Source organism: Bacillus sp. FSL K6-0268, from assembly GCF_038005425.1.
Lineage (GTDB): Bacteria > Bacillota > Bacilli > Bacillales > Bacillaceae_G > Bacillus_A > Bacillus_A thuringiensis_S.
On sequence record NZ_JBBOTF010000001.1, the window covers coordinates 2,847,844 to 2,905,514 of the forward strand.

The window sequence follows — 57,671 nt, forward strand, 5'->3', positions numbered from 1 at the left end:
TAAAAGGTAAAATGGTTAAAGAATTAATGATTGAAACAATGAAAGAATTAAAAGCTCCAGTATATACAATTTGTAGCGTTATCGCTTTAGCTTACGTAGAGAACTACTCTGGTATGTCATCTACACTTGGACTTGCATTCTCATCTACTGGTAATGCATTCCCAATTCTTTCTCCAATCTTAGGATGGATTGGCGTATTCATTACAGGTTCAGTAGTTTCAAGTGGTTCTTTATTCGCACCACTGCAAGCAGTAACAGCAGACCAATTAAACATCGTTCCTTCTACACTCGTTGCCTTAAACGTGGTAGGTGGTACAATGGCAAAAATGGTTTCACCACAATCTGTAGCAGTTGCTTGTGCCGCAGTTGGACTAGTTGGTAAAGAATCTGCTCTATTTAAAACAGCAATGAAATACAGTTTAATCTTCTTAGCTGTTATTAGCTTACTTCAATTAAACGCTGTGTTTAATATCTTTTAAAAATAAAACACCGATCCAAATGGATCGGTGTTTTTCACATTATATTTTTTTATTTTTTAATAAAGAAGCTCCAGCAATTTCAGGATGAGTCATTTCGAATGGATCTAAAATAATATCCAATTCCTCTTCTGTCAGTACACCATGTTCTAAACATAACTCCCTAACAGATTTTCCTGTTTCAATTGCTTCACGTGCAATACGAGATGCTGCTTCATAACCAATATGAGGATTAACTGCTGTAATAATTCCAACACTTTTCTCAACATATTGCTTCAGCAATTCTTCATTTGCTGTAATTCCTTCAATACAATATTCACGGAATACACGGAATCCATTATTCATAATGCTTATAGATTGAATTAAATTAAATACAAGCACAGGCTCCATTACGTTTAACTCTAATTGTCCTGCTTCTGACGCTAAGCAAATTGTATGATCGTTTCCGATTACTTGGAATGCGACTTGGTTAATTACTTCTGCCATAACTGGATTTACTTTTCCTGGCATAATGGATGAACCTGGCTGACGTGCTGGCAATTGAATTTCAGCTAACCCAACACGTGGACCAGACGCCATAATACGAAGATCGTTTGCAATTTTAGACATGTTCATCATACATACTTTAAGCGCTGCAGATACTTCTGTGTATGCATCTGTATTTTGCGTTGCATCAACTAAATGCTCTGCACCAACAAGTGGGAATCCACTAAACGTTCTTAAATGTTTTACCACTTGTTCAATATACGTAGGATTTGCATTTAATCCTGTACCAACAGCTGTCGCCCCCATATTCACTTCATATAAATGTTGACGAGACTGTTTAATTCTTTTTATATCACGCTCAAGTACTCGGCTATACGCTTCAAATTCTTGTCCAAGGCGAATTGGAACTGCATCTTGTAAATGTGTGCGTCCCATTTTAATAACGTGATCAAACTCTTTTGCTTTTTTACGAAAAGCAGAATGAAGTTCTTCCATTGTAATAAGAAGCTCTTCTAACATCATAAGAGTTGCAATATGAATCCCTGTTGGAAACGCATCGTTCGTTGATTGGGCCATGTTCACATGAGTGTTTGGGCTAATTTTCGCATATTCCCCTTTTTCATATCCCATACGCTCTAACGCTCTATTCGCAATTACTTCATTTGTATTCATATTAATAGAAGTTCCGGCTCCGCCTTGAATAGGATCCACGATAAATTGATCATGAAACTTTCCATCAACAATTTCTTGCGCTGCTTCTGCAATTTCATGTCCAATGTCTTTAGCTAAGTAACCAGTATCTATATTCGCAAGTGCCGCTGCTTTTTTCACAATTGCCATTGCTGTAATGAGTGATGGATGAATGCGGTATCCTGTAATTGGGAAGTTTTCTACGGCACGTAATGTTTGTACACCATAATAAGCTGCACTTGGTACTTCTTTTTCACCTAAAAAATCTTTTTCTATACGTATATCCTTCGTTGCTATCATTTTTATCACCTATACTTTTTCATTCTAAATCCTTATCCAAAAAATCCGCCCTCTAAAAACACGAGTATCATTCAGAAGAATTTTTCAGTATCCACCTTCACTATATAGCACCTTTTTTGAAAGCGCAAACATTTATTTTTCTGTATATCCTTTTTATTAAAGTTTATAGAAAATCATTCTTCTACTTTCCTTATTTCCACTCGTTTAATTTGATGCATATCCTTTTCAAGGACTTTAAAATAAAAACCGTGTTTCTCAATAACATCTCCTTCAGCAACGATTTGTTTTTGTACCATAATCCAGCCACCAATTGTATCTACATCATCAGCAATTAAATGTATGCCAAGCAAATCATTTACTTCACTAATAAGCACTTTTCCCTCTACGATTTTATATCCTTCACTTACATGCTCTATAGGTGGATTCTCATCTTCATCGTATTCATCTCGAATTTCTCCAACAATTTCTTCTAAAATATCTTCTAGTGTAACAATCCCTGCTGTACCACCATATTCATCATATAATACAGCTAATGGAATGTGTTTTCTTTGCATTTGTAACAGTAAATCATGAATTGGAATATTTTCTAGCACTTCAATAACTGGCCTTGTATATGGCATAATTGAGCACTCCTCGTCCCGATTACCATCCATATAACGAATAAATAAATCTTTTACATTTACCATCCCAATAATTTCATCTTTATCTTCACCAAATACAGGATATCTCGTGTACTTTTCTTGTGCGATGACTTTAATATGTGTTTCAAATGGTTCGTCCTCATATAAGCCTACAACTTCCGTACGAGGTACCATAATTTCTTTTGCTACTCTATTATCAAATTCAAAAATATTATTTACATATTTAAATTCCCTTTGGTTAATCTCTCCGCTCTCATAGCTCTCAGATAAGATTAACCTTAATTCTTCTTCTGAATGAGCTACTTCATGTTCAGATGCTGGATGTAATCCGAATAAACCAGTTACAACCCTCGCTGAACCATTTAAAGCCCAAATAAACGGGTACATAACTCGGTAAAAATAAATAAGTGGTTTCGATAACAATAAGCTAACTTGTTCTGCTTTTTGTATAGCAAATGTCTTTGGAGCAAGTTCCCCAATGACAACATGTAAAAATGTAATTACTGCAAAGGCAATAATAAATGAAACTGTACTGGAAATTGCAGGTGAGAATTGTAATTTTAAAAACAACGGCTCGAGTAAATGTTTAATAGTTGGTTCCCCTAACCACCCGAGCCCTAAAGCAGTAATTGTAATACCTAGCTGACAGGCCGATAAATACTCGTCTAAATTTGAAGTTACCTTTTTAGCTGCCAGTGCACCTCGTCTTTTTTCACTAACGAGTTGATCAATACGACTGCTACGTACCTTAATAATTGCAAATTCAACAGCCACAAAAAATGCTGTTAACCCAATAAGAATGACTACCATCAATAATTTTAAAATATCCACATATGCTCTTTAGCTCTCTTAGCTAAAGTTACACCTCCTTTTAAAAAGAAGTTTCACTTTAGTTTCTTCAATTATTGGAAAGCAACTCTATATAAAATCCACCAATTTTCAAACCTCATACAATTCTAAAGGTAAACCATCAGGGTCTTGGAAAAAGACGAATTTCTTCCCCGTTATTTCATCAATACGGATTGGTTCTGTCTTAACACCACATTGGTTTAAATGCTTCACAGCTTCTTCTATATTTGTAACAGCAAATGCTAAATGTCTAAGACCGGCTGCTTCTGGAAAACTTTTGCGCTCAGGCGGATTTGGAAATGAAAATAATTCGATTTGATACTCTTCTCCTACACATAAATCTAATTTATAAGAATCTCGTTCCTTTCTATATACTTCATTTATCTCTTTAAACCCTAATATTCTAGTATAAAAATTCTTTGACCTCTCATAATTCGAACAAATAATTGCAACGTGATGCACTCTACATATATTCATACTCTCTCTATTCCTTTCTTTACCAAAGATGCATATTCTCCCTTGAAATGAAAAACATATATAGCAGAATATCTCTTTTAGGGGGCTTATCATGAAATTCATTACTTTTTTCGTCGGACTAATTGTTGTTTTCTTACTCGCTTATATTGCTAGCAACAATAAGAAACATATTAAGTTTAAACCAATTTTCATCATGCTTATTATACAGTTAATTTTAACCTACCTATTATTAAATACAGAAATCGGTCTCATACTTATTCTTGTCATTTCCAGTCTGTTTACAAAGCTACTCGAGTATGCTGCTGATGGAATAAATTTCGTATTTGGTGGTATTGCAAATAAAGGTGAAATGCCATTTTTCCTTACTGTATTATTACCAATCGTCTTTATTTCTGTTTTAATTGGTATATTACAACATTTCAAAATACTACCATTTTTTATTCATTGGATCGGGTACTTTCTTAGTAAAATAAATGGTCTTGGGAAATTAGAATCTTACAATGCTATTGCCTCTGCCATTGTCGGTCAATCAGAAGTTTTTATTACAGTGAAAAAGCAATTAGCTCAAATTCCAAAACACCGTCTTTATACACTTTGTGCCTCTGCTATGTCAACCGTATCTATGTCTATCGTAGGTGCCTATATGACAATGATTGAACCTAAATATGTAGTAACTGCACTCGTTCTCAATTTATTTAGCGGTTTTATTATCGTACTCATCATTAACCCTTACGACGTTAAAGATGACGAAGATATTTTAGAAATCAAAGGTGAAAAACAAAGCTTTTTTGAAATGCTTGGAGAATACATTCTTGATGGTTTTCGTGTAGCCATTGTTGTCGGCGCTATGCTCATCGGATTTGTCGCATTAATTAGTTGTATTAATGACCTGTTCCTCATTATATTCGGTATTACGTTCCAACAATTAATCGGCTATGTATTTGCACCTATCGCATTCCTTATCGGTGTACCAAGTTCTGAAATTGTCGCAGCTGGCAGCATTATGGCAACGAAGCTTGTAACGAATGAATTTGTCGCAATGATGGACCTTAGTAAAATTTCTAATAGCCTTTCTCCCCGTACAGTTGGGATTATTTCTGTTTTCCTTGTGTCTTTTGCCAATTTTTCTTCCATTGGTATTATTTCAGGTGCGGTAAAAGGACTAAACGAAGAACAAGGAAACGTTGTTGCGAGGTTTGGCCTTAAATTACTATATGGAGCTACTCTCGTTAGCATTTTATCCGCAATTATCGTAAGCATTATGTTGTAATTAGGTAAAATTTTATCATTTTCTTATCCCTATCTTTTGTATACAATAACGAATAGATGTCTTATAAAGTGAAACTTTACTCAGAGGGGCTATCCCCCTCTGAGTATTAGCCTTCACCAATCGGGCTTTTACGGGCAGTTAACTCCCACCTAACTTCCTTGCGTTCGCTGGACTTTGAGGTGGGAGTTTTACTGCCCGTTAATGCGGGATAAATAATCAAGACATCTATTTTTTATACATGTACAATCGCTTTTATTTAGCGTAAAATATTTTTTATGTGTTTGAATACACTTCTAAATGTATATACTTCGATAGTTTTAAAGGAGAAAAAATGATGAAATCCGACCCGAACAACAATACGCGAGCCAGAAAAGGACGCTCAAAGAAAAAACGCCTACTTTGGTTCCTTCTTATTCCATTACTAATTGTAGCACTTGGAGCAGGAGGCTACTCCTTCCATATATACAGTAAAGCAAAGTCCGTCTTAAATAATGCTTATGCTGAACTAGGTCGAGGAGATAAGTCCAGTAAACGTGAAAAAGCTGTTAAACCTATGACCGACAACATTTCTGTACTAATTATGGGTGTTGATGAAAGTGATATTAGGGAAAAAGGTTATGGAAAAGCAACTCGAACAGATGCGTTATTACTTGCAACAATTAATAAAAACGATAAATCCGTTAAACTTGTAAGCATTCCACGTGACTCACGCGTCTACATTAAATCACGTGATAAATACGATAAAATCACACATGCGCACGTATTCGGTGGTGTAGACAGCACAATTGATACGGTAGAGAACTTTTTAGATGTTCCAGTTGACTACTATGTAAAATTCAACTTTAAATCATTTATTAAAATTGTTGATTCCCTTGGTGGTATTACTGTAGACGTTCCAGTTGAGTTCACAGAGCAAAATAGTAAAGATGAAGCAGATGCAATTCATCTAAAAAAAGGACGTCAACATTTAAATGGAGAAGAGGCACTGGCACTGGCTAGAACTCGTCATATCGATAGTGATTATATGCGTGGTCAACGCCAACAGCTTGTATTAGAGGCCATTGCTGAAAAGGCACTATCTCTTAATTCCATTAATAAAATCGGAGGCCTACTAGACGCTGTCGATAAAGACTTAAAAACCAATTTAACTTTTGATGATATGATGACAATTACAAAAAATTCAATGGATTCAAATTTAAAGATGGAAAAAATGCAAGTAGAAGGTACAGATAAATATATAGGCGGTATTTATTATTACGTTCCAAATGAAAAAAGCGTCAATAATATTTCGACAAAACTACAAGAACATCTCGGTGTTACGAATAAAAATGAGCATAAAAAATTATAATAAAAAGGCTGCTAGATTTCTCTAGACAGCCTTTTTATTATATTTTTCAACATATTTTTCAACATATTTTTCATACACATTGTGACAAGAAGTGACAATTATTACAGCGGTGTAACATTTTTTATGAAAACATTACACACATAGTGAAAATAATAGTATACTAGTACGTACATAATGTTATTTTCATCATTTTTATACAAAAAATGTAATACATATATTTATACATAAATTTCTGGGGGGAAATAAATGAAGCTAAGTAAAATACTGATCGGTTCTGCAATTGCTGGGGGCATATTACTTTGTGTAGGCGGTGTTGGGGGATATCAATATGTCTCCAAATTAAATAATCAATTAGATACTACTGCATTACCGAATACTACATTTGAAGGTATTTCTCTCGATGGAAAAAATAAGAAAGATATTCAAGCAATTATTAATCAAAAGGTAACTGAATTAGATCAAAAATCCCTTACCTACATATTCCAAAACGATAAACAAACTTACACATGGAAAGATTTAGGGATAAATTATAAAGAGAAAGATATTATTGACAAAATCTTTAAAGAACAAGAAGGAAACGTAATGAATCGTTACAAAATGCGTAAGCAAGCTGAAAACGGTGAATTAAAACGTGACTATAAATTAACACCACAATTAAATGCAACAGCTTATGAAACCTTTATAAAAGATAAATATAATGAAACATTAAAAAATCCTATTAATGCAGAATTCAGTATTGAAGGCTCAACAGTAAATGTTAGTCAAAGCCAAAACGGAGAAAAAATTGATAAAGGGAAACTAAACGGTTTAACAAACGAAGCTATTACTACCGGTAAATCAGATGTCACATTGCCAGTCACATTCATAAAACCAGAACGCTCTACAGAAGACATACAGAAAATGGGGATTAAAGAAGTCATCGCTGAATATTCTACTCCAATGGCCGGCCGTAACGGAAATCAATCATTTAACGTAAATAAGTCAGCCAATACTTTAAGTGGGGTTATTGTCGCACCTGATGAAACGTTTAGTTTTAACGGCCGCGTTGGCGTAACTGATGCTGCACATGGTTACAAATCTGCAGCAGTATATTCACAAGGTAAAGTAATACAAAGTGCAGGCGGAGGAGTTTGCCAAGTCAGTAGTACATTATACAGCGCAGCTTTAAGGGCAGATTTAGGCATTGTTTCTCGAAGCAATCATTCTATGCCGGTAAATTATTTACCACTTGGGCAAGATGCAGCAGTAGCAGATTATGGTCCAGATTTAAAATTTAAAAATAATACGGGCAATCATATTTATATTCAAGCATTTTCAAATGGAGGTAGTATTACTACACGCATTTTCGGTACAAATACTGGTAAAAATGTTGAAGTTTCTTCTCAAGTAATTAGTAGGACTAGTGATAAAATCACAGCGGTTACGTATAAAAAAGTAACACAAAACGGGGAAGTAATATCAAATGGACAAATTTCAAAAAGCGTATATAAAAGCGCTCCAAAAGAATAGCTAATATCCACCGAATAGCATAAAGAAAAAGGCGTGATTATATCACGCCTTTTTCTTTTGCAGTAATAGTAAAAAAGTTTCAAGATGGTCTTTCGTTTCTTCTAAAGACCACATACGATTGCCTTGCTTCGCAGCTAATACACACGCCTCTTCCCACGCGTTCTTTTTCTTCATATTTATTAATTCATCACGTAATTTCAAAACAATTTCTTCGTCTTCTTGTTCAATAAACTCTTCCATCACGCTTACTATTTCATCCTCATGAATACTTAACGCACAGTACGATTTAAGAAAGTATTGTAATGTCGTATACATAATGTACTCCCCCTTCTTATTTATCAGATGGATAAGAAGTAATAATCTTAAACCCTAATTCTCCTGACTTATCTCTTGCTAAAACAGTAACAGTTTTTACCAACTTGTCTTTTACACTCATATTTTTCTTTATTACCGTTTTTCCAACCGGGAATGAATGTGTTGTATTTAATACGAGACGAGCCTCTTTAGAATTTTTTAACCAGTCTTGAATTTCCTTATCATGCTGCTTCAAACTATCTTTTACAGCTTTCGTTGCTGTTTCCTTGTTATAGTATGTACTTGCTGCTGATACTTTATCTGTCTTCAAGCGATTCTTCAAATCTTCTTCTGATTTGCCTACATGTCTTTCAATCGTATGACCATTTTTAGGTGGCCCTTCCATTTCATCTAAAATATTATCATTAATTTTTTCTACTGATGTCGATTGATTCCCTGTTTGTTTCTCTGTTTTTTGTTCTTTTCCTGCACATCCACTTAAGATCAGCATTAGTGCCAATAAACCACTCAAGAAAAGACTACTTATTCGTTTCATCATATCACCTCTTTCATGATTATTATCGTAACTTCACTAAAAGTCAATTTCACAACGAAAAAATCTATCAGTTTTCATTTTTTTCATCTATTTTTCCATATTTACCCGCGCAATTTCATCAACCCTCTATTTTTCGACTTTTTATAATATATACCCCCTATATTTTATGATTATTTCCCAGATGAAAACACTGATGACATAACTATAAAACTCTTTTATAAAAAGGTTTTTATAGTGTTTTTTAAAATATTTTAAAATACCCACATTTTTATATACCTAATACCCATATAAGGTATAAAGACCCCTTCTTATCAACGTTTTTCTACATTATGTAAATTTACCCTTGCCTATACAAACGAAATATGGTGTAATGCAAAAAAAGATAAAGGATTTTAAACAATGGCTGAAACGATTCAAAATTTCTTAACAGAATACTATTCAATCGCAATTCCACTTAGTATCTTAATTAACATCATCATTAGTCTTTTAGGTGTTATTCCTAGCATCTTTTTAACCGCCATTAATATACAGCTCTTCGGTGTAACAAATGGCACAATCATTTCGATCGCAGGTGAGGCCTTAGGGGCTATTATCTCGTTTTATATTTATCGCATAGGCCTTCAAAAGTTCACTCACGATAAAGTAAATAAGTACCCAAAGGTAGAGCGTCTTCTTTATGTAGAAGGTATAGAGGCCTTTCTACTCGTTCTATCGTTTCGATTGATACCTTTCATCCCATCAAGTATCGTGACTTTATTTGCAGCTCTAGGGAAAATGTCATTACTCTCCTTCAGTATTGCCAGTACAATAGGTAAAATACCGGCCTTATTGATTGAAGTATATTCGGCATATCATGTTATGAACGGAACAAATGAAGCGAAGTGGATTGTAACAATCGCAGGCGCTATTGGATTGTTTTATTTGTGGAAAAAATGGAGAAAAAAATAAAGAAGGAGCCTATGCTCCTTCTTTATTTTTGAAGTATTTTATTAATATCTGTCCCTTAAATCCTTAATTTACACCAACAGCACTAAATGATTGCTTCACTGCATTTACTTCTGCAGAGCTAGCACCATATAAATCCGCAGCAGCTTGTACTGCACCAGCACGAGCTTGACTAAATGTAGTAGATTGCGTGAAATACTGTGTATTTGCACGGTAGTAAATCGCACCTAATTTATCTTTACCAATACCAGTTACAGTTACACCAGAATGCGTACCACCATTTGCTAATAAATAAGCTTGTTTGTTAATAATACCACTGTTTGTATGAACGCCACCGTTATCACTTGAACCTGTGTAACGCTTAGAATAGTGGTCTGGGTCACCATATTTCGCTGGATCACTCATAGAGCGAAGCGCGTCTCCTGCTTTACCAGGCGTGTAAATATCTTCACCAATTTCCCAATCTGGGTTACGGTTATCATAGAATTCTACTAAAGTACCAAAGATATCAGAAATCGCTTCATTTAACGCCCCTGATTCATTTTGATAAATTAAGTCCGAGCTATTTTCCGTAACAGCATGCGTTAATTCGTGACCAATTACGTCAATTCCACCAGATAATGAAGTGAATGTTACACCATCACCATCCCCGTATACCATTTGTGAACCGTTCCAGAATGCATTATTATACTTACTTCCGTAATGAACTGTTGATTTTAATGGTGCTCCTGCATCATTAATAGAGTTTCTGTTAAATGTAGCTTTATAATAATCATATGTTCTACCTGCATAGTAATGAGCATCTACTGCCGCTGCATCATACGCTGCATTGAAAACATTATCTGCATCTGCCCATAATGTTCCTGGTAATGTTGAGCGGTTTTTCGCATCGTATGTGAAAATCGTTGCTCCGCGCGTATTATCTTGTAAGTAGTAAGATGAACCAGATAATGTTGTATTAAGTGATTTCGTATCTCCTAATACACCTTTACCAGTTCCTACTTTATTTGTTCCTGTTACAGGTTTTACTACTGCTTTCGCATCCTGTTTAGGAGCCTCTTGCTTAACTGGTGACTTATCTTCATTTGCTACATGATCCAATTTATTATATTTATTTAATACTTTACCGCTGTCTGCTTCAATGAAATAGTAGTAGTTTCCTGGACTAGGATCTAAGAAGTTTAGATTTACAACGTATGCATATGTTGTTTCTTCACCATTTTGATATACATATAAGTCCGCTTTTGGTTCTACCTCATATTTCGGTGTTACCCCTAAGTCTTGCTGCGCGATTTCAATCGCTTTTGCGCCTTCAATCTTATTTTTATTTTTCAACTTTTCCTTCTTGTCTAAATCAGGTGCAACTGTTCCAGACAATACTTTTAAAGAACCGTCTTTACTTACGTGAGCTACTTGAGTAGAACCCCATACAGGTACTCCTTCGTAAACTTGTTGCATACGTACTACTGTTGAATCAGTTACAGCATCTTTCTTCACTTGTTTCACTTTGAAAGAATCTTGCGCACTCTTTTCCCCTAGCTTGTAATCACCTTTTGCTGCGTTTAAGTAATCAAACACAACAGATTCTGCTTTCTTACCAGTCGCTCCAGTTAAATCACCAGAAATAAACTCAGGTGACTGTACTGTCTCATTGTACTTCTTCGTAGAGAGTACATTTTTAGAATCCGCAAATGCAGAGCCTGTCCCTCCAAACGTTGTAACTGCCATTCCTGTCGCTAACACTAACGCTAAACTTTTCTTTTTCATGAACCTTCCCCCTAATAAAATTTTTTTGAAAAAGAGTAGTTTCATATTAGCATTATGTTTTCACTATTAATATACTAAAAATTCAATTAATTTATTTCTCAAGTTTTGTAGAATTTTGAGGAACAAATATTGAAAAACCCCCTTCCGATTGGAAAGGGGTTTCTGTTAAGAATTTATTAATTCTACTACTTTTTCTCCTTGACCATAAATATCCGATGTCCAAGCATATTGCGGTTCCAATACCACTAATACAGCTACCAAAGCCAAAGCACCAATAATTATTTTTTTCATATTATTTTCCTCCCTTTTCTTCTAATAAATTAATTGCTAATTTATAGTAGTTATTACTTTCCTTAAATTCTAGTAATTCCTCGTGATATCCTGCTAGTTCTAAATACACCATTTTTAATTCCTTTTTATTTTCTTCGCCTCTAAAAAATGGGATTGCCTCAACTTCTAAAAATCTTTTATAAACATCTTTCGTTTCAAAGTATTTATTCTTAAGCATTGAAAGTATATATAGCATACTTTTATACTTTTCATCCCTCTTGGCAACATCTATTCCTTTATTAATCCAATCTTTCGCTTCTTCAAATTCTTTTAATTCAATGCACTGCAAAGCGATCTCATACACTGCATCAATATAATTTAAATCCTCTTCCTTTTTGTACTTTAGGCATTGTAAATAATAATCTTTTGCTTTTGAATAATCTTTTAAGTTATAGTACAAGAAGCCTAAATTATTTAAAGCAATAGCTGTTATACTTTCTTTATCAGCAAAAGAATTTGCTTCCCTCAAAATATTATTATAAATAGATAGTGCTTCATTATATTGCTTTTTTTGTATATAACTCAACGCAATAAGTAACTGGCAATTTATCACATAACGGAATTTATATTCATTCTTAAATCCTTCCATTGCTACATTAGCAAAATGTAAAGTCATATGTTCAACTTCTAATTCATTATAAACAAGAGCCAAATTGAAATATATTCCATTCTCATGATAACCTTGTTCCTTTGCCATTACTTCTGTTCGAGTCAAATACTCCAATGCCTTCTTATATCTATGTTGTAAAAAATAATATAACCCTTTGCTATACGTATATAATAATTTTTGGAATGGTGAATACTTTTTGTACATCTTCTTTAAGCTCTCTAACTCTTTTTCGACAGCAGGAAAATCCCTTTTCATAATTAAATAACGTGTATACAGCAGTTTATAATAATTTATAATTTCAAAATCCAACACATGCTTCATTTCACCTTGTAACTCTTCATATATACGTTCTACTTGTGGCTTGTCCAAATGAACTAGTGCATTCAGCCATTCATCCAACTTCCCCTTCACATCTTCTTCTACATCCCTCAAATCCGTCACGGCAATTTCTAACCTTGTGCAGAGCAATTGTAGAATTTCTTCTGATGCTTCGATCTTTCCATTTTCGATTTTACTTAAGTATGAGACAGAACAAATGCCCTGACATAATTCTTCTTGTGTCATTTTTTGCTGAAGCCGTTTGTAAAAGACTTGTTTGCCTATTTTTTCTAATGTTTGTTGCATTGTCCTCCTCCATTCTCATTACCCCATTACTCTAATAATACATAAAATCTGGAGAAATATAAATTGATAAATATAAATTTTCTAAAAAATATGCATAATTTCATTTTTTTCTCTCTTGACTTCACTTCAATATCTCTTCTTTGCTACGAATGGTGAAAAATTGGTATACTATAACCAAATTATGGAGGTGTTCTCGCGATGACTCATTATAAAGACGATAGTTATGCCTTACATACAGACCTATATCAAATCAACATGGCTTATACATATTGGAAAGATGGTATTCATAATCGCCGTTCCGTGTTTGATTTATACTTTCGAAAGCTTCCATTCGAGAACGGTTATGCTGTTTTTGCTGGCCTTGAGAAAATTGTAGAGTACATAGAAAATTTCAGCTTTACTGAAAGCGATATCGCTTATTTAGCAGAATTACAATTTGAAGAAGAATTCCTTCATTATTTACAAAATATGAAATTCACTGGGACGATTCGTAGTATGCAAGAAGGTGAAGTTGTATTTAATAACGAGCCTTTATTACGCGTTGATGCACCACTTGGTGAAGCACAAATTATTGAAACCGCCCTCTTAAATATTGTGAATTACCAAACATTAATTGCAACAAAAGCTGCTCGTATGAAACATGCTGCAAGTAATGATGAGCTTTTAGAGTTCGGCACAAGACGTGCCCATGAGTTCGATGCCGCCCTTTGGGGGACACGCGCTGCCTTTATTGGTGGTTTCTCCTCTACAAGCAACGTTCGTGCTGGGAAACGCTTCGGGATCCCTGTAGCTGGCACACACGCTCACTCTTTCGTTCAAGCATATCGCGATGAATACGTCGCGTTTAAGAAATACGCTGAAACTCATAAGAAGTGCGTCTTTCTCGTTGATACATATGACACATTGAAATCTGGTGTTCCAAATGCAATTCGTGTTGCAAAAGAATTTGGGGATCGTATTGATTTCTATGGTATACGTCTTGATAGTGGTGATATGGCTTATTTATCGAAAAAGGCACGAAAACTACTAGATGAATCAGGGTTTACAAATACAAAAATTATCGCTTCTAGCGATTTAGATGAATACACAATTATGCACCTTAAATCTCAAGGGGCAAAAATTGACGTATGGGGTGTTGGGACAAAATTAATTACGTCCTTTGAGCAACCTGCATTAGGGGCTGTTTACAAACTAGTTGCGATTGAAGATACTGCCGGAAAATTAAATGATACGATTAAAATTTCATCTAATCCTGAAAAAATTACCACTCCAGGACTGAAACGAATTTATCGTATTATCAATCGGGTTAACGATCATGCAGAAGGCGATTATATTGCGTTAGATTCTGAAGAACCTGGAAAAGAAGAGCGCTTAAAAATGTTCCATCCAGTTCACACATATATAAGTAAATTCGTAACAAACTTTGAAGCCCGTGAACTCCATAAAGACATTTTCGTTAACGGTGAAAGAACATATGAACTACCAAGTATATTAGATATTCAACAATATAATGAACAGAGTCTCGCTCTATTTTGGGAAGAATACATGCGAACTTTAAATCCCGAAGAGTATCCTGTCGATTTAAGCCAAGAATGTTGGGATCATAAAATGAATTACATTCAAACTGTTCGAGAACAAGTTGAAAAAAACATACAAAAGTAAACAGAGAAGTTTCTCCTTCTCTGTTTTTTCAATACTATATGGATATTTGTAAAAAATATATTAAAATAATACGACGAATGTTTTTTATTTGTAAATTTTAATATCATATTATTCAAAAGTAAAATAATATTTGATATTATTTTATTAAATCAATTTCAACAAAATAACCAATAAAAAAGAGGACGCAGGTTGCGTCCTCTTTTTTATAAATCTTTCACTCGTAATACACGCATTGCATTTAACACTGCAAGTAGTGTCACACCAACATCTGAGAAAACAGCTTCCCACATTGTTGCAATACCAAAGGCACCAAGTAATAGAACGATCCCTTTTACACCTAAAGCAAAGATGATATTTTGCCACACTATACTTCTTGTGCGTTTTGCAATTTTTACAGCTGTCGCAATTTTTGAAGGCTCATCAGTCATAATAACGATGTCTGCCGCTTCAATTGCTGCATCTGATCCTAAACCACCCATCGCAATACCAACGTCTGCACGGGCTAATACTGGTGTATCGTTAATACCGTCACCAACGAAGGCAATTTTTTCTTTTCCATGCTTCGCTGCATCAATTTTTTCAATCTCTTCTACTTTTTGTTGCGGTAGTAATTCCGCATGAACTTCATCTAAGCCTAATTCTTTACCGACAGCTTCACCAACTGTTTTTGCATCACCAGTTAACATTACTGTCTTTTTAATACCTAGTTCTTTTAACTTTTGAATCGCTTGTTTCGAATCCTCTTTTACCTCATCAGAAATAACAATATAACCTGCATATTTTCCATCTATAGCAACGTGAACTAATGTACCTACTGTTTCTGGTTGTTTAAATTCAATATTTTCTTTTCTCATTAATTTTGCATTACCTGCAAAAATTTCTTTTCCTTGTACTTTTACGACTGTACCGTGACCAGAAATTTCGTTATAATCATCGATTATTTTTTCATCAATTGATTTTCCATATGCCTTTCGAATAGATTGGGCAATTGGATGGTTAGAATACACTTCAGCAAATGCCGCATACTCTAATAACTCTTCGCTTGTAGTACCTTCGCTCGGTTCCATTTTTGTAACTTTGAAAACACCTTTTGTTAATGTTCCTGTTTTGTCAAAAACAATATATTTTACATCATTTAAAGCTTCTAAATAGTTACTACCTTTTACTAACACACCACTTTTAGATGCACCACCGATACCTCCAAAGAATCCAAGAGGAATGGATACAACTAACGCACATGGACAAGAGATTACTAAGAACACTAAAGCTCTATAAATCCACTCAGAGAATGTAGCCCCTTCTAAAATAAGCGGTGGAATAAACGCCATGATCGCCGCTGTAATAACTACAACTGGAGTGTAGTAACGCGCAAACTTCGTAATAAAGTTTTCTGTTGGTGCTTTTTTACTGCTTGCATTTTGAACTAAATCTAAAATTTTCGATACAGTTGATTCACCAAACTCTTTTGTAACTTCAATTGTTAATACACCGTTTTGGTTCACAAAGCCACTTAATACATCATTTCCAACTTCAACTTCACGTGGTACAGATTCACCAGTTAATGCTGAAGTATCTACCATTGATGTTCCTTCAATTACTTTTCCGTCTAATGGTACTTTCTCACCTGGCTTAACGATAATATAATCGCCAATTTGTACATCTTCTGGTGATACTTGTTTCGTTTCATTTCCAACCTTTACATTCGCATAATCAGGACGAATATCCATTAATGAAGTAATTGATTTTCGAGAGCGGTTTACCGCAATGCTTTGGAATAGTTCTCCTACTTGATAAAATAGCATTACTGCTACAGCTTCTGAATATTGCTGAATTGCAAAAGCTCCTACAGTTGCAATTGCCATTAAGAAGTTTTCATCAAATACTTGGCCACGAGTTATGTTTTTTACCGCTCTCCAAACGATATCTCCACCTATTAATAAATAAGCAAGGACGAATAACGGAATTGTTACCATTTGTGGTAAGCCCGCTAATGCAGCAATTGCCGTCAAAATTCCGCCAACCACTAATCTCCCTACCATCTTTTTCACATTTGCTTCACCATGATCGTGACTATGTCCGTGGTCATGACCGTTCTTCTCTTCACGAACAACTTTCACATCTGGCTCTAACTTTTGAACGACATTTGTTATATTTGCTACAGTCGCTTCTAGTTCTCTTTTATTCGCAACTTCTACTCGTAGTTTCTTCGATACGAAATCAACAGTTGCTTCTGAGACAGCTGGCATTTCCTTAACTTTATTTTCAATTTTCATTGCACAGTTCGCGCAATCTAAACCTTCTAATATAAATACTTCTTTAGCAATTTTATTTTTTTGTTCTTCTTGCACTTTAATATGCGGTTCTAATTTTGTAACGAGTTGTTTTGCTTCCGTAACAACTTCGTTTTCTTTATTTTGTGCTGTTTCTAAGATCATTGTCTTTGTTGCGAAGTTTACAGAGCAAGAATTTACTCCTTCTATATTCCCAACACCTTTTTCAATTTTCATTGCACAGTTCGCACAATCTAAACCTTCTAACATCAATTTCTTTTTCACTAATGCTTCAGCCATCGTTCTCCCTCCTCGCGTTCTTTTTATTCTTCTTCGTTTACGTGCTCAAACGCTTGCTCGAAGATATGAATTACGTGCTGATCAGCTAACGAATAATAAACAACCTTTCCTTCTTTACGATTCTTTACAAGTTTCGCTTGCTTTAACACACGAAGCTGATGCGAAATAGATGATTGTGTCATTCCTAATAAATAAGCTAAATCACAAACGCACATCTCAGCTTCAAATAGCGCATGTAATATTCTCGTACGTGTACGGTCACCTAATACTTTAAATAGTTCTGCTACTTTACTTAAACTTTCATCAGTTGGAATTGTTTGTTTTACTTGCTCAACAACTTCTTGATGAATTATCGTTTGAGAACATGTCTCTTGTGGTGTTTCTACTTTATTTCCAGCCATTATAGCTCACCTCTTTAATTGAACATATGAACAATCATTCATATATTTTATACTCTTATTATATGAGCGCCTGCTCATATGTGTCAATGAAATCTGAATTTTTTTATGAACATTTTAATAAGGCATATACATATTTTCCGCATCCTCTATATTCTCATACAAAAAAGGATGCACAAGTCGCACACCCCTTTTTTTCATATTCCGACATAAAAATTCAACAAAGTAATATATGTTCCCTTTATTTCAACAAAAGAAAAAGCCTTGCGCGCTCCCTAGACGCACAAGGCTTACTGTGTTATATCCCTTTAATTAGCTTGATCTAAATTATCCTGCGAACTGCTATCGTCTTTTAAATGACTATGTTTTTTCGAATAAACAAAGTATACAACTACTCCAATTGCTAACCAAATACCAAAGTATATCCATGTTGTTAACGGTAAATTTACCATTAAGAATAGACAACATGCAATTGAAATAATCGGTAAGATCGGTACAAGTGGTACCATAAATCCACGTTGTAATTTCGGATGCGTTTTACGAAGAATGATAACAGTTACACCAACCATGGCGAATGTTAATAACGCTCCAATATTCGCTAAATTCGACAATTCTTTTAAATCGATAAATCCAGCAATTAAAGCACTACCAATTCCTGTTAACCAAACTGAAAATGTTGGCGCTTCAGTCTTCTTGTTAATTTTCGCAAAAGATTTTGGTAATAAACCATCACGGCTCATTGCGAAGAATACACGTGTTGTCGCATAAATGTAAGCAAAAATTACAGCCATAATACCAATTACAGCTCCAATTGCAATTACACCAGCCACTTTATCTTGTCCTACAACTTCTAACACATACGCCATAGCTTCAGGTACATCTAATTCCTTATAAGAAACCATACCTGTCATAACGAGACAAACTACAACATAAATAATTGTACAAATAACTAACGAAGCAATAATACCAATTGGTAGATCACGTTGCGGATTTTTTACTTCTTCAGCAGAAGTTGCTAATGCATCAAATCCTAAGAAAGCAAAGAATACTGCTGCTCCCCCTGCGAACACTCCACTTAAACCGTAAGGTGCAAATGGTATCCAGTTTTCTGGTTTCACGTAGAATACACCAACTGCAATGAATAAAACAACAATACCAATTTTAATTAATACCATTATGTTATTCACACGCTTACTTTCTTTCGTACCTCGTGATAATAACCAAGTTATCACTAACGTAACAATAACTGCTGGTAAGTTTACCATACCACCTTGCGCTGGAATCGTTAGCAACGCTTTCGGAATTTCAAGTCCCAGCCCACTCACTAAATTATTGAAATAACCCGTCCATCCGCCAGCTACTGCGGCAGTCGTTACGACATATACGGATAACAATGTCCATCCCATTAAATGAGCAACAAACTCACCAATTGTTGCATACGAATATGTGTACACACTACCTGAAACAGGAAGTGTAGATGCAACTTCTGCATAACATAATGCTGCAAATCCACAAACAATTGCTGCAATCATAAATGAAAAAATAACTGCTGGACCAGCATCTCTTGCTGCTACTAATCCAGTTAATACTAGAACTCCTGTACCAATTATCGCACCAATCCCTAGCATTGTTAGGTCAAATGCCCCTAGCGTTTTCGTCAAAGTTTTACTTTTACTTTCCCCTAACAATTGCGTAACGGATTTCTTTTTAAATAGGTTGGCCACGATGTATGCCCCCTTTTGCCAAGAAGAGCTAAGAGATCTTCACTCTTAGCTCTTATCATGTTGTTTTATATATTGTTCGATTTTGTTTTGTATAATGCTTCTATTAGCAAGATACTGTCTTTGCTTCTAATAATTCTTTAGCACCTTTGTACTCTACACCGTGAGCTTCTGCAACTGCTTCGAATGTTACATAGCCATCTAATGTGTTAATACCTTTTAGTAATGCAGAGTTACCTAGGCAAGCTTCTTTGTAGCCTTTGTTAGCAATTTGTACTGCATATGGTACTGTTACGTTTGTTAATGCAAGAGTTGATGTACGTGGAACCGCACCTGGCATGTTTGCAACTGCATAATGAACAACGCCGTGTTTTTCGTAAGTTGGGTTATCATGAGTTGTAATACGGTCAGTTGTTTCGAAAATACCACCTTGGTCAATCGCGATATCTACAACAACAGAACCTGGTTCCATTGATTTAATCATTTCTTCTGTTACAAGTTTTGGAGCTTTTGCACCTGGGATTAATACTGCACCGATTACAAGATCAGACTCTTTAACAGCTTCTGCAATATTGTAAGGATTAGACATTAAAGTTTTTACTTGGTTTCCGAAAATGTCATCTAATTGACGAAGACGTTCTGCGCTTAAGTCGATGATTGTTACATCCGCACCTAGTCCAACTGCAATTTTAGCAGCATTTGTACCAGCTTGTCCACCACCGATGATTGTTACTTTACCACGTTTAACCCCTGGAACACCTGCAAGTAAGATACCTTTACCGCCTTTGTTTTTCTCAAGGAATTGTGCACCAATTTGTGCAGCCATACGACCAGCTACTTCACTCATAGGTGCAAGTAATGGTAATGAACGGTTTTCTAATTGTACTGTTTCATATGCGATAGAAACAACTTTTTTCTCGATTAAAGCTTTTGTTAATTCTGGCTCTGGAGCTAAGTGTAAGTATGTGAACAAGATTAAGCCTTCACTGAAGTGTTTGTATTCGCTTTCAATTGGTTCCTTAACTTTCATAACCATTTCCATGTTCCAAGCTTCTTCAGCTGTATCAACAATTTTTGCTCCCGCTTCAACATACTGAGCGTCTGTGAAACCAGATCCTAAACCTGCACCCTTTTGAATGAATACTTCGTGATTGTTACGAATTAAATGTACAACACCTGCTGGTGTCATTGCCACACGGTTTTCGTTGTTTTTAATTTCTGCTGGTACCCCAATACGCATAATGAAATGCCCCCTTATAATTAACAGAAAAAAGAGATTCTTTTTTCTTTTTGTAATAATTAATAACTTATGTCCTTATTCTAGCATAACTTAAAAGTTATGAAAACGCTAACATACCATTTTCCTAAAGTTTTTATATTTAGAATAGTGTAAATATATAAAACATTGATTCTATTAGGGGTTTTGTGTCATTCCATTATCTTTCACTCTATTTTTATTATACTATTTCAAAATAAACAGCAATCATTTATTATTTGACAATAATGTAACAATGTAAGAAACCTAAGCGATAACGTATACATATACAGTTATTACTTTACTCAATACTTTAGAGATATATTCTTTTCACAAAAAAACAGCTGCTAGCATTTAGCTAGCAGCTGGGTAACTTATAAATAACTTAGAAAATAAATCATCTGTCGTTTCAGTAATTTTATCAAACAGATCACTTTCTTCCGCTTCTTGCTCTTTTAACATCTTAATTGTTTCACGTGCATCTTCAGGATAATCGGTTATGATACCATCTACGTTTAACTTATAATATGCCTTTAAATTTTCCATATCATTTACTGTCCATACGTAAATTGGTTTGTTTAACTTCCTTGCTTCTTTTACTAATTTCTTATTTAACATATATTCTTCTGCTACGTAAAAGTCAGCCTTCACATTCTTTAAGTTAGCTCTACTTGCATACAATATATACCCTACTTTTATATCTGGATTTGCACGTTTAAACTCTTTAATAAGTGGATAGTGTAACGTTTGAATTACACATTGCTTCTCAAATTCATTATCTTTAATCGTTTTTAAGACTTTGTTTACAAAATCTTTTTCGCCCCCATGAAGCTTCACTTCTATATTAAGTTTGATTTTGCCATTTGCTAGCTTAATGATTTCATCAAGTGTACTTATTTGTCCTGAAAGTCCATCTTGACTAAGGGTAAGCTGCCTTAACTCAGCCATCGTTAAATCTGACACATGCACATTGGCATTGGCAAGACGCTTCAGCTTCAAATCATGTATAACCGCTAGTTCACCGTCTTTCGTTTGTAATACATCTATTTCAGCGTAGTCTGCTTTTGCATCAATAGCACCTTGCACAGCTTCTTTCGTATTTTCTACGCCTTTTGATATATACCCGCGGTGCGCCATAATAATTGGTTCTTTATACGAATTTGAAATAAACGTTACAATGAAGGCAACAACCATTCCAGCAGTAATAATCCCCACAATATATACGCCAATAAATTTCCAACGATGTTTTTGGAAGAAACATTTATCTGCTTTCGTTTTCGAATAATCTAATCCTTCTTCTAATAAAACATCTTCAACCGGTACCTTTTGTAAGTATAATCGCGTAATCGCCATAATATAAAATGGCGTCACGATAAAACTAAATAAATACAATGTACTCGTTAAAAATACAGAAATCGTTGATTCTGCTAATAATGCAAATGTTCCTTTCGGATTTGTAAATTCATAAACACCCCATAGGCACAATAAATATATTCCCAAAAATACGACATATACAATTCCAATTGAAATAAAAAATCCTACTAAAAAGAGCAGTACTTTAAAAAAGCTTTCCTTTACTAAAGTTGCACTTTTACGTGCTGCCACGCGAAATGATTTTTGCTCTAAAACAACAATAGGTAGAACGAAAATCCATCGAAGATTTATATACGCGACTACAGCAAAGAACGTGTAATAACCAACTTGTCCCATCGTTGTCTTAAACAGTTCTCCTGTAATGAAGTTAGGAATTTGAATTTGCGGGATTAATGCCGTTTCATATCCCATATTTAAAAGAGGCAACAATACGACAGCATATAAAATAAATCCTGGTAAGCAATATGTGAAAAGAGTAGGTAAATACGTTACCGTTTTATATAAAATCGGACGTAATTTCACCTTCTGTCTTTTATGAGCGAAATACGAAATAATAATAAGCACCGCAAATTCTGTAAAGATAAGAAACAGTGCTAACAATGACAAAATTACGATTGCTAAGATGCCATAAGGCGTCTTTAAAAACGCTAATAATTCATCATTTGTCGCATTTGCATAACCACCAAAATACAATAATTTATTAAAAATGATTCCAAATAGTGGAACAAACACAATCGCTGCTAATAATTTATAAGCAAGTTGAAAAGTTAATACATTCCAAAAAGCAAATTTAACTGTTTGAAAGGAATGTCTCATTACTCCTGGTATAGATAGTTTTTTACGGTGTTGCATATACTCCTCCAAATTCTAAAACGGTATTTGAGATGGATTCCATATTTCCAGTTCTAATCCATCTTTTTAATAATAATATATTCCGCTTAACATGAACACTCTTATACATATAATGAAAAAAGTGATGGCTACTTCCCATCACTTTTTCATTTATTCTATTTTTTCTCTAGCCCTTGTCCAAATGCTTTCAAGAAGCTAAAACCGAATGTAATAGCTCTATTGATATCTGGATCTTTTAATACTTTAAAGAAATCAATCACTTTTGTTTTTTTACCACAATTTAATTCATCTGTTGCAAATTGCAATCCTGTAACTAAACTTGACGTAATTTGCTTCGTTATTTCTGGGTCAACTGAAGATAACGCTTCTCCTGCCCCCATCATATTATTTAACGCATTTTTAACGGGTTCACGATTTAATTGCTCCACAGCGATTTTTGAAACATCTTCCTTCGCAGCAAGTAAACTAATTGCCGCATCTAATATACCAGCCTTCTGCAACTGTGCTAAAAGCTGCATCGTTTCTTCTACTGCTTCACGATTATTAGATAGCTCATTTAGAAGTTCATCTGCTACTTGCTGTTTCTGTTCTTCCTCTGTTACAACTTTCTTTTTAATTACAGTAATTTCTTTCGCCACTATCTCCGCCCCCTAGTCCACAAGTGATACGTATTGTTTTCTTTGCCATTTTTGCTCGATTTCAACACCGTTTTGCGGATTACGCTTTTTATCTCTCGGGTTTGAAGATGGTAACGGACGATTCCCTTTTTCACGTAGTACACGCATCTTTACCATCGTTTGTTTGTACGCTGGTGTACATGTATAAAGATCTGTCGCCGTTCCAGTTAAAATATTGATTGCCTCTTCATTTACCGTTGCATGCATCGGTAAATATAGCTCTTTCCCCGTTACACGATCTGTAACAAGTGCCTGTACTTTAATTTTCCCAAATGGTGATGCTAATTCTACAAGACCACCATCTTTCACATTGCGCTCTAGGGCAAGTTCAGGCGAGATTTCAACGAACACTTCAGATACTTTAGATAAAATACCAGCCGATTTATTCGTCATATTCCCTTCATGGAAATGTTCTAACATACGACCATTATTTAAAAGTAAATCATACTCATCTGGTGCTACAACTGGTGGTACCCATTCATCTAATGATAGACGAGCTAGTTTATCCGGGAAGTTAAATCCGTCCACATATAATAGCGGTGTATCACTGCCATCATGGCTACCCCAACATAAACTATTCCATCCTTCTAAACGATCGTATGTTGCCTGAGAATATAAAGGTGCAAGCGATGCGATTTCATCCATGATTTCACTTGGACTTTCATAATTCCAGTCCCCGCCAAGTGCACGAGCTACTTTTTGTAAAATCCACCAGTCTGGCTTTGAATCACCAAGCGGCTTCAATACTTCATATAATCTTTGAATACGGCGCTCTGTATTCGTAAATGTTCCCTCTTTTTCTAAGCTTGGTGCTGCCGGTAAAATAACATCAGCAAAACGAGCTGTTTTCGATAAGAACATATCTTGAACAACAAGGAAATCTAAATTCGCTAAAATATGTTGTACATGGTTGGCATTCGAATCTACTAAAGCCATTTCTTCACCCATAACATACATACCACGCAGTTTCCCTTCATCTGCCGCCAGTAACATTGCAATATTATTTAAGCCTGGTGCTTTCGGAATTGTAGTACCGTATGCTTTTTCAAATTTCGCACGGAGCGCATCATCTGAAACTGCTTGGTAACCTGGAAGCCAGTTTGGTAATGTTGCCATATCACAAGCGCCTTGTACGTTATTATGTCCGCGTAATGGATATGCTCCTGCACCAGGACGACGATAGTTACCCGTAACAAGCAATAGATTTGAAATTGCTGCTGAAGTTGTACTTCCTCCAGTATTTTGAGTTACACCCATTCCCCAAAGTACACAAGTACCATCTGCTTCATATACCATACGAGCCATTTCTTTCAGATTTTCTTTCGAAATCCCCGTAATTTCTTCTGTATAATCAAGCGTATACTTTTCTACCATTTTGCTATATTCATCAAAATTCTTCACATTTTCAGCTATGAACTTTTTATCGTGCCAATCTTGATCAATAATATATTTCGTAATACCAGCGAGCCATACGTAATCAGTTCCTTGGCGCGGATGAATGAATAAATCCGCACGCTCTGCCATTTCATGTTTACGAAGGTCTGCCACAATTAATTTTTGGTCATGTAATTTATGAGCACGTTTTACACGCGTTGCAAGTACAGGATGTCCTTCTGTTGGATTTGCTCCAACGATAATGACAAGGCCTGCTTCCGCAATATCTTTCACTGTTCCAGCGTCCCCGCCCATACCGACAGTTTTAAATAAACCGTCTGTTGCTGGAGATTGACAATAACGGGAACAGTTGTCTACATTATTCGTTCCATATATTTGACGGGCTAGTTTTTGCATAAGATAATTTTCTTCATTCGTTACTTTCGAAGAAGAAATAAACCCAAATGCATCACTTCCATATTCTGATTTAATATGCTGCATATTGGATGCAACAACTTCCAGAGCCTCTTCCCATGAAGCTTCAACAAACATATCTCCTTGGCGAATTAATGGCTTTGTAATACGATCTTCACTGTTTACAAAATCCCATCCAAACTTGCCTTTTACACATGTGGAAATACCGTTAACCGGCGCATCTGAAACAGGCTGCACTTTCAAAATGTGGCGGTCTTTCGTCCATACTTCAAATGAACAACCTACACCACAAAATGTACAAACTGTTTTTGTTTTATTCACTTTCGTCTTACGCATCGCAGCCTCTACTTCTGAAACTGCTAAAATACTACTATATCCCGGCTCTACATCCTTTACAAAATCAATCATCGGATCTAACACATCCGGTTTCAATCCTGTCATGAATCCAGCTTCACCCAGCATTGTTTTTTCCATTAACGCATTACATGGACATACTGTTACACACTGCCCACAACTTACACAAGATGAGTCATTTATACTTACACCATTGTCCCATATAACACGTGGACGGTCTAAGCTCCAATCAATCGATATAGTTTCATTCACTTGTAAGTTTTGACATACTTCTACACACTGCCCACAAGCAATACATTGATTTGGATCATATCGATAAAATGGATGTGACATATCCACTTCACACGCACTTACTTTTGGCTCATACGGATATTTCTGTTCCTCAATTCCCATCATATGTACTGTATTATGGACTTTACAGTTACCATTATTGTTATCACAAACGGTACAATACAATAGATGATTCTCTAATATTCGATCCATTGCCTCAGTCTGTGCCTCTTTTGCACGCTGGGACTGTCTTTCGATATGCATACCGTTCTCTAATTTCGTTGAACAAGCACGCAATAACTTTCCATTTACTTCTACAATACACGTATCACAAGTTTGAATTGGATCTACTTCTGGTACATGACAAATTTGAGGATGTTCCAAATTACTCTCGTTAAATAATTGTAGTATCGTCTTTTCACCTGATGCAGAAAATTCTTTACCATCGACGGTTACACGGACTGTCTGTTCTGCCATAGTTTCCCCTCTCCTTACAACCAACTGTACAACACAATTATGAATCCGTTTTCAAAATCGCATTACTGTACATATTTTTGAAACGCTCTACCCAAATACTTTCTTATGAAGTCGATTCTAGATGTTATAAGGTATAACTACGAAAGCTTGAAAATATCACTATTCTACAGTTCTATTATATCGTACATATACAATAATAACCAAAATAATCTGTGATCTTCTTGTTAATAGGTGTTTTTATTTTTTCCATTGTTTTATGATAAATGTGGGAGAGAAATACATATAAAAGACCTGCGGTAGTATGTCAACTGAAAAATAATATATTTTGAAGTTATCAAAGGACAAATTGCTTAAAAAAGACATCACGAAACTAGACCAGCACCGCATGTAAAATACTGGAATTGATTGAAAGGTAGCGATGACAAGTTTTATGTCACACTTTCACACACCTTTCAGGCGTAAAGAGTTGGTGATTACGTAGTAGCGCATCCACCAATCGCACAAATTTTCTTGCGGTTAGAACGAGTGCACGTTTGTGTTGATGTTTTGGTACTTCATTATACTTTTTTGCGTAATATTCTTGGTATTCCAATACATGCTTTCTTACAGAGTTGGCGGCTTCAACTAAGTAATACCGCAAGTAATGATTCCCATTACGAGATAATGAAGTATTTTCAGCGGTGAACCGGCCAGACTGGTATGTACGCCAATATAACCCGGCATATTTTGCGATTTTGGTTTCATCGTCAAATCTTTCGATTTGGCCAATTTCAGCGATAATACCAGCGGCATATATAGGCCCGATTCCAGGAATGGATTCTAATGTTTGCGTTAATCCAGCCATGATCCGCTTAATAGATTTTTCTAGTTCTTTAATTTGTCTTTGATAGGTACGAATGATTTCGATTGATGTTCCTAAAAGAATATCGATTGAGTCTTCTACCACCTTATCTAAACGGTACGACGTGCGAACAGCCTTTTGAATGGTTGATGCGACACATTTCGGGTCACCAAATCGATTTTTACTCTTTTCCTGTAGGAACTCAGCGAGTTCCTCTAAAGGCATGTCAGCTAGCTCTTCTAGACTGAATTTTTCAAGGAACAATTCCATCATGGCGTTACCAAATATAGAAGAATCGACTTCTTGTGAGAACGTATTACATTTATAACTTAGGTGTTGTAGAAAATGTTGTTTCTCCTTTGTCAACATTCTAACGAGTTGATAACGAGCTCTTGTTAATTGCTGTAATGCCACGTATTGACTTTCTTTCACGATGGACATTTGATTTCGCCCAAATCGTAAATAATCAGCGATGACAAAGGCATCAATTTCGTCAGTCTTATTCATGTCTGAATAACTTTTCTTGAAGTTTGCGACTTGTTTTGGATTTAGAAGAAATACCTTTGTGCCAAATCTTTTTAAGTCTTCGTCATGATGGAGAAACATGGATGGGTGAAAACTGTAAACAGATGTAGATTCTAAGCCGATTTTTAAAGTTTCAACCTCTTGATTGGTTGTGCACTGTAATAATCGTTCTTTAAGTACCTGTGCACCTGGTAAGTCATTACTGACTGAAAAAGAATCTAGCTTTTCTCCTTCACCATTTAAAAAGCAAACTTTCATATCAAACGAACTTACATCTAGACCAACAAATAATCTCACGTAAGAGACCTCCTTTCGATTTAGAATCATTGCTTGGACGTCTCGAGATATCTCTAGTGTGTACGCCGACCAACAACCTCGTGTATAAGAGCTAGTCCTGAATCGAAAGCCGCCCTAGAGCTACTAACATCTAGGTTCGAGGATCAGGCTGCTCAGCCTGCGAGTAGGGAGCCCCGCGCGTTCACTGAGAAACACTCTTTTCGTGTGGTAAATCCACAGGGGAATACAGAATTGTCCCAAATGATCCTAAGACCATTATCTAGAAATATCTTGAGACGTCCAAGTATTTTCTTTATTACTGGACTCTTATTAGAGAGAAAAACTAAGCCTGAGATAGGGCTTAAATATTAATATACGAGGGGAATTAAATATGGGGCCTACGCAAGAGACTTATACAATTGTACGTTATCAATCTGGTACATTTTCAAAACAACTTGATGAGATTGTCACAGAATCTCCTATTACTATTAAATTGAATGGTGAAGAATATGTAACAGTCGTATGCACACCAAATTATATTGAAGATATGGTAATTGGTTTTTTAATTTCTGAGGGGATTATTTCTTCCTATAAAGATGTTGAAGAACTATGGGTTCAAAAAGATAACGGAATTGTCCATGTAAAATCATCAAAAGTGAATCCGCTCTATCAAACTTTATATAATAAACGATACATCACTTCTTGCTGCGGAAAAGGTAGACAAGGTTTTATTTTCGTAAACGACGCAGCAAAAGCAAAAGACTTACATGATATACATGTAAAAATTACTCCTGAAGAATGCTTTCATTTAATGAATACCTTGCAACAATCTTCTACTACATTTCGCCAAACTGGCGGTGTTCACAATACCGCGCTATGTGATCGAAACAATATCCTCCTATCAAGAATGGATATTGGAAGACATAATGCATTAGATAAAATATATGGTCATTGTTTGCGTAACGATATATCCATTAAAGGAAAAATCATCGCATTTAGCGGACGTATTTCATCCGAAATTTTACTCAAAGTTTCAAAAATCGGATGTGAAATTGTTCTATCTAAATCCGCTCCAACAAAACTGGCATTGCAACTTGCCCATGATTTAGGCATTACAGTCGTAGGGTTTATTAGAAATGAATCTTGTAATATTTACACACATCCAAAACGAATTGATGGCTATCAATCCAATGTTTAAAAAATAAATCCTCAATCGAGGATTTATTTTAGTTATAAAAATGTAACATATTAAACACTTGAATAGTTAACAAAGTTAATATATAATTTCATTACATAATTAAAACAAAACATTGTAGCATATATCTTTTCATTCTTTTACAAATTAAAAGAGAATACTAACAAAACATATACTCAATCTTATAAAAGTAATGGATTTATTTGAAATCCACCAGGGAGGTTACAACTATGGAAATTCGCTTATTAACAACAGAGGACGCAGAAATATATTTAAAAGTTTGTATGGAAGGTTTAACGAAGAATCCGGAAGCTTTTAGCTCTTCTTATGAAGATGTTTTGAAACATGAGGATCCTGTAGCTGCTATGGCTAAACGATTAAGCAATCCGGATAAGTATACTCTAGGTGTCTTCAAAGATAATGATTTAATTGGTATCGCTACTTTAGAAACAAAACCATTTATTAAACAAGAACATAAAGCAAAAATTGGCTCCGTTTTTGTTTCTCCAAAAGCACGTGGTCTCGGAGCAGGACGAGCTCTAATTAAAGCAATTATCGAAAATGCCGATAAATTACATGTAGAACAACTTATGCTCGATGTTGTAGTTGGTAACGCTGGTGCCAAAAAATTATATGAATCATTAGGTTTCCAAACTTACGGCGTACAAGAACGTTCATTAAAACATAACGGTCAATATTGGGACGAGGAACATATGGTTCTGTTCTTAAATGATTAATACTTCAATATAAAGTGAAACTTTACTCAGTGGGAGATTTTTCCATCCCCCACTGAGTATTAGCTGAACCAATCGGGCTTTTACGGGGTAGTTTTCCAAAAACATCTTTCTTAATAAGAAAGATGTTTTTTTGCATTACAACAATGTAATCTTCATGTCACCTTTATCGATCGTACCAATCCTTACCATTCATTATACTAAAAATATAAAGTGAAACTTTAATTAGTAAAGCACCAATCACAAAATGAACGTATAGCATTCAATTGATATGTAGAGGAGAATGTGACATGAAACAAAACAAACGAGCTGTGCTTTTAATATGTACTACAGCAATTGTAACTTCTGGTTTAGCAATTTTACCTTGGTTTATCATATAGGAATACTCCCCTAATAATGAAAAAAGCTGATTGCTTCTTAAGAAGCAATCAGCTTTTTTATTTTATAAAATCCCTAAAATTTTATTTACGCAACTTATAATAATAACCATAGATACGGCAACACACATGACAACCGTATTACGATCTTGCTTTTCTTTTTTTGAAATTTCTTCTTTTGGATTCATGTGTATGATCTCCTTTTAAAAAAAGTGTGAGATAGGAAATTTTTCTTATCCGATGCGAGGTGAATACGAAAACCCTCTCTATCTCACATACACAATAGAATGGAATTGTCATTTTATAAATAAAATGACATGACGTTATGTCGCAACATAGGGTATTTTGTGTCGCTACGTTTTCTATTATAAAAAATAGTTGTGCAAAACTAGTGCATTTTTTATGTCAATTACTCTGAGCGAAAAAATCAGCCCTCCATTCAATCACATAAAAAGAGTTTTTATCCTTTTCGGCAAGAAGACTCCATCTGATTTGTGTTACGGGTGAAACCCAACAATTCAGGTGGAGATGAATTGCCGTCAGTCAATAAGGCTGAACTTTTTTGTTTCTTTTTGTCTTACGATACAATCTACTCTTAGATAAGGAGGGTATAGATCGTAAAACAACGAAATTGAATAATGATAATCATTCGGTTACTTGAGCCAAAAGGAATTACGATGAAGACTATATTCACATTTTGTTCCGTTTCATTTCAAATATTATCTTAGGGAAGAAATAATTTTAATGAACTCTCTGAGAAAGGTGGTGAAAACAATGGTTAAAAAGAAAGCAGTGAAAGTATTACGCAAACAAAAGAAAAGAGAAAACATGCAACGATTCACGCAGAAACAAAATATCGGACGAGCTAGTCTGACTGCAAAAGAATTCCGCTTACTGCAACGCATGTCACATAGTTCAAAAGCATTGCGAAATGTTGGATTGTACACGATGAAACAAAGTTATTTGAACCATAATAAAATGGCTACTGTAAAAGAAGTAGATACCGCCATGCAAGCCGATATGAACTACTGGGGCGTGCAATCAAACTCTGTGCAGGCTATTCGTAGAGCCTTATATGCAGAAGTGAAGATCTTTTTTAAGGCATTGGAAACGTGGAAGAAAAATCCTGAAGCATTCACAGGGCGTCCTAATTTTCCGAATTATTCTCATTCAACTGACAAACGAATCATTGAAATCTATCAAGTGCCAAAAGTGGATGATAACGGGTATTGGCTGATTCCGATGAGTGTTGCATTCAGAAAAAAATTCGGTTCCATTAAAATACGTATGCCGAAAAACTTAAGACATAAAAAAATCTCCTACATTGAGCTTGTACCGAAGCAAAAAGGTCGGTTCTTTGAGGTGCATTACACATATGAGATGCACGTTTCTCAAATGAAGAAAACATCCACGACTACGAATAACGCTTTGAGTTGCGATTTAGGTGTAGACAGATTAGTAAGTTGCGTAACCAATACAGGTGATACATTTTTAATTGATGGTAAAAAACTAAAAGCCATTAACCAATACTTCAATAAAATGATACGTAGTCTGCAACAGAAAAATGTTGAAAACGGAATTTCAAAACGAGTTGTAACGAACAAAATGGCTGCACTTTGGCATAAACGGGAAAGGCAAATAAATGGTTACATTTCACAAACTGTAGGCTTGTTGTTTAAAAAAGTGAAAGAATGTAGTGTAGATACGGTTGTAGTAGGTTATAACGCTGGTTGGAAACAAAAATCAGATATGGGAAAAAAGAATAATCAACAATTTGTTCAAATCCCGTTTCATAAACTGATTGCGGCAATTGAGAATAAATGTATAAAAGAAGGCATCCGGTTTTTCAAACAAGAAGAAAGCTATACTTCAAAAGCTAGTTTTCTTGATAAAGATCCGGTTCCAGTTTGGACTAAGGATGATAGGACACACTATCACTTTAGTGGCAAACGAATGACTCGTGGTCTGTACCAAAGTAAAGCAGGAACATGTATCCACGCTGATATTAATGGTGCGCTGAATACATTGCACAAATCAAAAGTGGTAGAATTGAAAGAGAATCTTAAAGTGAAAACGCCGATTCTATTAGAAGTGCAAAAACGTAAGGCTGTTGCTTCGCGCATAGCTTAGTGGGTGCGTCAACCATCCATATGTACTCGACTTGTCGGGGCTTGTAGCACACGCCAGATTCATCTGAGTGGTGGCTTCTTCCACAAGGGAGAATTGCTCTTTTTCGAAAGGGTGGTGCAAGTGGGAAAACAATCATTCGTTGCCAGTACCAACCAAAAACATACTTGGGGTGTTACCATAAGGTGGCATGAATGCTAGAGCGTCAAACTGTCTAGCGATGGACGAAAAGACCTAGCGTTCAAACTCAAGCCCCCACTGAAACGATTCATTTCAGTGGGGGTAGTTGACTATTTTCATGTAAACTATACAAGTAGAATGAACAGTTTGGGGTGCACAAGATTATGGTAAAAATTTTATTAGTAGACGATGAAGAACGTATGTTACGATTATTAGATCTGTTCTTAAGCCCTCGCGGCTATTTTTGTATGAAAGCTACCTCTGGCCTTGAAGCACTAAAATTAATCGAACAAAAAGAATTCGATATTATTTTATTAGATGTTATGATGCCAAGTATGGATGGATGGGATACTTGCTATCAAATTCGTCAAATTTCCAACGTTCCTATCATTATGTTAACAGCTCGCAACCAAAACTACGATATGGTGAAAGGCCTCACGATGGGCGCAGATGATTATATTACAAAACCATTTGATGAGCATGTATTAGTCGCACGAATCGAGGCTATATTACGCCGTACAAAGAAAGATGGCTTTGTTAGTTTCAATGGTATTGAGTGGGATAAAACGAAACATACTGTCACAGTTTATGATGAAAAAATCTCATTAACTCCTATCGAATTTTCGTTACTCGGATTATTTTTGCAAAATACAAACCGTGCTTATAGCCGAGATGATTTAATCGAAAAAATTTGGGGCTATGAAACAGATATCGAATATAGAACAATTGATTCACACATTCGTAATATCCGTGATAAACTACGCAAAAAAGGATTTCCAATTGAAGATTACCTAGAAACGGTCTATAAAGTCGGATATAAATGGAAAAGTGAATAATTACTTCGGTCAGTGGGAAATCGTATACCACTGACTCTTTATTATGAATAAGGTATGGTGAAAAAATGAGTAAACTTTCCCTTAAAATTGGGACATACTTTTTAATATTAGCTTTATGTATTGAAACAATTGCTTTCGTATCTTTTTATAAAAGCCTTTCAAAAATGCGTATTGTAGAGGAAACAGATGCTCTTTTAGAGAAAGGTAATCGCTATAGTAAAAAAATTAAAAGCCGCGAGAGACGGGATGAATATTATAAAGAAATGAAACACGCTGAACATAATAAAAATCCTAAACGTCCTGTGTATCCTGAGTTCGATATTACGAATGAGGCTGCACACTTAGTTGAATCGGAATCAATTTCTAACTCCGATATAGCTATCATTATTACTGACCATAACGGCAAAATTATTTCCACCTCAGAACCCGTAACAAAAGATATGCAAAAACAACTTACTTGTAAAACAGAAACTGTCCCAGACGGCGGATTGGTCGTTGAAAGAAACTGGAAAAAATCAAAGTTCATCACAACAGTAAGCCCACTTAACACAACAAAGTTTCAAGGAAAGCTATATATGCTATTAAAAACATCTTTCCTAGAAAATATGTTACTTAAACTCATGAACCAATTTCTTATCATTAGTGTTTTAACAATTATTTTAACAACAATTTCTGTCTTTGTTTTTTCACGCGTTATTACAGAACCACTTGTAAAAATGAAGAGAGCGACAGAAAAAATGTCAAAATTAAATAAACCAATTCAATTAGGTATTAAACGGAATGATGAACTCGGAAGTTTAGCAAAAACAATTGAAGATTTATCGAGTGAACTTACGTATATGAAAAAAGAGCGCAATGAATTTCTCGCTAGTGTCGCTCATGAACTATTAACTCCATTGACCTATATGAAGGGTTATGCAAAGGTAGCAAAGAGAGACTCTTTAACAAAAGAGGAGCGAGAAGAATACTTACAAATCATTGAGGATGAAACGGATAGTGTAACCGATCTCGTCCAAGATTTATTTATGCTTGTACAATTAGAACAACACCAATTTGTTATAAAAAAACAAAAAGTGCTTCTTCAGCCATTTTTAGAACGAATGGTTGAAAAAACAAAAACAACATTAACGAATAAGCAAATGCAACTTCATGTATATTGCAAAGATGATTTAGAAGTTTGTATAGACGAAAGACGTATGGAACAAGTTATGTTAAATTTATTACACAACGCTTATCAACATTCGCCAGAAAACACATCTATTACGATACGTGTACTCATGGAAACAGATTCTTTTACAATAAGTGTACAAGATGAAGGTGAAGGTATTCCTGAAGAAGATATCCCGCATATTTTTGACCGCTTTTATCGTGTCGATAAATCTAGAACACGAGCTACAGGCGGAAAAGGTATCGGGCTAGCTGTTGCAAAGGAAATTGTAGAATTGCATAACGGTTCTATTCTAGTAACAAGCCAATTAGGAGCGGGAACAAACTTTATAATCGAGCTACCTTTTGAATAATATGCGTGTGAAAACACCAGTAGTAGTAAACACAACTGGTGTTATTTTGTTCATAAAAACAGCTCATATAAGCTAAGCTTTTGAAATTATTCTTATTTCAATATAAAATAAAGGTACATTTGCAAAGATTTGGAGGGTGATATAATTGGATATCCATGTATTAACAAAAGACGAAGCAGAAATTTACTTAGAACTTCGCGTAGAAGGATTAAAGCAAAACCCTGAAGCATTCAGCTCTTCTTATGAAGATATTATTAATAAAGAGTGTGCGATTGAATATAAAGCACAAAAATTAGCACAAGATGAAAACTATACGCTAGGTGCATTTAAAGATGGAAAATTAATCGGGGTTGCAACACTGGAAACGAAACCATATGTAAAACAAGAACATAAAGCTAAAATCGGTTCTGTATATGTATCTCCAAAAGCACGTGGACTTGGAGCAGGAAAAGCACTTATTAAAGAATGTCTTGAGCTTGCTAAATCTTTAGAAGTAGAACAAGTTATGCTTGATGTTGTTGTTGGCAACGATGGAGCGAAAAAACTTTATGAATCATTAGGTTTTAAAACATTCGGTGTACAAGAACGTTCATTAAAATATAACGGACAATATTGGGACGAAGAGCATATGGTCTTATTCTTAGATGAAAATAAATAATAAAAAACATCCTCATGTTTGGAGGATGTTTTTTACTTTCTGGTAAACCATGCCGTGTGTAATAATTGAATCGCTTTCGCAATTTCTTCCTCTGATAATATCGCAAACCCAAGTAAAACTACACTCTCAGGCGCCGTACCGTCTTTATAGTACGTAGACACAGGATATATTTTGATACTATGTTTCGCAGCTTCTTGAATTAATTCTTCTTCCCGCATTCCGTTATGCACTTTTAATAAAATGTGTAATCCCGAATCTTCTCCTATCACTTCAACACGATTAGAGAAATACTTCTCTATTTCAAAAACAAGTCGATCTCTCTTCTTTCGGTAGACGACACGCATTTTATGAATATGTTTTTCCCAATAGCCTTCATTTAAAAATCTTCTAATCACTTCTTGGTCCATTCTTGAAACACTTTGTGTATAAAATAAATATTGCTGTTGATACTTTTTAATTAATTTCTTCGGCAACACCATATAGCTCATCCGTAGCGATGGCAATAATGCTTTAGATAGCGTCCCCATATAAATAACTTTCCCCTCTGTATCTAACCCTTGTAGCGCCGGTATAGGCTTTCCAGAATAGCGAAATTCACTATCATAATCATCTTCAATCATATACCTGCCCTCTTCTTTCTTTGCCCATTGTAAGAGCTGCATCCTTCTCGTAATAGGCATAATCATTCCATATGGAAACTGATGGGAAGGTGTAACAAATACAACATTCGCATTGCTATTTTCTAAATCTGCAATACAAATTCCATCTCTATCTAAAGATAACATTTGGACTCTTGCTTCTCCCTGTTCAAAAACAACCATCTTCCTATGATACCCTGGGTTTTCAACTGCATAATTGCTTCCCTTTAACAATTGAAACAATAGTTTCACTAATATTTGTGTTCCCGCTCCTAATACAATTTGACTAGCTGAACAACGCACACCTCTAGATTCATACAAATAATTCGTAATCTCTTCTCTTAAGCTCGCTTCCCCTTGAGGGTGTCCTAGAAAGAGAAGTTCGTTATTATGCGGCTGCCATACTTCATTTACAATTTTCCGATACATATTGAATGGAAAAGCATTTGTATCAATTCCTGTTTGTGTAAAGTCAAATTTATAACTCTTCTCCTGAAACGGTACTTCTTCTATTCTCTCTCCGCAATCCTCTACATGAACCATTTGCTCAATCTTGCATACAAAATAACCTTTTCTCGATATCGACTCAATATAACCTTCTGCAAGTAATTGTTCGTACGCTGCCTCTACTGTATTTTTACTTACTTGTAAATGTATCGCTAACTTTCGCTTAGCTGGTAATTTCGTAAAAGGTACAATCGATCCATCTTTAATTTCTTTTTTTATATACTCATACAATTGCACATATAATGCCTTTTTACTATTCACATTTAAATTAGGCGTTAATTCTAACATAATATCTGACCCCTTAATAAAACTAAAATCTGATACTTTTTACAGTACCAGAAGTTATATATAATTCCTTTTATCATGTCACACATAAAAAATCAAATACCGGAGAGGAGAAACATGATAATGAACAATGGTAGACGTATCGGACTTATTATGATTATTACAGGGGCTACATTATGGGGATTATCTGGTCCAATGATTCAGTGGCTATTTCAGCATACTAATGTATCCTCAATTGATTTTTTAACAATTCGCTTGTTGCTTGCAGGAATATTTATTTTGTCTTTCTTACTTACAAAGAAACAAAACATATTTCAAATTTGGAAACACCCTAGATATTCTATACAACTTATTATTTTCTCTATTCTCGGCATGCTCGGTGCACAATACGCCTTTATCAAAACGGTTCATATTAGTAACGCGGTCACAGCAACGCTATTTCAATTTCTAGGTCCTGTTCTTATTACCATGTATGTTGCATTTGAACAAAGAAAATTCCCTGCTTCTATGCAACTATTCGCAATTATAACTGCGCTAACAGGGACATACTTCATTATTACAAATGGCTCAATTGAAAATGTTGTTTTATCTAAAGAAGCTATTATTTTTGGACTATTAACAGCAATCGGATTTGCATTTTATACCCTCCATCCAGCTTCGCTTATTAAAGCATGCGGAACAACCATAGTAATTGGCTGGGGGATGTTAATCGGCGGCATCGCCCTGCTTATTTGTAATAGTTCGTTTGGATGGACTCAGCTTTCACAAACCTTTACACCAAAAACTTTTTCTATGCTTATTCTTATCATTATAAGCGGTACTCTTTCTTTCCTTCTTTATATCGGTAGTCTGAAATATTTAGCCGCAACAGAAACAAGCATTTTATCTAGCATTGAACCCCTTGTAGCTGCCATCGTTTCAATCACTTGGCTAAATGAATCTTTTGGAACATATCAATTATTAGGCGGCGTATGTATCGTTCTGTCCGTTATTTTTTTGACGATGCCTCAAAAAGAAACCGAACCAACCTATACAACGGAACAAATATAAGGTGAAACTTTAATCAGTGTGGGTTTGTTCATCCCCCCCACAGATTATTAACCTACACCAATCGGGCTTTTACGGGATAAAAAATGTCAAAAGAGGTCGTACAAAACTTACGACCTCTTTTTATAATTTAAAGGAATTGTCCCGCCTTCTAGCAAATACAATTACACTAACAATAAAAACTAGGAGTGTGGCACCATGAAAAAAATCGGAACTATGCTACTTCTCTCCTTCCTCATCACTGGATGCACACAAGCACAACCTGATTCAAAAGTACCTAAAACAGAAGCTGTCACAACATCATCCACTCAAGTGAACGCACCTTCCTTCTTTCACCTTAGTGTTTTAAAAGATGTAAATTGGGAAGAAGCACCCTCATTCATAGACGGAAAAATACCTTTAAAAGGCATCGAAAAAAAAATCGCAATGGCTGATAGTCCTATTATCGCAAATGAACAAAATGAAATAATGTGGTACTTTCTAGATTCTGAAATACCAACTGGAAAATTGTCTATTATTGCGCTAAAACAAGGATCTGTAACTCCAACACCAGTACTCTTTCAAAAAGAAACTTCCAAACAAACTTGGACTACTTCAAATACAATCGATTCTACTACAAGCGAACTCCCTCTCGCTATGTCACTACCTTCATCTGGATTATGGTTATTAAATATATATGTGAATGAAAAATATTATGATCAGTTTGTAATCACCGCTGAGTAAAGTGACAAAAATAAACCACTTTCTTACAACAATGTAATTTCTACGTCATGTACTTCGATAGTTGAATTATCTCTCTTCTCTTATACTTAAAGTAAGAAATGAAACGAGGAGAGATGAGAGATGAAAAAAATGATAGAAGTGATCGTAGCAGTAACTGAGGTTTTAGTAAATGGTAAACAAGTTGCAATGGAATTAAATAAATAGTGAAGAAACATAAATAATTCTACACTTCTTCATTATTTTGATTTCTTATCTCAAAAAAGCAGTGCCTTTTTAGGCACTGCTTTTAGCTATTAATAACTTGTTATTTTCGTAATTTGCGCCACGCCTGAATCAATAGCTGCTTTCGCTACTGCTTCTGCAACACTTGGAACAACTCTTTTATCTAATGGATTCGGGATTACATAATTCGCATTACGTTCTTCGTCCGTAATGATGTTAGCGATCCCATATGCTGCCGCTAATTTCATCTCTTCTGTAATATCAGTCGCGCGCACATCTAACGCACCGCGGAATATTCCGGGAAACGCCAATACATTATTTACTTGATTCGCATAATCCGAGCGCCCAGTTCCTACTACAGCTGCCCCAGCCTCTAATGCATCCTCAGGGAAGATTTCTGGAATTGGATTCGCCATTGCAAACACAATTGCTTTCTCATTCATCGTCTGTACAAGTTCTTTCGTTAATACGTTAGGAGCAGATACGCCAATAAAAATATCAGCTTGGTGAATCGCTTCTTTTAACGTTCCACGCACATGTTCACGATTTGTCTTTTTTGAAACTTCAATTTGCGCTTCGTTCATCCATGTTTCACCTTCACAAACAATACCTTCTAAGCTAACTAATGTAATGTACTTTGCACCAGCCTTTAATAATAATTTTCCAATTGCAATTCCTGCCGAACCCGCACCGTTAATAACGATTTTTACATTATCCATTTGTTTGCTAACAACTTTTAATGCATTAATAACAGCTGCTAAAACGACAATAGCTGTTCCATGTTGATCATCATGGAATATAGGAATATTCGTTTCTTCTTTTAATCGCTTTTCAATTTCAAAACAACGTGGTGCTGCAATATCTTCTAAATTAATCCCTGCAAATGTAGGCTCTAAATTTTTTACAAGGGTAACGATTTCATCTACATCCGTTGTGCCTAAACATAATGGGAAAGCATCTACATTCGCAAACTTCTTAAACAAAATACTTTTTCCTTCCATAACAGGCATAGCCGCTTTTGGTCCAATGTTTCCTAAACCAAGTACCGCTGTTCCATCTGAGACAACCGCCACCATATTACCACGTGCTGTATAGTCATACACCGTTTCTTCATCTGCCGCAATTGCTTTACAAGACTCAGCTACACCTGGTGTATACGTCAGGCTTAAATCATCCGCTGAATTTACCTCCACTTTACTTGTAATTTCAATTTTCCCTACTAACTCTTTATGCAATAACAATGATCTTTCATTAATTTGATTTGCTAACATACTTATAATCTCCCCTTAATTTGACAAGCTAGCTATATGAATATAGCTAGCTTGTTTAATCATGAAAACATCTTTAATAATATTGTCGCTGTTACAACCATTGCTGCCCCACCTAAACGAGTAGAAATTTGCGCGAACGGCATTAATTCCATACGATTTGAAGCCGATAAAATAGCGACATCTCCAGTTCCACCTAAACCGCTATGACATCCAGTTACAATCGCTGATTCAACTGGATACATTTTCATCACTTTCCCTACAAGAAAACCTGATGCTACCATTGTAAGAACAACCGATGCACACACAACAACATATCCTACTGAAAGAACTGCTGCTACGTCTTTTAACGGAATATATAGCAATCCTAATCCAACCATTAAAGGCCAAGTTAAATTTTTTGAAATAAATTTATATAAATGGAATGCTCCTTGCTCCATTTTCGCTGGCATTAATTTAAAGTATTTCACAAGTGCTGCTGAGAAAATCATAATGATTGCCCCAGGAATACCGATGAACTTAGAAGCAAATCCTCCGAAGATGAAGAACGTGCACGCAATTAATAAACCTGCTCCCATTAATGAGAAGTCAATTGGCTTCTCTGTATTTTGTTCTTTTAATAATTCTGCTTGATTGTCTGTTTTCACTAATACACCGTTACCACTAAGCTCTGGTTTCTTCTCACCTAAACGCTTCATATACCCTGCACTCACGATTGCGAACATATTTCCAATAATAGCTGCTGGAATAAGCTGCGATACAAATGTTGCTGATGATTCATTTAAAATGTCACTATAAGCTAGCGACAATGGTAAAATTCCTTCCCCGATACCACCACTCACAATTGGTACGATGATAAAGAAGAATGTCTGCTTCATTTCAAATCCAAATAGTGAACCGACCAATAATCCTACTGCTACAGAAGCTAACGTCCCTACTACTAAAGGAATAAACATACGAACGAAACCTTGTACTAACACTTTACGGTTCATTCCTAAAATACTTCCGACTACTAAACAAGAAATATATAGATATAAAAAGTTCGATTTTTTCATTAACATTGTCGCAGCTTCCATTGAAGCTGGATTCATCCAGTTAAAAAATACAAGTAATGATGGAATAAATAACGAAAGTATTGCTGGACCGCCGATATTTTTTAAAATTGGAATTCTCATCCCAATATCGCCTAAGAAAATCCCCATGATCATAATAACTGCAAATCCACCAATCATATCTGCTGGCAATTTATTATATACAGATGCCCCATAAATAATAGCAGCCAATACTACATATAACGGTAAAGGTATAACACCGATTTTTACATTCATAATTTTAGAAGCGAAAGATTCTCTTTGTACTTCATTTCCTTCAGAAAATGATACCGCTTCCACATTCTTTTGAATTCCCATATGGCACCCCCTCGTTTTCTTAATAACAATATTAAAACGCTTTCAATAGTAAAAATAGTTTTTGTAAGTTTTGTAATTGATTTTGTAATTAAAAAAAGTATAAGCGACTTATACTAAGTCGCTTATACGTAAAACTCTATTTTCTTTTGATCAACACATCTTAATTTACTTACAGGTCTTCCCACATGTTGGTACATCATTTCGTTTTCTAACACCCCAATGTCAGTCAAAAACATTACATATTTTCGAATAGAAACTCTTGAAATTCCAACTAATTGTGCCATTTCATCTGTTGTAAACACTCTTCCATTCAGCGACTCGATCTTCTGCCAAATTAATTGCAACGTTTGCTTCGTTAACCCTTTCGGAAGCTCTTTAGTGACAGTAGGCTCTCTTTTTTCTTTTTGTAAAATTAACGAATCTAATTCCGATTGACTAATTTTTTGTTGTTCTTTCATGAAAGTAAATTTTTCTCGATATATAGTTAATGCCTCTTTAAATCGTTCAAATGTAAATGGTTTAATTAAATAATCTACAACTCCATATTGTAATGCTTTTTTAATACTCCCCATATCATGTACAGCTGAAATCATCATTATATCGATTTCTTTTTCTTGGTTCCGGATATACATTAAAAGCTCAAACCCAGTCTCTTCAGGCATAAAAATATCAAGTAATACTAAATCCACTCGTGATGTCTCTAATACTTCTATCGCCGACTTTACTGAGTTAACTGCTTGAACAAGTTCAAACCCTCCTACTTGCTCTAAATAGTGCGTATTTAACATTGCTACCATCGGGTCATCTTCTACAATTAAAACTTTAATCATATTTGCCTCTCATCCCTACCTTTAGGTATTTCAATTGTTATCGTTGTTCCCTTTCCTACTAATGAATGCATATGAATTTCCCCATTTATTCGCTGTATACTTTCTTTTACAAGATACAAACCATAACCCCGGTTATCTCCCTTTGTGGAATAACCTTTCGTAAATAATTCCTCTATTTCTTTTTCTTGTATACCTTTTCCCGTATCTTGTACTGTAATAGTTAATATATCCCCATGTTGTATCTCAATTTCAACTTGCTTCTTTTCACAATTCGTCACTGCTTCTAATGCATTATCAATTAAATTTCCGACAATCGTAATAAGTTCATGAGTAATACTTTCATCATCTATTTCCGGCATATAAGAATCTTCACTTATAATTAATTTTATATTTTTCTCTCTAGCATAGCTGAGCTTACCTAGTAAAAAACCAGCAAATACTGGACTTTTTATTCTTTTCATAACTCCACCAATTTCATATTGATGCTCTGATACCATACCGCTTATATACTTCTGTAATTCTTCATACTGTTTCATATGTGTAAGCCCTAATACGACATGCATCTTATTCATAAACTCATGAGATTGTGCCCGTAATGCTTCTGCATATAGTCTAATACCAGTTAGTTCCTCTGCTAGTTTTCTAATCTCTGTTTTATCACGAAATGTTGCAATTGCACCCACTATTTCTCCTTTTACATATAAAGGAACTCGATTCGTCACAATCGTAATTCCATAAATATTTTGTTCTTCGTTTAATTGTACTTCTCCCGTTTGCAATACTTCTTTTATACGTGAATTTGGCATATACAACTCAACATCTTTACCGATAAAATTTTCTTCAAGTCCACTTTTTTTAAATAGACGTTTTGCTTCATTATTAATTAACGTTACTCTAGCCTCTTTATCTACAGCAATGATCCCCTCCTTTACAGATTGTAGCATCGTATTTCTTTCTTCAAGAATTTTTGCTATCCTGTGCGGCTCAAGACCGAATAAACTTTTCTTGATATGTCTAGCTAGCAATATTGCTCCTATAATTCCGACTAATACTCCAACTCCGACACCAATATAAATGATATGTCTACTTTCCTTAACTCTCTCTTTTACATTATCTGCTGAAATACCAACGGCCACTGCTCCAAGTTGTTCACCTGTTTCAGAAAATATTGGTACAAACACTCGCATGGAAATACCTAAAGTTCCTTCTGCTAACGATACATGTTCTTTTCCTTTCAATGCAGGCCCTTCGTCCCCACCAATGAAATGACGACCTATTTTTTGAGGATCTGGATGAGATTTTCTTATTCCATCCATGTCCATAACTACAATAAATTGAACACCTGTGTTTTTTAATATCCTATTTGTATACGTTTGGATTGCAGGAGTATCCGCTTTCCCAACCAAGCCATTGATTACAATTGAATCATTCGCCACAATGTGTGCAATTGTTTTTGCTTTCTCTGCTTGGCTATCCTCCGTCGCCCGTTCTACATTATGACTAATTAATATATCTGTCACAAGTAAAGAAAAAATTACAACTGTACAAACTAACAATGTAATCGTTTTCCACAAATTCCATAGTCTTTTTCTTTTTTTCATCCCGTTAATGACTCCCCTAATTGCTGAATAGAAAAATAAGTAAGGTGATATTATTTTCACCTTACTTATCTGCTGTTATTATACTTTAAATTTACTAGTCATCGCTTGTAGTTCTTCGGCCATCCCAGCTAAGTTTTGCGAAGCTGAACTAATTTCCTCCATTGAATTAACCTGTTCTTCTGTTGAAGCCGCAACACTTTGCATACTAGCTGTATTTTCTTCTGCAGCCGCTGCAATTTCATCAATAGCATTTGTCACTTCATTTGCATCTCCAGCAATTCTCTTCGTTGTTTCTACCATTTGATTAACTTGAGAAACAATATGTGTAGTAGAACTTAAAATTTCCGTAAAACTTACTTTCGTTTTTGTTACAACATCAAGGCCTTGTTGAACTTCTCCATTCACATTATCCATTGCCTTAACAGTATGTTCAATATCCGCCTTAATTTCTGCAATTAAATTTGCAATCTCTCCAGATGACTCTCCTGATTGCTCTGCTAATTTTCTAACCTCATCTGCTACAATAGCAAATCCTCGACCCTGTTCACCTGCTCTTGCTGCTTCAATAGCCGCATTTAAAGCTAATAAGTTCGTTTGAGTAGCTATGTTTTGAATTGCTTCAGAAATAGCTCCTACTTGCTTTGATTTCTCATCAAGAAGTTTAATAATAGCATCTGACTCGGATACCGACCTAGAAATAGACTGCATTTGTTTTGCAGTTTGTTCAACTAAATCTTCTCCCTCTTCAGCTCTTTCTCTCGCATGTAATGAGGAAATAGAAATTGACTCTGCGCTTCCGGTTACATCTTGAATTGCTGTATTTACTTGTTGTAATGTAGCCGCACCTTCTTCAACACCTTGACTTTGTGATTCAGCCCCACCTGATACTTGTTCCATTGCAATTGTAATTTGATCTGTCGCATCATTTGCTTGCTGTACGCTCGCTGTTAACTCCTCAGCCGATGCCGCGACATGTTCTGCTGAAAAGCTAATTTGGGTAATAACATCTTGTAAAGACGTAGACATTTCATTAAATGAAGTCCCTAATTTCCCTATGTCATCCTTAGAATGGATTGTAATTTTCTCTGTTAAATCTCCCTTACTAATTTTATATGCTGATTCAGCTATTTTTCGTAATGGCCCTGTAATAGACCCATGCCCATCAACTTAAGGATAGACACAATATTAACTTTTGTTCATTTGAACTTAAACTTTCCCCACAAGGGAGCCAGTTATTAAATTTCAGCACGCCAAATAACCCCTAACGGGTTTCATTTTTTTCTTATGCAACTTTCTTTTGCTTGCAACATCCACTATACTCATAGATAACACCCATGATATCAAAGACGGTTTTCTTCTCGTATCGATGAGATTTCCGCCCGTTTTTCTCTAGAAGGTGGAACAGGCGGATTAAAAGCTTTGTTATCTCTTGGGTGTCTTTCTGTATAGCTTGATAGAGAAGAAATAGATGATCTTGAATCATTCCAATCGCTTTATATTCACTTAATTCCTTTTGCTTCTTCTGTAACAACAGTTGACGCATTTTAAACATCGTAGAAGAACATAAGAAAATAGCAATCAGTTTCCCATATAAATGGCACTCTATTCGTTCTCGTTTGACAGTGCGACAATGATCAATATCAAATAATGATTTCCACGTTTTAAAAACAATTTCAATCTGCCAACGTAAGGAGTAGAGTTCATGGACTTGCTTCATCGAAACCCACTCCCACGGAGTGTTGGTTACATATACATTTAGCCCAGATAATATTTTGCTTTTTTGTGAATACGGTTTTCCTTTTTTCTTTTCACTTTCTATTTGTTTTTTCTGTCGTTCTCGTAATTGCTGTTCTGTTAGACGATACAGGACCAATCGGGCAAACAAAACTTTTTGATCTCCAACATAAACATTACCTACTTCATAAGTTTCACCAGGTAACAAGCGTCCCACCATCATTTCTAAATTGACTTTCATATATTCTGTTTGTTTTTTGATGTCCCCATTTTTAAAGTATTCTGGGTTTGGATTTTTTACATATACATTCGTATTTAACTTTAATCGAGAAATATAATAGGTCCCACGTTGATCCATTTGATCTAAGTCCTCTAATGAAAAATACCCTAAATCACGAATACATAAATCTCCTGGTCGTAACGTATCTAAACATTCCGTTCCGAATGTTTTATCATTATTTTTTCCAGGCCCCACTTGGAAATTCAGAAATTGTCCACTATGTAAATCATATTCTAATTGAATTTTAATCCCAGCTGTTTGCGCACAACCACCTGAACCAGGATAGATATGTTCTAAAGTATTAGGCACTTGAAACATGGTGGCATCCATGATACGAATACGTTTAAAATAATTATAAAGATGATTAGAAATATGAGTTTGCTCACAGATTTTTTGTTGTAACAACAAAGAGAAAATATGCTTTAAAAATAACACTGATTTTTCATTAAAGCGTTTATTTAAGCCCTCGGGGCTAAGTACAGTACCTGTAACTGCGTGAAGCCTACTACATAATCGGACTAAAGGATCACTGGCCACTCTTTGGCTAATCCAAACACAAATAGTAGCTAAATCTGATCCTGAAAATTTGCGTTTTCTCTTTACAAATTTCATCTCTCTTGCGAGTTTTTCCAAAAAATCAGGTGTGATATAGCGCTGTAATTCTTCTGCAAATGGCTGTAACTCCTCTTGAATCGAGCGATTCATAAAAAAACGTCACCCTTCCTTATAGTCTATTAAGAAAGAATAACGTTTTTTTGTATTTGGGGGTAGTAAAAATGCTTAAGTTGATGGGCATGTGTAATAGACCTTGTAATGAAATAAATTAATACACTACCAAATGCAATAGCGATAGCAATAACAATTAAAGTCTTATAAAACACTGGACTGGCAGCTTGGGTAATTTCTTCATCGAACATAACTCCAACTACTTTCCAGCCGGTTTTTTCATTTGTTGCAAAGATTAAATTCTTTTTATCATCTTGTTCTGTATAAGACACATTTCCTTGTTTATCTTCATAAATTGGTTTAACCCAAGGATCAGTAACTTTCGCACCTGGTTTTCTAGATGGATGACTAACAATTTGCTTATTTTGATCTAAAATAACTGCATAACCTTTTTCACCAATGTTAATCATTTTGGAAATTTTTAAGATGTTATCTAAATTTAAGTTAATTCCTATAACACCTTTACCATCTTTTACTTCTTTCGCAATGGTCACTACCATATTTTTTGTAGATGCTGATTGATATGGTGCAGTAACAATTACTTTCCCTTTATTTTCATGTGCTTCTTTATACCAAGATCTATCTGTTGGATTATACCCATCAGCCATTTGGATAAATGGTTCTCTTATAAACTTTCCCGTCTGCGTTCCAATATAAATACCTTCTACTTCTGGATGAAGCTTTATATATTGTGCTAACTTCGTTCTCACTATCTCTTCTTGTCCATTTGGATATGTATCCTCTGTTAAGATGTCTGCAAAATACGTCGCATCAACAAATTTCTCTTCTATATTTTGAGAAATAACAGTATTTAAAACTGAAATATTCTCCTTTGCTTTATCTGTCATTTGATGTTCAAAATTTGTTTTGGCAGTTTGATATGAAACACCACCGATAATAATTCCTGGTATAGTTAAAATAATAAAAAATGAAATGATTAATTTTTTCTTGATACTCATACATTTAACCCAGTTAAATATTTTTTGCATAATAAGCCTCCTTTATGTAATGTGGATACTTGTGTCATTTTATACAATTAACATACATAAAACAATATATAATGATAACATGTAAATTTTTCGTCAATTATGCATTTTTCCATATTCACTCCTTAATAAGGATTTTAATCATAAAATAAGAGAACTTTAGCATTATATATACTAAAGTTCTCTTATTTCTCAACAGCTTCTACTCTAAAAAATTTCTCTTATAATCTTCAATCTCTATCCTTCGCCTTATAGTCATCTTACTAAAACTCTTCATCCTAATTTATTTGGAGCTCTTTACATAACTAATTGCCTGACTCCCCATTTGCACCCATGCCTGTTCAAAGCTTTCTCTCGGTACTTTTACATCTAAGCTATCCTCAAGTGGATCTCGAATATATACAGATTCCTGATCATACCCAATAAGTACAATACAATGTTCATTATACGTAATAGAAACATCTCCACTATTTGTTTCCCATGTAGTAAATTCATCTTCATCTAATGGTGCAAATGTTGCATTCGTAATCATCACTACCGGTTTCCCTGCTTTTACACTCTTATAAATCTCTTCTATATTCTTCCCAGTTAAGTCTACAGCTTTATTAGGTAAATATTTTTCTGCTAACTGAAAAAGTGGCCCATGATATACACCATATCCTGATTCAGAGAATGTATAAATATTACCTACAAATCCTTCATTCGGATTCCCGCGCACACCATCGTCTATAAAATCAACTTTTTTTATTTCATTTGCTAATGTCATCTTATCCACTGAAACACCAGCGTATTGTAACATCATTGCTAAACTTGTCACTTCACAGCCTCTATCCAATTCTGGTAACTGCTGAATTAATGGAACATTTGATAAGATGACTTTTTCATCGTTATTACTAAACTCCGTTTCTTTTCCTCTTTGTATATTTGAGAATGTAAACTTCTCTACATACTTTGGAATTCCATTTGTATATACACTCCATATTGCTGCACCTAGTAAAGCTGTACATATATACCACTTCAATTTTCTTATCACTTTCACGCCCTTATTAATTCGTTAAATAAGAATAAAATGCGTCAGCATCCGTTCTAATCATCGGTACAAAATTTAGTTTTTTTCCTTTTTCAGGCTGATCTTTTTTTATCTTTTCCGCTAACTCTTGAATATTCATATTCATTTTATCCATATTAAGCTCATCTGCCATTTGTAGCACCTTTTGTTCATTAATTTCTTTTAATATTTGATATATATCTTTACCGTACAAATCAATATGATATTTTTTTGCTTCTTCCTGTACTTTTTGTTCGTACACTTCTTGTGCTAACTCTTCAATTTCTTTTCCTTTTTGAGAAATGTCTAACTTTCCTGCTTCTTCTCTTACTTTCGTTCCGTAGATTTCTTCCGCGATGTCTTCAATTTCTTTTCCATCTGTAGAAATGCCTAATTTATCTGCTTCATCTTTAATTTTAATCGTATTAATTTGAGTAATTAAATCTACAATTGATGTATTCTCTATAGATATACCTAGCTTTAACGCTTCTTGCTTTACTTTTGTTTCATAGATTTCTTCTGACAGCATCCCAACATCTTTTCCTTCAATCGAAATACCTAACTGCTCTGCTTCCCTTCCTACTTCTGTTTCATGAATTTCTTTTTCTAATGTAATTTGTTCTTTTCCTTCCGTTTCAATACCTAGTTCCTCTGCTTTTTCTTCTGTATGCACTGCATGTATCTTACCATTGTTCAATTGTTCTTTACTGCGCTGCGTGTAATCTGTCTTTCCTTTTTGTGTTTCAGAAGGAGAGGCACCCCCTAATATGCTTAAACTCATTACTCCAATAGTGAATACCGTCATCATTTTCTTTTTCAAAATTAATTCCTCCCTCTTACACTTTCTTTTTCAGCATTCCCATAATTTTTTGTAACTACTCAGCTTCCTCACGGAGGCTTTTTTCATTTACTAGTCTGATATGTACTTTTTGTGTGAATACTAGATATATCAGACAAGGAGGTGGTATTTATGTTGAAAAAACAAGAAATTCTAGCTGTCTATCAAAAGGGACCTCAAGCTATTTACGATTTTGTTCATCAATTAGAAAGTCAAATACAGAATTTAAAAGAGCGTATAGAAGAATTAGAAAATCGTTCAAAAAAAAACTCTACAAATAGTCATAAACCACCCTCTACAGATGGTTTTCGTAAGCCTATTACAAAAAGTTTGCGAAAATCATCCCAGCGTCAAACCGGTGGCCAGTTGGGCCACAAAGGACATACACTTCATTTGACAACGACTCCTGACAATATGATTACCTATTCTCCTACGCATTGTATTTGTTGTCACACGTCCTTAAAACATGAACCTGTAAAAGGATACCGCATTCGCCAAGTGTATGATTTACCACCTATCCTGATAGAAGTCACAGAACATAAAGTGGAACAAAAAGAGTGCCCACATTGCCATTCTATCCAAGAATCCCAGTTTCCCTCTACTGTCTCTCGTCCTGTTCAATATGGTCCAAATATAAAAACACTGATTCCTTATTTAACACATTATCAATGCCTTTCTTTGAAACGAACAAAAGAATTCTTTCAAGATTGTTTTGGACATTCGATAAGCGAAGGGACGTTAGTCAATCATACCCATGCTTTTTCTGCTCAATTGCGGCCGTTTCTCGAAGAAGTAAAAGAACAGATTCTGCAGTCTTCTGTTGTCCATTTTGATGAAACCGGTATGCGAGTAGAAAATAAAACACAATGGTTACATACTGCGAGTACACCGGAGGTGACATTTCAACATATTCATGAAAAACGCGGAAAAGAAGCGATGGATGCAGGTGAAATCTTGCCTTCTTTTTCTGGAATTGCTATGCATGATGGGTGGAAACCGTATGATGTGTATACAGATTGTCGTCATGTTTTATGTAATGCCCATCTCTTGCGAGATTTGCAAGGGATTATAGATAGTACCGGAGAAACATGGGCACAACAAATGAAAGAATTCCTTACACAAGCTTTGACAATAAAAAAGCAATACAAGGGAAATATTCCAGAAATAGAGAAAAAGAATCTGTTTGCCGCATACCAGGCCATATTGAAAGGCAAACAGGTGCCTTCTGCAGAACAAAAAAAGAAAAGAAAACAGACGCCTTCTCAAAATTTATGGAATCGCTTTGCTAAGTATGCGGACAGAATTCTAGCGTTCTTAGAAAGTCCAGATATTCCATTTGATAACAATCAAGCGGAGCGAGATATTCGGATGACGAAAGTCAAACAAAAAGTGTCTGGGACGTTTCGAAGTAAGGAAGGTGCAGAATCATTTTGCCACATACGTAGTTTTATGAGCACCATGAAAAAACAAAATCAATCAGTATTACAAGCGATAAGTCAGGTGTTAAAAACCGGAACGGTTCCTTGGAATACCACTCTTTCGTAAGAGAATGTTTCTATTTCATATAGATTCTTTCTCTTATCGGAGTGTGTTCTTTTTCATGTTTTCGAACAGGAAACATGTATTTGGCATGCTTTTTTGTTTAACTAAGCTGAGTAGTTACAATTTTTTTAATACTATACATACATCTCATCGCTGCTTGAGATAACATTATGATTGATAAAATCCACTCACATACACCTAGTCTCTTCTTCATGTAACGAACGTTCTTTATGCCATACATAATATAAATAGTTTCTTAACTTTCCCTTAAAAAAAAGACGACCTTGTAAAAACAAGATCGTCTTCTTACTTATATTTTTTGATTTTTAGGAAAAATCACTTCAAAACAAGTGCCATTTCCCCATCTGCTCTCTACTGATATTTTTCCATAATGCTTTTCTACAATCCAATTTGCGATTGAAAGACCTAATCCAGCTCCTTCTGACGTACTTCTTGCTTTATCCCCTTGATAAAAACGATCAAATAATTTCGGAATATCTTCTTCTTTCACTCCTATCCCGTCATCCTTCACCTGTATACGAATTGAACTACTCGTTTGCGTACAATCTATTTGAATATGCCCACCTTCGTTTGTATACTTCATCGCATTATCTAACAGTATGACCATCATTTGATGAATCCGCTCTCTATCCCCCATAAAAGATACACCACGTTCTACTTTTAGTATCATTTCTTTTTCCTGATAAGAAGCAATCTCTTTATATGGAGCTACTATTTCTTCTAACAATTTATCAAGTTCAAATGTTTTCTTATCCATCTCAATTTGATTAGAATCAGAACGTGCTAGCAATAATAAATTACTAACGAGTTTCGATAACCGCCTACATTCTTTTGAAATTGTAGAAATATCCATCGCTTTTTCTTCTATCGTAGCGGATGGTGATTGGAATAACACATCCGTTTTTGATTGAATAACTGCAAGCGGTGTCCTTAGTTCATGTGATGCATCAGAAACGAATTGCTGCTGTTTCTCCCATGAATTTTGAATAGGTACAAGTGCTCTGCCAGCTAGGAAAAAGCCGATACCTATCGCACAGAGGCTTCCTATGCTACAACCTATAACGAGGATTAAAAATAAAGTATTTAACATTCTTTCTTCCGCTGTTATATCTCGCACGATTTGAACTATTTCTCCATCTTTTTGAAGCGAAAATGCTCTAAAATATCGTCCTTGTACTTCAATATCTTGTAACTCCCCTAATTTTTTTGGAGAAAACTTTTCCAAATTCTCTTCAAAAATAGAACGGAATTTACGGTTATCGCCCTCTATTTTCACTATTTTCCCATTCCAAGTTATTCTAGTTACTCGCGGATCTCCAATCTGGATATTCTCTATGCGTTTTCTTGGTGGTATTTTGACATCTAATTTTTCTCTATACTGAGCCATCATTTTTATAGATTGATCCACTTCATTATAAATACGCTTATATGTGTATGAATAAATAATACTGCCTAATATACCTATTAATAGGATAAATACTAATGAATTCACTATAGTCAAACGAATGCGTGTCTTTTGAAACATACTTCCTTTTTTCATTGTTCTTTTAATATATATCCAATACCTCGAACGGTTTGAATATCTTTCTGATAACCGAATGGCTCTAATTTTTTACGTAAATGATGCACATACACTTCTACAATTGCTACTGTCGTATCTGAATCAAATCCCCAAACACGATCAAAAATTTGTTCACGCATTAAAATCTTCCCGCTATTTTGAATGAGATACTCTAGTAGCTCATATTGTTTCAATGTCAACTTAATACCTTGTCCATCTACTTGAACGTCTTTATCTTTTCCGAACAATTCAATCCCTTTATAGCGAATCGTTTGCTGCGTTGTTAAACTACCACTTCTGCGTAGTAAAGCGCGAATTCTCGCTTTTAATTCAGGGGCCTGAAATGGCTTAACGATATAGTCATCTCCACCAAAGTCCAATCCCTTCACCCGATCTTCTAAAGAATCTCTCGCTGTCAAAAACAGGACTGGTGTTTCAATCTTTTCATCACGTATTTTTTGAATCACTTCAAATCCGTCCATCCCTGGCATCATCACATCCAACAAAATTGCATCATATATATTTTGAAGCGCTAAAAACAATCCATCTTCTCCATTTATTGCCGTATCTACTTCAAATTCATCACGCAAAATTTGTACGATAGACTCTAATAACGAAGTATTATCTTCTACTACAAGTAAGCGCATGCTCTCACCTTCCATCAAATAGTTCAATTCTATTTATTATTACATTTCTTCTCTTCATAACAAAAGAATGTAGTTATATTACGTAATTTCATTTTCAACTATTTCCTTCTAAAATTTTGAAATTTTATTATAAAAACTTTGTCTTAAATTTACCTTAATAAAAAATTGAAAGAAATAAGATTCCTCTTATCTCTTTCAATTTTTTATTACATATACCTTTTTACTTGGCAACTCCAAACAATTTAGCTGACCACCATACACAGCCCCGCCATCAATTCCAATAATACGATTACTACCAAAATACACTCCGCAATCCTCACTACTATGAAGCGTTTTTGTTTCCGTATGCCCAAATACAACAACCTTTTCACCGCTATATCCATTATGAAATTCATTACGGATCCACATTAACGTATATGGTTCAGATTCAGAAACTCGTTTCATCGGCTCAACCCCAGCATGTACAAATATATACTCTTCTGTTTCAATGTAATGATCTAATTCTTGAATAAACTTTATATGTTCCTCTAATACAGAAGATTGTAAAATCGGTTTTTGGAAGTCTTTCTCATTAACCACAATATCTTCTTCTAGAAATCCATAACTATATAATGTCTTATCTCCACCATTTCTTTTTACCCAATGGTTCCATGAACGTTCCTCATTTGTCGTTAACGCCTTAATCATCATATCTTCATGATTTCCTTTTAAAATGAGAGCTCCCTCTTCTTTCAATTCTTTTACCTTTTCAATTACAGCACGCGCATTTGGACCACGATCTACATAATCTCCCAGTAAGATTAATTGATCCTGTTTCGCATCATATTGAGCTTCTTTCAACAACTGTTCGAACTTTTCTATTTCTCCATGAATATCACTAATAACAAGAATTCTTTTCATATTATCCCCCCTCTTTCTAATTATAGTTCAAAACAACGGAAAATTCCGAATCTTAACCTTGAATTAAATTTATCTCGCATTAACGGGCAGTAAGACCCCCACCTCAAAATTCAGCAGAAGCAAAGAAGTTAGGTGGGGGTAGGGCTGCCCGTAAAAGCCCGATTGGTGAGGGCTAATAATCATTGGGGGATGAAGAAAAGCCCCATTGATTAAAGTTTCACTTTATTACAAACTAAACTATTATCCTTACAACAATGTAAGTCTCTTGTCATCCAATTCGATAGTTGTAATTACTGTATCTCCTTATACTGAGAGTAAGAAATGAAACAAAAAACAAGGAGAGATGAGAGATGAAAAAAGTAATGGAAGTTGTAGTAGCGATAGTAGAGGTTTTCGTAAATGGTAAACAAGTCGCAATGGAGTTGAATAAATAATGAAAAGGACAACATTCACTCTAGACCCTTTACTCATATAAAAGAGATAAGACTTCATCATTTCTTTGATCCCTTATCTCCCTATAAAGAAAGCCGTATCCCTTTTAAGGATACGGCTTTCTCTTATTTTTGACTCGTACGAGCTGAAATGCTAATTGCTCTATCTGTTGCTTTGGCAGCTTCATCTAACGCCTCTTTACTATTCTTTCCGTCATACATTGCTTCCAATGCTTTTACAACTGCATCTCGTGATTCTGGGAATACACTAATTAAAGCACCTTGTGTTGCTGGAGATTGCTTCGTCGCTTGCAGTTGATCTACTGTTACTTTCAACTGTGGATATTTTTCATATTGCTCTTTTACTAACGGCTCATTATATGCATCTGGATTAATTGAGAAATAGCCTGTTGCCGTATGCCATTTCGCTTGTACGTCTGGCTTCGTTAAATATTTCATAAAGTCCCAAGCACCTTGTTGCGTTTCTTCTGAAACCATATTCGTCATCCATAATGATGCGCCTCCAATGACAACACCATTTTGTTTCGAATCCTCTGGATATGGAATATATGAAACACCTACATTAAACTTAGATGCATCAATTAAATCACGAACACCTGCTGAAGAATCTAAATACATAGCAACTTGTCCAGACTGGAACGCAGCACGAATATCATCCCAACTTGCTCCATACTTTCCAAGTGCGCCAGCTTTATTTAAATCATCTAACATTCCAAATACTTTCTGTCCTTCTTTACCGTTAAATACCGCCTTCTTTGCAGCATCTTTACGGCCGTTTTCGTTATTTACATATAAAGCACCTTGTGTCGCTAACAACTCTTCAAAGAACCAACCATAGTTAAGCATGGAGAATCCATATTGTTTTACATTTCCGCCTTCTTTAATCGTTAACTTTTTCGCTGCTTCTTGTAATTCCGCATATGTTTTTGGAGCTTTCTCTGGATCTAAGCCCGCCTTTGCGAAAGCATCTTTATTATAAATTAATACTGGTGTAGATGAATTAAATGGCATAGAATACATTTTTCCATCAACTGAATAATAATTTGTAATTGCTTTTTCTAATTTTGACGTATCGTACTTATCTTTTTTTATCCAGCTATCAATTGGTGTGATTTTTTTGCTATCAATCATATATTTCGTTGTAATTTCACTCGATTGAACAAGAGCTGGCGCTTCTTTCGTTGCAGACATCGTTCTAAATTTCGTTAAAGACTCTTCATATGTCCCTTGGAACTCTGCCTTTATCTCGTATTTATTTTGCGACTTATTATAGTCTGCAACAAGACCCTCTAGTACTCCTTGTGTTTTTCCACCCATCGCATGCCAGAAGCGAATTACTGTTTTATCACCATTTTTTTCAACTGGTGCTACTTTTGCCTGTGCTTCAGGTTTTCCCTCTGTTTTACTATTTGAACAAGCGACACTAGATAATGCCATTGTTGCTACCATTAATAGAGCAGCACCTTTTTTTACTAGATTCATTTAAATCTCACCTTCTCTTAATTATTTAATTGCACCTTTTGTTAATCCTTGTTGTAATTGCTTTTGCCCTAAAAATAGTAAAATCAATGTTGGAATAACGATAACCGTAACACCGGCCATTACGCTTCCCCAATCAGTTGCAACTTCTTGAGACTGAAGCTGCTTCACACCGATTTGCACTGTTCTTACTTTTTCATCAGTGGTCACTAAAAGTGGCCATAAATACATATTCCATGTTGTTAAAAAGCTATATACTCCAAGCGTAATAAAACTCGTTTTACAATACGGAATTACAACGCTGAATAAAAACCTTACATTTCCAATCCCTTCAATAAACGCAGCTTCTTTTAGTTCATTCGGAAGTGTCATAAAATGTTGACGTAACAAGAAAATACCGAAAGCTGTTGCAAAAAACGGCACTGTCATCCCGGCGAAACTATTGATCCAGCCAAAGTTTTGAATCGTTAAAAAGTTAGGCACCATCGTTGCTTCCCACGGAATCAGCATCGTTGAAATAAACAGGAAGAAAATTAAGTTTCTCCCTTTAAACTGAAGAAAAACAAAAGCATAAGCTGCTAAACTTGATACGATAAGTTGTCCAATCATAACGACTGTCGATACAATTAAACTGTTATATAAGTATGTAAAAAGTGGTACTTTTTGAAAAATATTAATGAAATTATCAAAAGTAAACTGGGTCGGAAATAACCTTCTCATTTGAATATCGTCTGGTGTCATAAAACTTATTAAAAATGCATACAGTACAGGAAAAAATACCATTACTGCACTAATAATGAGCAGCATGTATAATAGGAAATTTTGTTTCCACTGTTTAACAATCATTTATAATGCACCTTTCTCTCAGCAAACTTAAATTGAAGTAATGTAGCAACGAAAATGAAAACAAATAATACCATCGCTTGTGCACTTGCTGTTCCAAATTGATGATTCACAAACGCCTCTTTGTAAATCGAGTACACAATCAAATTCGTTGCATCATTCGGTCCACCGTGCGTTAAAATATCAATTTGTCCAAAACTTTGGAACGCACTAATTAACGTTAC

At 35.1% G+C, this 57,671-nt stretch carries 47 protein-coding genes and 2 pseudogenes (2 of these 49 only partly in view); 15 read left to right on the plus strand and 34 right to left on the minus strand.

The window, feature by feature from the left end:
* Window positions 1-479 carry the 3' end of an L-lactate permease gene (locus MHI28_RS14730; RefSeq protein WP_000109120.1) on the plus strand. 1,141 nt of this gene lie to the left of the window's left edge, so 479 of the gene's 1,620 nt are visible here — the last part of the coding sequence; its start codon lies beyond the left edge, outside the window; the stop codon is at window positions 477-479.
* Window positions 480-518: 39 nt separating this feature from the next.
* On the opposite strand, the gene aspA is transcribed toward MHI28_RS14730, so the two are convergent.
* From aspA to gloA2, 3 genes are all read right to left on the minus strand, one after another.
* On the minus strand, window positions 519-1,952 hold the full coding sequence (gene aspA / locus MHI28_RS14735) for an aspartate ammonia-lyase (RefSeq protein ID WP_000562136.1): 1,434 nt from the start codon (window positions 1,950-1,952) through the stop codon (window positions 519-521).
* Between the two features lie 173 nt (window positions 1,953-2,125).
* Complete coding sequence (locus tag MHI28_RS14740) at window positions 2,126-3,424, minus strand: hemolysin family protein (protein WP_000353320.1); 1,299 nt, start codon at window positions 3,422-3,424, stop codon at window positions 2,126-2,128.
* A 108-nt stretch (window positions 3,425-3,532) separates the two neighbouring features.
* Window positions 3,533-3,919, minus strand: coding sequence for an SMU1112c/YaeR family gloxylase I-like metalloprotein (gene gloA2 / locus MHI28_RS14745; RefSeq protein ID WP_001017673.1), 387 nt, complete (start codon window positions 3,917-3,919; stop codon window positions 3,533-3,535).
* Window positions 3,920-4,010: 91 nt separating this feature from the next.
* On the opposite strand from gloA2, the gene MHI28_RS14750 reads away from it, so the two are divergent.
* The 3 genes from MHI28_RS14750 (at window position 4,011) to MHI28_RS14760 (ending at window position 8,046) form a co-directional block, all read left to right on the plus strand.
* Window positions 4,011-5,189 carry a NupC/NupG family nucleoside CNT transporter gene (locus MHI28_RS14750; RefSeq protein WP_340828065.1) on the plus strand — a complete coding sequence of 393 codons (1,179 nt, stop codon included), beginning with the start codon at window positions 4,011-4,013 and terminating at the stop codon, window positions 5,187-5,189.
* A gap of 331 nt (window positions 5,190-5,520) precedes the next feature.
* Window positions 5,521-6,537 (plus strand): LCP family protein, encoded by a 1,017-nt coding sequence (locus tag MHI28_RS14755; RefSeq protein ID WP_002083775.1) that lies wholly within the window; start codon window positions 5,521-5,523, stop codon window positions 6,535-6,537.
* Between the two features lie 246 nt (window positions 6,538-6,783).
* The gene (locus tag MHI28_RS14760) at window positions 6,784-8,046 is read left to right on the plus strand and encodes a VanW family protein (protein WP_000777351.1); all 1,263 of its coding nucleotides are present in this window, start codon (window positions 6,784-6,786) and stop codon (window positions 8,044-8,046) included.
* A 42-nt stretch (window positions 8,047-8,088) separates the two neighbouring features.
* On the opposite strand, the gene MHI28_RS14765 is transcribed toward MHI28_RS14760, so the two are convergent.
* Together MHI28_RS14765 and MHI28_RS14770 are read right to left on the minus strand one after the other, a co-directional pair.
* On the minus strand, window positions 8,089-8,361 hold the full coding sequence (locus tag MHI28_RS14765) for a hypothetical protein (RefSeq protein WP_000288790.1): 273 nt from the start codon (window positions 8,359-8,361) through the stop codon (window positions 8,089-8,091).
* A gap of 16 nt (window positions 8,362-8,377) precedes the next feature.
* Window positions 8,378-8,896 (minus strand): RNase A-like domain-containing lipoprotein, encoded by a 519-nt coding sequence (locus tag MHI28_RS14770; RefSeq protein ID WP_000822701.1) that lies wholly within the window; start codon window positions 8,894-8,896, stop codon window positions 8,378-8,380.
* A 399-nt stretch (window positions 8,897-9,295) separates the two neighbouring features.
* Between MHI28_RS14770 and MHI28_RS14775 the strand changes: the two genes are divergently transcribed.
* Window positions 9,296-9,844: a TVP38/TMEM64 family protein gene (locus MHI28_RS14775; protein ID WP_000852229.1), complete on the plus strand. Its 549-nt coding sequence runs from the start codon at window positions 9,296-9,298 to the stop codon at window positions 9,842-9,844.
* A gap of 63 nt (window positions 9,845-9,907) precedes the next feature.
* On the opposite strand, the gene MHI28_RS14780 is transcribed toward MHI28_RS14775, so the two are convergent.
* From MHI28_RS14780 to MHI28_RS14790, 3 genes are all read right to left on the minus strand, one after another.
* Window positions 9,908-11,608: a M4 family metallopeptidase gene (locus tag MHI28_RS14780; protein WP_000730377.1), complete on the minus strand. Its 1,701-nt coding sequence runs from the start codon at window positions 11,606-11,608 to the stop codon at window positions 9,908-9,910.
* 165 nt (window positions 11,609-11,773) lie between these two features.
* The gene (locus MHI28_RS14785) at window positions 11,774-11,899 is read right to left on the minus strand and encodes an NprX family peptide pheromone (RefSeq protein ID WP_000720172.1); all 126 of its coding nucleotides are present in this window, start codon (window positions 11,897-11,899) and stop codon (window positions 11,774-11,776) included.
* Between the two features lies 1 nt (window position 11,900).
* The gene (locus tag MHI28_RS14790) at window positions 11,901-13,172 is read right to left on the minus strand and encodes a helix-turn-helix domain-containing protein (RefSeq protein WP_001187951.1); all 1,272 of its coding nucleotides are present in this window, start codon (window positions 13,170-13,172) and stop codon (window positions 11,901-11,903) included.
* Window positions 13,173-13,370: 198 nt separating this feature from the next.
* Here MHI28_RS14790 and MHI28_RS14795 point away from each other — a divergent pair, with 198 nt between their 5' ends.
* Complete coding sequence (locus MHI28_RS14795) at window positions 13,371-14,834, plus strand: nicotinate phosphoribosyltransferase (protein ID WP_000150190.1); 1,464 nt, start codon at window positions 13,371-13,373, stop codon at window positions 14,832-14,834.
* 203 nt (window positions 14,835-15,037) lie between these two features.
* On the opposite strand, the gene MHI28_RS14800 is transcribed toward MHI28_RS14795, so the two are convergent.
* From MHI28_RS14800 to MHI28_RS14835, 8 genes are all read right to left on the minus strand, one after another.
* Entirely contained in the window at window positions 15,038-17,404 is a 2,367-nt protein-coding gene (locus MHI28_RS14800; protein ID WP_000796565.1) for a heavy metal translocating P-type ATPase, read from the minus strand.
* 23 nt (window positions 17,405-17,427) lie between these two features.
* On the minus strand, window positions 17,428-17,805 hold the full coding sequence (locus MHI28_RS14805) for an ArsR/SmtB family transcription factor (RefSeq protein WP_000918379.1): 378 nt from the start codon (window positions 17,803-17,805) through the stop codon (window positions 17,428-17,430).
* Between the two features lie 305 nt (window positions 17,806-18,110).
* Window positions 18,111-19,526 carry an amino acid permease gene (locus MHI28_RS14810; protein ID WP_001284899.1) on the minus strand — a complete coding sequence of 472 codons (1,416 nt, stop codon included), beginning with the start codon at window positions 19,524-19,526 and terminating at the stop codon, window positions 18,111-18,113.
* Between the two features lie 103 nt (window positions 19,527-19,629).
* The gene (gene ald / locus MHI28_RS14815) at window positions 19,630-20,763 is read right to left on the minus strand and encodes an alanine dehydrogenase (RefSeq protein WP_001219743.1); all 1,134 of its coding nucleotides are present in this window, start codon (window positions 20,761-20,763) and stop codon (window positions 19,630-19,632) included.
* A 369-nt stretch (window positions 20,764-21,132) separates the two neighbouring features.
* Window positions 21,133-23,004, minus strand: coding sequence for a glycerophosphodiester phosphodiesterase (locus MHI28_RS14820; RefSeq protein WP_001164710.1), 1,872 nt, complete (start codon window positions 23,002-23,004; stop codon window positions 21,133-21,135).
* A 155-nt stretch (window positions 23,005-23,159) separates the two neighbouring features.
* A complete protein-coding gene (locus MHI28_RS14825; RefSeq protein WP_001040537.1) occupies window positions 23,160-23,642 on the minus strand; it encodes a DUF1641 domain-containing protein in 483 nt (160 codons plus the stop codon).
* Window positions 23,643-23,654: 12 nt separating this feature from the next.
* The gene (gene fdhF / locus MHI28_RS14830) at window positions 23,655-26,591 is read right to left on the minus strand and encodes a formate dehydrogenase subunit alpha (protein ID WP_000840671.1); all 2,937 of its coding nucleotides are present in this window, start codon (window positions 26,589-26,591) and stop codon (window positions 23,655-23,657) included.
* Window positions 26,592-27,024: 433 nt separating this feature from the next.
* Window positions 27,025-28,254 carry an IS110 family transposase gene (locus tag MHI28_RS14835; RefSeq protein WP_100909797.1) on the minus strand — a complete coding sequence of 410 codons (1,230 nt, stop codon included), beginning with the start codon at window positions 28,252-28,254 and terminating at the stop codon, window positions 27,025-27,027.
* 370 nt (window positions 28,255-28,624) lie between these two features.
* On the opposite strand from MHI28_RS14835, the gene fdhD reads away from it, so the two are divergent.
* Window positions 28,625-29,431, plus strand: a complete 807-nt coding sequence (gene fdhD, locus MHI28_RS14840) for a formate dehydrogenase accessory sulfurtransferase FdhD (RefSeq protein ID WP_000529230.1) — start codon at window positions 28,625-28,627, stop codon at window positions 29,429-29,431.
* Between the two features lie 227 nt (window positions 29,432-29,658).
* A complete protein-coding gene (locus tag MHI28_RS14845) occupies window positions 29,659-30,165 on the plus strand; it encodes a GNAT family N-acetyltransferase (protein WP_000405874.1) in 507 nt (168 codons plus the stop codon).
* Between the two features lie 439 nt (window positions 30,166-30,604).
* Here the strand turns inward: MHI28_RS14845 and MHI28_RS14850 are convergent, their stop codons facing one another.
* Window positions 30,605-30,727 (minus strand): hypothetical protein, encoded by a 123-nt coding sequence (locus MHI28_RS14850; protein WP_001068392.1) that lies wholly within the window; start codon window positions 30,725-30,727, stop codon window positions 30,605-30,607.
* 586 nt (window positions 30,728-31,313) lie between these two features.
* Here MHI28_RS14850 and MHI28_RS14855 point away from each other — a divergent pair.
* From MHI28_RS14855 to MHI28_RS14870, 4 genes are all read left to right on the plus strand, one after another.
* Window positions 31,314-32,669 carry an RNA-guided endonuclease TnpB family protein gene (locus MHI28_RS14855; RefSeq protein ID WP_000239354.1) on the plus strand — a complete coding sequence of 452 codons (1,356 nt, stop codon included), beginning with the start codon at window positions 31,314-31,316 and terminating at the stop codon, window positions 32,667-32,669.
* Between the two features lie 341 nt (window positions 32,670-33,010).
* Window positions 33,011-33,682, plus strand: a complete 672-nt coding sequence (locus MHI28_RS14860) for a response regulator transcription factor (protein ID WP_000238957.1) — start codon at window positions 33,011-33,013, stop codon at window positions 33,680-33,682.
* A 65-nt stretch (window positions 33,683-33,747) separates the two neighbouring features.
* Window positions 33,748-35,202, plus strand: a complete 1,455-nt coding sequence (locus tag MHI28_RS14865; RefSeq protein WP_000041024.1) for a HAMP domain-containing sensor histidine kinase — start codon at window positions 33,748-33,750, stop codon at window positions 35,200-35,202.
* Between the two features lie 145 nt (window positions 35,203-35,347).
* Complete coding sequence (locus MHI28_RS14870; protein ID WP_000351212.1) at window positions 35,348-35,860, plus strand: GNAT family N-acetyltransferase; 513 nt, start codon at window positions 35,348-35,350, stop codon at window positions 35,858-35,860.
* Between the two features lie 32 nt (window positions 35,861-35,892).
* On the opposite strand, the gene pdxR is transcribed toward MHI28_RS14870, so the two are convergent.
* Window positions 35,893-37,293: a MocR-like pyridoxine biosynthesis transcription factor PdxR gene (gene pdxR, locus MHI28_RS14875; RefSeq protein WP_000891922.1), complete on the minus strand. Its 1,401-nt coding sequence runs from the start codon at window positions 37,291-37,293 to the stop codon at window positions 35,893-35,895.
* Window positions 37,294-37,413: 120 nt separating this feature from the next.
* Here pdxR and MHI28_RS14880 point away from each other — a divergent pair, with 120 nt between their 5' ends.
* Both MHI28_RS14880 and MHI28_RS14885 read left to right on the plus strand, forming a co-directional pair.
* Window positions 37,414-38,340, plus strand: a complete 927-nt coding sequence (locus MHI28_RS14880; protein ID WP_001059062.1) for a DMT family transporter — start codon at window positions 37,414-37,416, stop codon at window positions 38,338-38,340.
* Window positions 38,341-38,535: 195 nt separating this feature from the next.
* On the plus strand, window positions 38,536-39,060 hold the full coding sequence (locus tag MHI28_RS14885) for a DUF4871 domain-containing protein (RefSeq protein WP_000719685.1): 525 nt from the start codon (window positions 38,536-38,538) through the stop codon (window positions 39,058-39,060).
* Window positions 39,061-39,353: 293 nt separating this feature from the next.
* On the opposite strand, the gene MHI28_RS14890 is transcribed toward MHI28_RS14885, so the two are convergent.
* The 10 genes and pseudogenes from MHI28_RS14890 to MHI28_RS14930 all read right to left on the minus strand — a co-directional run bounded on the left by MHI28_RS14890 (window position 39,354) and on the right by MHI28_RS14930 (window position 49,984).
* Window positions 39,354-40,553, minus strand: a complete 1,200-nt coding sequence (locus tag MHI28_RS14890; RefSeq protein WP_000880775.1) for an NAD(P)-dependent malic enzyme — start codon at window positions 40,551-40,553, stop codon at window positions 39,354-39,356.
* Window positions 40,554-40,612: 59 nt separating this feature from the next.
* Window positions 40,613-41,959: a 2-hydroxycarboxylate transporter family protein gene (locus tag MHI28_RS14895; RefSeq protein WP_000512725.1), complete on the minus strand. Its 1,347-nt coding sequence runs from the start codon at window positions 41,957-41,959 to the stop codon at window positions 40,613-40,615.
* Window positions 41,960-42,081: 122 nt separating this feature from the next.
* Window positions 42,082-42,789 carry a response regulator gene (locus tag MHI28_RS14900; RefSeq protein ID WP_000598691.1) on the minus strand — a complete coding sequence of 236 codons (708 nt, stop codon included), beginning with the start codon at window positions 42,787-42,789 and terminating at the stop codon, window positions 42,082-42,084.
* Window positions 42,786-44,390, minus strand: a complete 1,605-nt coding sequence (locus MHI28_RS14905; protein WP_000746398.1) for a sensor histidine kinase — start codon at window positions 44,388-44,390, stop codon at window positions 42,786-42,788. The genes MHI28_RS14900 and MHI28_RS14905 overlap by 4 nt, the downstream gene beginning before the upstream one ends.
* 78 nt (window positions 44,391-44,468) lie before the next feature.
* Complete coding sequence (locus tag MHI28_RS14910) at window positions 44,469-45,416, minus strand: methyl-accepting chemotaxis protein (protein WP_433996687.1); 948 nt, start codon at window positions 45,414-45,416, stop codon at window positions 44,469-44,471.
* A pseudogene (locus MHI28_RS36155) lies at window positions 45,408-45,539 on the minus strand (HAMP domain-containing protein); the annotation flags it as partial. The gene MHI28_RS14910 and the pseudogene MHI28_RS36155, both read right to left, overlap by 9 nt.
* Before the next feature lie 133 nt (window positions 45,540-45,672).
* Window positions 45,673-47,109, minus strand: coding sequence for an IS4 family transposase (locus MHI28_RS14915; RefSeq protein ID WP_340828013.1), 1,437 nt, complete (start codon window positions 47,107-47,109; stop codon window positions 45,673-45,675).
* A gap of 92 nt (window positions 47,110-47,201) precedes the next feature.
* A pseudogene (locus MHI28_RS14920) lies at window positions 47,202-48,119 on the minus strand (cache domain-containing protein); the annotation flags it as partial.
* 280 nt (window positions 48,120-48,399) lie between these two features.
* The gene (locus MHI28_RS14925) at window positions 48,400-49,155 is read right to left on the minus strand and encodes a C39 family peptidase (protein ID WP_003255893.1); all 756 of its coding nucleotides are present in this window, start codon (window positions 49,153-49,155) and stop codon (window positions 48,400-48,402) included.
* Between the two features lie 7 nt (window positions 49,156-49,162).
* Window positions 49,163-49,984, minus strand: a complete 822-nt coding sequence (locus MHI28_RS14930) for a hypothetical protein (protein ID WP_000728580.1) — start codon at window positions 49,982-49,984, stop codon at window positions 49,163-49,165.
* A 150-nt stretch (window positions 49,985-50,134) separates the two neighbouring features.
* On the opposite strand from MHI28_RS14930, the gene tnpC reads away from it, so the two are divergent.
* Entirely contained in the window at window positions 50,135-51,547 is a 1,413-nt protein-coding gene (tnpC, locus tag MHI28_RS14935; protein WP_197233369.1) for an IS66 family transposase, read from the plus strand.
* 307 nt (window positions 51,548-51,854) lie between these two features.
* Here the strand turns inward: tnpC and MHI28_RS14940 are convergent, their stop codons facing one another.
* The 6 genes from MHI28_RS14940 to MHI28_RS14965 form a co-directional block, all read right to left on the minus strand.
* The gene (locus tag MHI28_RS14940) at window positions 51,855-53,105 is read right to left on the minus strand and encodes a sensor histidine kinase (RefSeq protein ID WP_000715828.1); all 1,251 of its coding nucleotides are present in this window, start codon (window positions 53,103-53,105) and stop codon (window positions 51,855-51,857) included.
* Window positions 53,102-53,773, minus strand: coding sequence for a response regulator transcription factor (locus MHI28_RS14945; protein ID WP_002162940.1), 672 nt, complete (start codon window positions 53,771-53,773; stop codon window positions 53,102-53,104). Before MHI28_RS14945 ends, MHI28_RS14940 begins: the two co-directional genes overlap by 4 nt.
* 195 nt (window positions 53,774-53,968) lie before the next feature.
* The gene (locus MHI28_RS14950; protein ID WP_000821983.1) at window positions 53,969-54,673 is read right to left on the minus strand and encodes a metallophosphoesterase family protein; all 705 of its coding nucleotides are present in this window, start codon (window positions 54,671-54,673) and stop codon (window positions 53,969-53,971) included.
* A gap of 557 nt (window positions 54,674-55,230) precedes the next feature.
* A complete protein-coding gene (locus MHI28_RS14955) occupies window positions 55,231-56,607 on the minus strand; it encodes an ABC transporter substrate-binding protein (protein ID WP_001055010.1) in 1,377 nt (458 codons plus the stop codon).
* Window positions 56,608-56,628: 21 nt separating this feature from the next.
* Entirely contained in the window at window positions 56,629-57,450 is an 822-nt protein-coding gene (locus MHI28_RS14960; RefSeq protein WP_000635948.1) for a carbohydrate ABC transporter permease, read from the minus strand.
* A protein-coding gene (locus MHI28_RS14965) for a carbohydrate ABC transporter permease (RefSeq protein ID WP_000573802.1) crosses the window boundary here: on the minus strand, window positions 57,447-57,671 show its end. 708 nt of this gene lie beyond the right edge of the window; 225 of the gene's 933 nt are visible here — the last part of the coding sequence; its start codon lies off the right edge, out of view; its stop codon occupies window positions 57,447-57,449. Before MHI28_RS14965 ends, MHI28_RS14960 begins: the two co-directional genes overlap by 4 nt.

Coding starts and splice junctions, on each gene's coding strand:
- aspA (WP_000562136.1), bottom strand. CDS start 1,952: ATGATAGCAACGAAGGATATACGTATAGAAAAAGATTTTTTAGGTGAA.
- gloA2 (WP_001017673.1), bottom strand. CDS start 3,919: ATGAATATATGTAGAGTGCATCACGTTGCAATTATTTGTTCGAATTAT.
- MHI28_RS14750 (WP_340828065.1), top strand. CDS start 4,011: ATGAAATTCATTACTTTTTTCGTCGGACTAATTGTTGTTTTCTTACTC.
- MHI28_RS14755 (WP_002083775.1), top strand. CDS start 5,521: ATGATGAAATCCGACCCGAACAACAATACGCGAGCCAGAAAAGGACGC.
- MHI28_RS14760 (WP_000777351.1), top strand. CDS start 6,784: ATGAAGCTAAGTAAAATACTGATCGGTTCTGCAATTGCTGGGGGCATA.
- MHI28_RS14765 (WP_000288790.1), bottom strand. CDS start 8,361: ATGTATACGACATTACAATACTTTCTTAAATCGTACTGTGCGTTAAGT.
- MHI28_RS14770 (WP_000822701.1), bottom strand. CDS start 8,896: ATGAAACGAATAAGTAGTCTTTTCTTGAGTGGTTTATTGGCACTAATG.
- MHI28_RS14775 (WP_000852229.1), top strand. CDS start 9,296: ATGGCTGAAACGATTCAAAATTTCTTAACAGAATACTATTCAATCGCA.
- MHI28_RS14780 (WP_000730377.1), bottom strand. CDS start 11,608: ATGAAAAAGAAAAGTTTAGCGTTAGTGTTAGCGACAGGAATGGCAGTT.
- MHI28_RS14785 (WP_000720172.1), bottom strand. CDS start 11,899: ATGAAAAAAATAATTATTGGTGCTTTGGCTTTGGTAGCTGTATTAGTG.
- MHI28_RS14790 (WP_001187951.1), bottom strand. CDS start 13,172: ATGCAACAAACATTAGAAAAAATAGGCAAACAAGTCTTTTACAAACGG.
- MHI28_RS14795 (WP_000150190.1), top strand. CDS start 13,371: ATGACTCATTATAAAGACGATAGTTATGCCTTACATACAGACCTATAT.
- MHI28_RS14800 (WP_000796565.1), bottom strand. CDS start 17,404: ATGGCTGAAGCATTAGTGAAAAAGAAATTGATGTTAGAAGGTTTAGAT.
- MHI28_RS14805 (WP_000918379.1), bottom strand. CDS start 17,805: ATGGCTGGAAATAAAGTAGAAACACCACAAGAGACATGTTCTCAAACG.
- ald (WP_001219743.1), bottom strand. CDS start 20,763: ATGCGTATTGGGGTACCAGCAGAAATTAAAAACAACGAAAACCGTGTG.
- MHI28_RS14820 (WP_001164710.1), bottom strand. CDS start 23,004: ATGCAACACCGTAAAAAACTATCTATACCAGGAGTAATGAGACATTCC.
- fdhF (WP_000840671.1), bottom strand. CDS start 26,591: ATGGCAGAACAGACAGTCCGTGTAACCGTCGATGGTAAAGAATTTTCT.
- fdhD (WP_000529230.1), top strand. CDS start 28,625: ATGGGGCCTACGCAAGAGACTTATACAATTGTACGTTATCAATCTGGT.
- MHI28_RS14845 (WP_000405874.1), top strand. CDS start 29,659: ATGGAAATTCGCTTATTAACAACAGAGGACGCAGAAATATATTTAAAA.
- MHI28_RS14850 (WP_001068392.1), bottom strand. CDS start 30,727: ATGAATCCAAAAGAAGAAATTTCAAAAAAAGAAAAGCAAGATCGTAAT.
- MHI28_RS14855 (WP_000239354.1), top strand. CDS start 31,314: ATGGTTAAAAAGAAAGCAGTGAAAGTATTACGCAAACAAAAGAAAAGA.
- MHI28_RS14860 (WP_000238957.1), top strand. CDS start 33,011: ATGGTAAAAATTTTATTAGTAGACGATGAAGAACGTATGTTACGATTA.
- MHI28_RS14865 (WP_000041024.1), top strand. CDS start 33,748: ATGAGTAAACTTTCCCTTAAAATTGGGACATACTTTTTAATATTAGCT.
- pdxR (WP_000891922.1), bottom strand. CDS start 37,293: ATGTTAGAATTAACGCCTAATTTAAATGTGAATAGTAAAAAGGCATTA.
- MHI28_RS14880 (WP_001059062.1), top strand. CDS start 37,414: ATGAACAATGGTAGACGTATCGGACTTATTATGATTATTACAGGGGCT.
- MHI28_RS14885 (WP_000719685.1), top strand. CDS start 38,536: ATGAAAAAAATCGGAACTATGCTACTTCTCTCCTTCCTCATCACTGGA.
- MHI28_RS14890 (WP_000880775.1), bottom strand. CDS start 40,553: ATGTTAGCAAATCAAATTAATGAAAGATCATTGTTATTGCATAAAGAG.
- MHI28_RS14895 (WP_000512725.1), bottom strand. CDS start 41,959: ATGGGAATTCAAAAGAATGTGGAAGCGGTATCATTTTCTGAAGGAAAT.
- MHI28_RS14900 (WP_000598691.1), bottom strand. CDS start 42,789: ATGATTAAAGTTTTAATTGTAGAAGATGACCCGATGGTAGCAATGTTA.
- MHI28_RS14905 (WP_000746398.1), bottom strand. CDS start 44,390: ATGAAAAAAAGAAAAAGACTATGGAATTTGTGGAAAACGATTACATTG.
- MHI28_RS14910 (WP_433996687.1), bottom strand. CDS start 45,416: ATGTCTACGTCTTTACAAGATGTTATTACCCAAATTAGCTTTTCAGCA.
- MHI28_RS14915 (WP_340828013.1), bottom strand. CDS start 47,109: ATGAATCGCTCGATTCAAGAGGAGTTACAGCCATTTGCAGAAGAATTA.
- tnpC (WP_197233369.1), top strand. CDS start 50,135: ATGTTGAAAAAACAAGAAATTCTAGCTGTCTATCAAAAGGGACCTCAA.
- MHI28_RS14940 (WP_000715828.1), bottom strand. CDS start 53,105: ATGAAAAAAGGAAGTATGTTTCAAAAGACACGCATTCGTTTGACTATA.
- MHI28_RS14945 (WP_002162940.1), bottom strand. CDS start 53,773: ATGCGCTTACTTGTAGTAGAAGATAATACTTCGTTATTAGAGTCTATC.
- MHI28_RS14950 (WP_000821983.1), bottom strand. CDS start 54,673: ATGAAAAGAATTCTTGTTATTAGTGATATTCATGGAGAAATAGAAAAG.
- MHI28_RS14955 (WP_001055010.1), bottom strand. CDS start 56,607: ATGAATCTAGTAAAAAAAGGTGCTGCTCTATTAATGGTAGCAACAATG.
- MHI28_RS14960 (WP_000635948.1), bottom strand. CDS start 57,450: ATGATTGTTAAACAGTGGAAACAAAATTTCCTATTATACATGCTGCTC.